The organism is Streptomyces sp. NPDC031479 (genome assembly GCF_055581065.1).
In genome coordinates this window covers 1-54,543 of record NZ_JBVIKC010000028.1, presented here as the reverse complement: position 1 = coordinate 54,543, position 54,543 = coordinate 1, and the positions used below count along the sequence as shown (strand labels likewise).

General features: G+C 74.6%; 53 protein-coding genes (1 of these 53 only partly in view). 34 read left to right on the top strand and 19 right to left on the bottom strand.

The genetic code is table 11. From position 1 onward, the window contains the following. Both ACZ5D2_RS26830 and ACZ5D2_RS26825 read left to right on the top strand, forming a co-directional pair. Positions 1-1,102 carry the 3' portion of an IucA/IucC family protein gene (locus ACZ5D2_RS26830; RefSeq protein ID WP_468932679.1) on the top strand. 443 nt of this gene lie to the left of the window's left edge, so only the last 1,102 of its 1,545 coding nucleotides appear in the window; the start codon falls outside the window, past its left edge; the stop codon is at positions 1,100-1,102. Positions 1,103-1,237: 135 nt separating this feature from the next. Next, positions 1,238-2,092 carry a GntR family transcriptional regulator gene (locus ACZ5D2_RS26825; RefSeq protein WP_371675186.1) on the top strand — a complete coding sequence of 285 codons (855 nt, stop codon included), beginning with the start codon at positions 1,238-1,240 and terminating at the stop codon, positions 2,090-2,092. Here ACZ5D2_RS26825 and ACZ5D2_RS26820 read toward each other — a convergent pair. Then, the gene (locus ACZ5D2_RS26820) at positions 2,089-3,006 is read right to left on the bottom strand and encodes a S8 family serine peptidase (RefSeq protein WP_468932676.1); all 918 of its coding nucleotides are present in this window, start codon (positions 3,004-3,006) and stop codon (positions 2,089-2,091) included. The two genes, ACZ5D2_RS26825 and ACZ5D2_RS26820, sit on opposite strands and share 4 nt — an antisense overlap. A 234-nt stretch (positions 3,007-3,240) precedes the next feature. Between ACZ5D2_RS26820 and ACZ5D2_RS26815 the strand changes: the two genes are divergently transcribed. Beyond that, positions 3,241-3,753, top strand: a complete 513-nt coding sequence (locus ACZ5D2_RS26815; RefSeq protein ID WP_468932673.1) for a hypothetical protein — start codon at positions 3,241-3,243, stop codon at positions 3,751-3,753. Between the two features lie 132 nt (positions 3,754-3,885). Here ACZ5D2_RS26815 and ACZ5D2_RS26810 read toward each other — a convergent pair whose 3' ends face one another. Continuing rightward, complete coding sequence (locus ACZ5D2_RS26810; protein ID WP_371675184.1) at positions 3,886-4,320, bottom strand: helix-turn-helix transcriptional regulator; 435 nt, start codon at positions 4,318-4,320, stop codon at positions 3,886-3,888. 155 nt (positions 4,321-4,475) lie between these two features. Here ACZ5D2_RS26810 and ACZ5D2_RS26805 point away from each other — a divergent pair, with 155 nt between their 5' ends. The 3 genes from ACZ5D2_RS26805 (at position 4,476) to ACZ5D2_RS26795 (ending at position 8,504) form a co-directional block, all read left to right on the top strand. After that, a complete protein-coding gene (locus tag ACZ5D2_RS26805) occupies positions 4,476-5,435 on the top strand; it encodes a SigB/SigF/SigG family RNA polymerase sigma factor (RefSeq protein ID WP_468932670.1) in 960 nt (319 codons plus the stop codon). A gap of 199 nt (positions 5,436-5,634) precedes the next feature. Then, positions 5,635-6,714: a quaternary amine ABC transporter ATP-binding protein gene (locus ACZ5D2_RS26800; RefSeq protein WP_371681073.1), complete on the top strand. Its 1,080-nt coding sequence runs from the start codon at positions 5,635-5,637 to the stop codon at positions 6,712-6,714. Beyond that, complete coding sequence (locus ACZ5D2_RS26795; protein ID WP_371675182.1) at positions 6,714-8,504, top strand: ABC transporter permease/substrate binding protein; 1,791 nt, start codon at positions 6,714-6,716, stop codon at positions 8,502-8,504. The genes ACZ5D2_RS26800 and ACZ5D2_RS26795 overlap by 1 nt, the downstream gene beginning before the upstream one ends. Positions 8,505-8,592: 88 nt before the next feature. On the opposite strand, the gene ACZ5D2_RS26790 is transcribed toward ACZ5D2_RS26795, so the two are convergent. Continuing rightward, positions 8,593-10,749, bottom strand: a complete 2,157-nt coding sequence (locus tag ACZ5D2_RS26790; RefSeq protein WP_468932666.1) for an MMPL family transporter — start codon at positions 10,747-10,749, stop codon at positions 8,593-8,595. Positions 10,750-11,050: 301 nt separating this feature from the next. Between ACZ5D2_RS26790 and ACZ5D2_RS26785 the strand changes: the two genes are divergently transcribed. The 3 genes from ACZ5D2_RS26785 (at position 11,051) to ACZ5D2_RS26775 (ending at position 13,282) form a co-directional block, all read left to right on the top strand. Further along, a complete protein-coding gene (locus ACZ5D2_RS26785; protein ID WP_468932663.1) occupies positions 11,051-12,229 on the top strand; it encodes a sensor histidine kinase in 1,179 nt (392 codons plus the stop codon). Next, a complete protein-coding gene (locus ACZ5D2_RS26780) occupies positions 12,226-12,900 on the top strand; it encodes a response regulator (RefSeq protein WP_371675179.1) in 675 nt (224 codons plus the stop codon). Before ACZ5D2_RS26785 ends, ACZ5D2_RS26780 begins: the two co-directional genes overlap by 4 nt. 142 nt (positions 12,901-13,042) lie before the next feature. After that, the gene (locus ACZ5D2_RS26775) at positions 13,043-13,282 is read left to right on the top strand and encodes a hypothetical protein (RefSeq protein ID WP_371675178.1); all 240 of its coding nucleotides are present in this window, start codon (positions 13,043-13,045) and stop codon (positions 13,280-13,282) included. On the opposite strand, the gene ACZ5D2_RS26770 is transcribed toward ACZ5D2_RS26775, so the two are convergent. Together ACZ5D2_RS26770 and ACZ5D2_RS26765 are read right to left on the bottom strand one after the other, a co-directional pair. Continuing rightward, entirely contained in the window at positions 13,251-13,463 is a 213-nt protein-coding gene (locus ACZ5D2_RS26770) for a hypothetical protein (RefSeq protein ID WP_371675177.1), read from the bottom strand. The genes ACZ5D2_RS26775 and ACZ5D2_RS26770 overlap by 32 nt on opposite strands. A gap of 57 nt (positions 13,464-13,520) precedes the next feature. Continuing rightward, positions 13,521-14,600 (bottom strand): alpha/beta hydrolase, encoded by a 1,080-nt coding sequence (locus ACZ5D2_RS26765; protein ID WP_371675176.1) that lies wholly within the window; start codon positions 14,598-14,600, stop codon positions 13,521-13,523. A 149-nt stretch (positions 14,601-14,749) separates the two neighbouring features. Between ACZ5D2_RS26765 and ACZ5D2_RS26760 the strand changes: the two genes are divergently transcribed. Beyond that, a complete protein-coding gene (locus tag ACZ5D2_RS26760; RefSeq protein WP_280917208.1) occupies positions 14,750-15,100 on the top strand; it encodes a hypothetical protein in 351 nt (116 codons plus the stop codon). Positions 15,101-15,160: 60 nt separating this feature from the next. Here ACZ5D2_RS26760 and ACZ5D2_RS26755 read toward each other — a convergent pair whose 3' ends face one another. Both ACZ5D2_RS26755 and ACZ5D2_RS26750 read right to left on the bottom strand, forming a co-directional pair. Next, positions 15,161-15,898 (bottom strand): hypothetical protein, encoded by a 738-nt coding sequence (locus tag ACZ5D2_RS26755; RefSeq protein WP_371675175.1) that lies wholly within the window; start codon positions 15,896-15,898, stop codon positions 15,161-15,163. 67 nt (positions 15,899-15,965) lie between these two features. Continuing rightward, positions 15,966-17,279 (bottom strand): MFS transporter, encoded by a 1,314-nt coding sequence (locus ACZ5D2_RS26750; RefSeq protein ID WP_371675174.1) that lies wholly within the window; start codon positions 17,277-17,279, stop codon positions 15,966-15,968. Between the two features lie 113 nt (positions 17,280-17,392). Here ACZ5D2_RS26750 and ACZ5D2_RS26745 point away from each other — a divergent pair, with 113 nt between their 5' ends. From ACZ5D2_RS26745 to ACZ5D2_RS26730, 4 genes are all read left to right on the top strand, one after another. Then, positions 17,393-18,439: an AI-2E family transporter gene (locus ACZ5D2_RS26745; protein WP_371675173.1), complete on the top strand. Its 1,047-nt coding sequence runs from the start codon at positions 17,393-17,395 to the stop codon at positions 18,437-18,439. 52 nt (positions 18,440-18,491) lie between these two features. Next, the gene (locus tag ACZ5D2_RS26740) at positions 18,492-18,740 is read left to right on the top strand and encodes a DUF6158 family protein (protein ID WP_371675172.1); all 249 of its coding nucleotides are present in this window, start codon (positions 18,492-18,494) and stop codon (positions 18,738-18,740) included. A gap of 207 nt (positions 18,741-18,947) precedes the next feature. Next, a complete protein-coding gene (locus tag ACZ5D2_RS26735) occupies positions 18,948-19,523 on the top strand; it encodes a TetR/AcrR family transcriptional regulator (RefSeq protein ID WP_371675171.1) in 576 nt (191 codons plus the stop codon). 42 nt (positions 19,524-19,565) lie between these two features. Further along, a complete protein-coding gene (locus tag ACZ5D2_RS26730) occupies positions 19,566-21,089 on the top strand; it encodes an MFS transporter (RefSeq protein WP_371675170.1) in 1,524 nt (507 codons plus the stop codon). 103 nt (positions 21,090-21,192) lie between these two features. Here the strand turns inward: ACZ5D2_RS26730 and ACZ5D2_RS26725 are convergent, their stop codons facing one another. Then, a complete protein-coding gene (locus tag ACZ5D2_RS26725) occupies positions 21,193-22,593 on the bottom strand; it encodes a tetratricopeptide repeat protein (RefSeq protein WP_371675169.1) in 1,401 nt (466 codons plus the stop codon). Positions 22,594-22,768: 175 nt separating this feature from the next. Here ACZ5D2_RS26725 and ACZ5D2_RS26720 point away from each other — a divergent pair, with 175 nt between their 5' ends. Then, a complete protein-coding gene (locus ACZ5D2_RS26720; protein ID WP_371675168.1) occupies positions 22,769-24,112 on the top strand; it encodes a M64 family metallopeptidase in 1,344 nt (447 codons plus the stop codon). A gap of 39 nt (positions 24,113-24,151) precedes the next feature. Here the strand turns inward: ACZ5D2_RS26720 and ACZ5D2_RS26715 are convergent, their stop codons facing one another. Beyond that, positions 24,152-25,315 carry a serine hydrolase domain-containing protein gene (locus tag ACZ5D2_RS26715; protein WP_371675167.1) on the bottom strand — a complete coding sequence of 388 codons (1,164 nt, stop codon included), beginning with the start codon at positions 25,313-25,315 and terminating at the stop codon, positions 24,152-24,154. 411 nt (positions 25,316-25,726) lie between these two features. Between ACZ5D2_RS26715 and ACZ5D2_RS26710 the strand changes: the two genes are divergently transcribed. After that, positions 25,727-26,797, top strand: a complete 1,071-nt coding sequence (locus tag ACZ5D2_RS26710; RefSeq protein ID WP_371675166.1) for a hypothetical protein — start codon at positions 25,727-25,729, stop codon at positions 26,795-26,797. 51 nt (positions 26,798-26,848) lie between these two features. Here ACZ5D2_RS26710 and ACZ5D2_RS26705 read toward each other — a convergent pair whose 3' ends face one another. From ACZ5D2_RS26705 to ACZ5D2_RS26695, 3 genes are read right to left on the bottom strand one after another with little or no spacing between them, the layout of a single operon-like run. Next, a complete protein-coding gene (locus tag ACZ5D2_RS26705) occupies positions 26,849-27,883 on the bottom strand; it encodes an NAD(P)/FAD-dependent oxidoreductase (protein ID WP_371675165.1) in 1,035 nt (344 codons plus the stop codon). After that, the gene (locus ACZ5D2_RS26700; RefSeq protein ID WP_371675164.1) at positions 27,880-28,485 is read right to left on the bottom strand and encodes an isoprenylcysteine carboxyl methyltransferase family protein; all 606 of its coding nucleotides are present in this window, start codon (positions 28,483-28,485) and stop codon (positions 27,880-27,882) included. Before ACZ5D2_RS26700 ends, ACZ5D2_RS26705 begins: the two co-directional genes overlap by 4 nt. A gap of 7 nt (positions 28,486-28,492) precedes the next feature. After that, positions 28,493-29,554, bottom strand: coding sequence for a type III polyketide synthase (locus ACZ5D2_RS26695; RefSeq protein WP_468932651.1), 1,062 nt, complete (start codon positions 29,552-29,554; stop codon positions 28,493-28,495). An 88-nt stretch (positions 29,555-29,642) separates the two neighbouring features. On the opposite strand from ACZ5D2_RS26695, the gene ACZ5D2_RS26690 reads away from it, so the two are divergent. After that, positions 29,643-30,545, top strand: a complete 903-nt coding sequence (locus tag ACZ5D2_RS26690) for a UbiA family prenyltransferase (protein WP_371675162.1) — start codon at positions 29,643-29,645, stop codon at positions 30,543-30,545. 6 nt (positions 30,546-30,551) lie between these two features. Here the strand turns inward: ACZ5D2_RS26690 and ACZ5D2_RS26685 are convergent, their stop codons facing one another. The 3 genes from ACZ5D2_RS26685 to ACZ5D2_RS26675 form a co-directional block, all read right to left on the bottom strand. Then, positions 30,552-31,580: a PHP domain-containing protein gene (locus tag ACZ5D2_RS26685; protein WP_371675161.1), complete on the bottom strand. Its 1,029-nt coding sequence runs from the start codon at positions 31,578-31,580 to the stop codon at positions 30,552-30,554. 127 nt (positions 31,581-31,707) lie between these two features. Continuing rightward, positions 31,708-32,439: a VOC family protein gene (locus tag ACZ5D2_RS26680; protein WP_371681072.1), complete on the bottom strand. Its 732-nt coding sequence runs from the start codon at positions 32,437-32,439 to the stop codon at positions 31,708-31,710. A gap of 107 nt (positions 32,440-32,546) precedes the next feature. Next, positions 32,547-33,092: an HPP family protein gene (locus ACZ5D2_RS26675; protein ID WP_371675160.1), complete on the bottom strand. Its 546-nt coding sequence runs from the start codon at positions 33,090-33,092 to the stop codon at positions 32,547-32,549. Between the two features lie 266 nt (positions 33,093-33,358). Between ACZ5D2_RS26675 and ACZ5D2_RS26670 the strand changes: the two genes are divergently transcribed. The 4 genes from ACZ5D2_RS26670 to ACZ5D2_RS26655 all read left to right on the top strand — a co-directional run bounded on the left by ACZ5D2_RS26670 (position 33,359) and on the right by ACZ5D2_RS26655 (position 36,033). Then, positions 33,359-33,928 (top strand): hypothetical protein, encoded by a 570-nt coding sequence (locus ACZ5D2_RS26670; RefSeq protein WP_371675159.1) that lies wholly within the window; start codon positions 33,359-33,361, stop codon positions 33,926-33,928. A 100-nt stretch (positions 33,929-34,028) separates the two neighbouring features. After that, a complete protein-coding gene (locus ACZ5D2_RS26665) occupies positions 34,029-34,463 on the top strand; it encodes a MarR family winged helix-turn-helix transcriptional regulator (RefSeq protein ID WP_371675158.1) in 435 nt (144 codons plus the stop codon). Beyond that, a complete protein-coding gene (locus tag ACZ5D2_RS26660) occupies positions 34,460-34,972 on the top strand; it encodes a hypothetical protein (RefSeq protein ID WP_371675157.1) in 513 nt (170 codons plus the stop codon). Before ACZ5D2_RS26665 ends, ACZ5D2_RS26660 begins: the two co-directional genes overlap by 4 nt. Then, the gene (locus ACZ5D2_RS26655; RefSeq protein WP_371675156.1) at positions 34,969-36,033 is read left to right on the top strand and encodes a GNAT family N-acetyltransferase; all 1,065 of its coding nucleotides are present in this window, start codon (positions 34,969-34,971) and stop codon (positions 36,031-36,033) included. The genes ACZ5D2_RS26660 and ACZ5D2_RS26655 overlap by 4 nt, the downstream gene beginning before the upstream one ends. A gap of 67 nt (positions 36,034-36,100) precedes the next feature. Here the strand turns inward: ACZ5D2_RS26655 and ACZ5D2_RS26650 are convergent, their stop codons facing one another. Beyond that, positions 36,101-36,514 carry a peptidase inhibitor family I36 protein gene (locus tag ACZ5D2_RS26650; protein ID WP_266846130.1) on the bottom strand — a complete coding sequence of 138 codons (414 nt, stop codon included), beginning with the start codon at positions 36,512-36,514 and terminating at the stop codon, positions 36,101-36,103. Continuing rightward, a complete protein-coding gene (locus tag ACZ5D2_RS26645; protein WP_371675155.1) occupies positions 36,507-37,505 on the bottom strand; it encodes a hypothetical protein in 999 nt (332 codons plus the stop codon). Before ACZ5D2_RS26645 ends, ACZ5D2_RS26650 begins: the two co-directional genes overlap by 8 nt. 279 nt (positions 37,506-37,784) lie before the next feature. Here ACZ5D2_RS26645 and ACZ5D2_RS26640 point away from each other — a divergent pair, with 279 nt between their 5' ends. The 4 genes from ACZ5D2_RS26640 to ACZ5D2_RS26625 all read left to right on the top strand — a co-directional run bounded on the left by ACZ5D2_RS26640 (position 37,785) and on the right by ACZ5D2_RS26625 (position 44,126). Next, complete coding sequence (locus tag ACZ5D2_RS26640) at positions 37,785-40,658, top strand: nSTAND1 domain-containing NTPase (protein ID WP_371675154.1); 2,874 nt, start codon at positions 37,785-37,787, stop codon at positions 40,656-40,658. Between the two features lie 72 nt (positions 40,659-40,730). Then, positions 40,731-41,696 carry an isopenicillin N synthase family dioxygenase gene (locus ACZ5D2_RS26635; RefSeq protein WP_371675153.1) on the top strand — a complete coding sequence of 322 codons (966 nt, stop codon included), beginning with the start codon at positions 40,731-40,733 and terminating at the stop codon, positions 41,694-41,696. A 70-nt stretch (positions 41,697-41,766) separates the two neighbouring features. Further along, the gene (locus ACZ5D2_RS26630; protein WP_371675152.1) at positions 41,767-42,300 is read left to right on the top strand and encodes a GNAT family N-acetyltransferase; all 534 of its coding nucleotides are present in this window, start codon (positions 41,767-41,769) and stop codon (positions 42,298-42,300) included. A gap of 464 nt (positions 42,301-42,764) precedes the next feature. Beyond that, positions 42,765-44,126 (top strand): FAD-dependent oxidoreductase, encoded by a 1,362-nt coding sequence (locus tag ACZ5D2_RS26625; protein WP_468932640.1) that lies wholly within the window; start codon positions 42,765-42,767, stop codon positions 44,124-44,126. A gap of 76 nt (positions 44,127-44,202) precedes the next feature. On the opposite strand, the gene ACZ5D2_RS26620 is transcribed toward ACZ5D2_RS26625, so the two are convergent. Continuing rightward, positions 44,203-44,664 carry a hypothetical protein gene (locus ACZ5D2_RS26620; protein ID WP_371675150.1) on the bottom strand — a complete coding sequence of 154 codons (462 nt, stop codon included), beginning with the start codon at positions 44,662-44,664 and terminating at the stop codon, positions 44,203-44,205. A 221-nt stretch (positions 44,665-44,885) separates the two neighbouring features. Here ACZ5D2_RS26620 and ACZ5D2_RS26615 point away from each other — a divergent pair, with 221 nt between their 5' ends. The 5 genes from ACZ5D2_RS26615 to ACZ5D2_RS26595 all read left to right on the top strand — a co-directional run bounded on the left by ACZ5D2_RS26615 (position 44,886) and on the right by ACZ5D2_RS26595 (position 50,318). Beyond that, the gene (locus tag ACZ5D2_RS26615) at positions 44,886-45,548 is read left to right on the top strand and encodes an NADPH-dependent F420 reductase (protein WP_371675149.1); all 663 of its coding nucleotides are present in this window, start codon (positions 44,886-44,888) and stop codon (positions 45,546-45,548) included. Between the two features lie 221 nt (positions 45,549-45,769). After that, a complete protein-coding gene (locus tag ACZ5D2_RS26610; protein ID WP_030228921.1) occupies positions 45,770-45,973 on the top strand; it encodes a cold-shock protein in 204 nt (67 codons plus the stop codon). 215 nt (positions 45,974-46,188) lie between these two features. Continuing rightward, complete coding sequence (locus ACZ5D2_RS26605; RefSeq protein WP_371675148.1) at positions 46,189-46,920, top strand: hypothetical protein; 732 nt, start codon at positions 46,189-46,191, stop codon at positions 46,918-46,920. Positions 46,921-46,984: 64 nt separating this feature from the next. After that, positions 46,985-48,439, top strand: a complete 1,455-nt coding sequence (locus ACZ5D2_RS26600) for a VWA domain-containing protein (RefSeq protein WP_371675147.1) — start codon at positions 46,985-46,987, stop codon at positions 48,437-48,439. Between the two features lie 121 nt (positions 48,440-48,560). Further along, entirely contained in the window at positions 48,561-50,318 is a 1,758-nt protein-coding gene (locus ACZ5D2_RS26595; RefSeq protein ID WP_468932634.1) for a carbohydrate binding domain-containing protein, read from the top strand. Positions 50,319-50,382: 64 nt separating this feature from the next. Here the strand turns inward: ACZ5D2_RS26595 and ACZ5D2_RS26590 are convergent, their stop codons facing one another. Next, a complete protein-coding gene (locus ACZ5D2_RS26590; protein ID WP_371675145.1) occupies positions 50,383-51,114 on the bottom strand; it encodes an SDR family NAD(P)-dependent oxidoreductase in 732 nt (243 codons plus the stop codon). Positions 51,115-51,306: 192 nt separating this feature from the next. Here ACZ5D2_RS26590 and ACZ5D2_RS26585 point away from each other — a divergent pair, with 192 nt between their 5' ends. From ACZ5D2_RS26585 to ACZ5D2_RS26570, 4 genes are all read left to right on the top strand, one after another. Beyond that, positions 51,307-51,723, top strand: a complete 417-nt coding sequence (locus tag ACZ5D2_RS26585; protein ID WP_468932631.1) for a hypothetical protein — start codon at positions 51,307-51,309, stop codon at positions 51,721-51,723. Positions 51,724-51,863: 140 nt separating this feature from the next. Further along, the gene (locus tag ACZ5D2_RS26580; RefSeq protein WP_468932629.1) at positions 51,864-52,463 is read left to right on the top strand and encodes a HutD/Ves family protein; all 600 of its coding nucleotides are present in this window, start codon (positions 51,864-51,866) and stop codon (positions 52,461-52,463) included. 103 nt (positions 52,464-52,566) lie between these two features. Then, complete coding sequence (locus ACZ5D2_RS26575; RefSeq protein ID WP_468932626.1) at positions 52,567-53,328, top strand: carbonic anhydrase; 762 nt, start codon at positions 52,567-52,569, stop codon at positions 53,326-53,328. Positions 53,329-53,427: 99 nt separating this feature from the next. Continuing rightward, the gene (locus ACZ5D2_RS26570; protein ID WP_371675140.1) at positions 53,428-54,312 is read left to right on the top strand and encodes an RNA polymerase sigma-70 factor; all 885 of its coding nucleotides are present in this window, start codon (positions 53,428-53,430) and stop codon (positions 54,310-54,312) included. Positions 54,313-54,543: the final 231 nt, after the last annotated feature.

Below are 54,543 nucleotides of genomic sequence, written 5' to 3'. Positions count from 1 at the left end.
CTGGCTCCCCTACGCCCCCGAGGCCCACGCCCGCTTCCCGCTCGTCATGCTGGGCCTGCGCGAGGACCAGGTGGCCGAGGAGGGCGGACCGGCCGCCGCCGACGCGGTCGACGCGCTGGCCGGGATCCTGGACGGCCCGCGCCCGCCCGCCGGGTACCGGGCCCTGCCCGCCCACCCCTGGCAGCTCGAACTGCTCGCCGGACGGCCCGGGGTGCTCGAGGCCTTCGCCGACGGCCGGCTGCTGCGGCTCGGCCCGACCCGGCTGCCGGTGTGGCCCACCGCCTCGATCCGCACCGTGCACGCCCCGGGTCCGGACGCCGACCTGTTCGCGAAGTTCAGCCTCGACGTGCGGATCACCAACGACGTGCGCCGGCTGTGGCGCCACGACCTGCTGAAACTGTGCCGGACCGATGCCGCCGTCGAGGCCGCTTTCGCCGATCTGCGCGGGCGTACGGGATCCGGAGCGGTCTGGCTCGCCGACCGCGGGTACCGCACCGCGTCCTTCGCCTTCGAGGAGCTCGCCGTGCTGGTGCGCGACGGCCTGCGGACGCGGGTGGCCGAGGGGGCGACCCCGCTGCTGGCCGCCGCGCTCGCCGAGGACTTCCGGGGAAGTCCCCTCGCGGCGGCGGCCGACCCCGTGCGCTGGTGGCGGGCGTACCTGCGTCACGTCGTACCTCCGGTGCTGTACCTGTTCGCCCGGCACGGGATCGTGCTGGAGGCCCACCTGCAGAACTGTCTCGTCGCGGTCGACGCCGACGGCCTGCCGGTGCAGGCCCTCTTCCGCGACGCGGAGGGGGTGAAACTCCCCCCGGACATGCCGCGCGGGGCGGCCTGGGAGCGGCTCGTGTACTGCCTGGTCGTCAACCACCTGGCGGAGGTGGCGGCGACGCTGGCCGAGCACCGGCCGGAGCGGGCCGCGGAGCTGTGGCCGGCCGTCGCCGAGGAGCTGCGGCGCTTCGACGCCGCGCACGGCCTCCCGGAGATCGCGGACCTCCTGTCCGCCCCCGCGCTCCCGGCCAAGACGAACCTGCTGCTGCGGTGGACCCGCGCGGACGGGGCCGACGCCCGTTACCTGCCGCTGCCCAACCCGCTGCGGGGGTAGGGGCCGACGCGTCCGGGAGCGGGATTTGGCCAAGGTGGTGCAGGCCGGGGCAACCGACGTACCGAAAGGTATAGACCAATGCTAGGTTGGGCGGGCAGACCGCGCAGTCCTTGACCACCCGTCAGAGGAGAAGCCATGCCCTCCCCGTCGCGGGGCGGCGCCCCGGCCGCCATGCCCAAGTACCAGCGGATCGCCGCAGAGCTGCGGGCCGAACTCCACCGCTCCGCCCACGACTCCGGCGGCCGGCTGCCGTCCGAGCGCAGCCTCGCCACCCGGTACGGGGTCAACCGCCAGACCGTCCGCGCCGCGCTCCAGGAGCTGCGGGCCGACGGGCTGATCGTCACCGGCCGCCGGGGCACCCGGGCGGCCGGGAGCCAGGCCGCACCGGCCGCACCCGCCGCACGAGCCGTACCGGCGGCATCGCCGCCGCCGCGGCGGGCGCCGGCCGCTCCGGGGAGCCGCCCGCACCCGGCCGGGACCCCGGGTGGTCCGGCCCCGCACGCGGCCGGAGCGGGCGCGCGGGCCGGGGGGACCGTGACCCGGCTCACCCTGGTCACCGTGCCGCCCTCGCTCGCCGCGCTCCTGGGCATGAGCGGCGGCGCGCGCACCCTGGTCCACCACCGGCGCGTCCACGGCCCGGGCGGTGAGGCGCTCCGCCACGCCGTGACGTACATCTGCCCGCGCACCGCCGCCCGGACCCCGGAACTGGCGCCCTACCTCGACCGGTCGGCCGCCGCCCGCGACGAGGACCTGCGGCCGTTGCACCGCTGGCTGGAGCGGGCCGCCGTCCGGGGCCGGACCGCCGAGACCATCACGATGACCCGCACCATCCGGCCCGAGGCCCCGGACGCCGCCGGCGGTCTGTCCGTACGCCGCCTGCTCCACGACGCCTCCGGCCGGCTGATCGCCGTCACCGATCTGGCCTTCCCGACCTGGGACCGGCTCACGTTCCACCGCCGTCCGGAGGCCATTGGATTCCGCGTCAGTTAGGCCTTCCCGGAAGGGCCGGAAGGGCCGTAAGAGCCGGACCCGGTCCCGCCGGGCGTGCGGTGCCGGCTCAGAAGCGCAGCGCCCAGGAGTCGAGACGGCCGGTGTGCCCGGCGCGGGTGTCGAACACGCGCAGCCGCCACACGCCGTTCGCCGCGCCGACCTGGGCCGGGGTGGCCGTCGGGTGTCCGGAGAGGTGCAGGGCGGCGGCGCCCGCGACGTGCGGGGTGGCACCACGCGGCCGAGGTGATGAAGTCGCCGGGGGCGAACAGGTCCACGAGCGGGCCGTGGTTGGAGTAGTCGGAACGCCGGTCACCCTCCCCGGTCGCGCCGACCGTCAGCGCGCTCTCCACCCGGGCGGGGGAGTGCCCGGAGGCGACGGAGGCCCGGACGGCGGAGTCCAGGACGTCGTCCGCCTCCCCGCCCAGGCTCATGTTCGCCACCGCCGGCTTCACGGCGTTGCGGGTGACCCAGTCGACGCCCGCAACCACCTGCTCGACGGTGCGCGAACCCGCGTGGTCGAGCACCCGCACCGCGACGACCTCCGCCTTCTCGGCGACGCCCGCCGTGGTACCGGCGAGCGTCCCGGCGACATGGGTGCCGTGACCGTGTTCGCCCCAGGAGGTCATGTCATCGTCGACGCCGTCGTAGCCGTAGGAGGCGCGCGGGCGACAGTTCGGCCGGTAGCCGTTGAGGGCGTAGTCGAGGGTGCGGCGGATCTTCCCGCCGAGACGTTCGACGACCGTCCGGCCCTCGGCCGTACGGGAGGCCGCGCGGCCGGGTCTGAGCAGCACGAGGTAGCTGCCGGAGACGGCGCCGGGCGCCCCGGCGTAGCGGACTGCGCCCTCGGCGGGGCCGGCGGCGGAGGGGGCACCGAGGGCGAGAGCGGCGGCGAGCGCGGTTCGCAAACCGGCCACTGGTTGGAACAACTGCCTTTCACCAGGCCTAAGATGGCGAGAGCCCTGGATGTCCGCGCAGGAAGACAGGGCGCTCGCCATCTCCCCTCGGCGGACATCCGCCCGACGAGGAAAGGTGAAGCGATGCTTTCGCGCGCCCACATCACACCCATACTGATAATTTCCGGGTCGGGTGCGGCGATCGGTGCACTCGGCCCTCTCGCGGGCACATCCGACAGCCCTGTTTTCCACGCGGTGAGCACCGTGTTCTCCGGTGGCTGGTCGTGGGCGTGTTTCGCCTTCCTGGTCGGCTGTTTCCGTCCGTCGAAGGCCGAGTCGGCCTTGCTCGCCTCCCTGGGACTGGCCATCGGTGTGGCCGTTTACTACGGGCTCAAGGCTCTGAGTCCGCTGGAACCGATCGGGATGGACGTCACGGTCACATCGAGCGGCGCGGACACCTGGTCGGACATCCTCTTCTGGGGATCGCTCGCTTTCCTTTTCGGCGCCCCGCTGGGACTGTTCGGAAACCTGGCGCGGATCCCCGGTATCGCCGGCCTTCCGTTCCGTCTGCTCGTTCCGCTGATCGCCTTTTTTGAGACGAATGTGCGGCTGGATGTGGAGGTTGCGGCCGCGGGGCCCGGCGCCGGATCCGCATGGAGCGTGATTCGTGTGCTTGCCGTCCTCACCGCCATGGTTCTTGTGGGACACATGGTGTGGGGGTGGCGCACTCGGCACGACGGCCCGGGAGTCGGGTCGGCTTCGGACTGAGCCTGTCGCCGTGCGCGAGCGAGCCTTCGGCGTGCGGAGATGACCGCCGGCGGCGGCCGAGGGGCTCGCCCGTCGGATGGCCCGTCGGCCGCTCGGCCGCCCGGTCGCCCGGTCGCCCGGCCGCTCGGGTACTCAGGCCGTCGGGAGCGGGGGCGCCGGGGGTCTGGCCGGTGCGAGGCCGTCCGTTTCCGGGGACGCGGTGTCGCCGAAGGCGTCGCCCGCCGGGACGAGCGCGACCGGGACGCCCGGCTCCGGGTCCGGGACGGGGTCCCGGGGCGCGGCGGGGGCGCCGGTGAGGAGGGCGAGGAGGCCGGCCACCTGGACTCCCGCCTCGGCAGGATGGCGGAACACGGCACCCGCCGAGATCTCGTACCGGTTGCGACGTCCGTCACGCACCCGCTGGAGATATCCGTCGGATTCCAGGTCGGCGACGATCGTCTGCACGGTGCGCTCGGTGAGCGCGCACGTCACGGCCACATCCCGCAAACGCACGGCCGGATCCCGGGCGATGGTCACCAGGACGCGGGCGTGATTTGTCAGGAATGTCCAGTTCTGTCGACGTGTCATGCTCCCCATGCCGTCATCATGCGGTACATGATTCATGTCACGCAAGACGCGAAACGGGTTTCCGGTAATTCTTGACGTACGAGAAGAAGAAGGCCAGCATCTACGGCAGTCAAGGTCCCGCGCCGCAAGCCGACCAGCCCAAGGAGCGAACCCGAATGCCGGTTTCCGCCAGCACCACCTCCAGCGCCGTCCCCGGCACCCGTACCGTCGAAGCCGCCGCGCTCCCGTGCCCCCGCCGCACCGCCGAGGCCGCCCGCACCGCGGGCCTGCCCCGGATCGACGAACCCCGCGAGATGGCTCCGGCCGATGCCCGCGAGCTCTCCAAGGTCTTCTTCCGACGCCTTCGTGTCCTCGAAGAGGGCACCCCGGAGTACCAGTACGTCCGCAACACGCTCATCGAGATGAACGCCTCACTCGTCCAGTACGCCGTGCGCCGCTTCCGCGGCCGGGGTGAGAACGGCGACATCGAGGACATCGTCCAGGTCGGCACCATCGGCCTCATCAAGGCCATCGACCGCTTCGACCCGGACCGCGAGAACGAGTTCTCCACCCTCGCGATGCCGTACATCACAGGCGAGATCAAGCGCCACTTCCGCGACACCACCTGGGCGGTCCGCGTCCCGCGCCGGCTCCAGGAGCTGCGCATCGACATCGCCAAGGCGAAGGAGGAGCTGACCGTCAGGCTCGACCGCTCGCCGACCGTCGCCGACCTCGCCGCGCACCTCGACCTCACCGACGAGCAGGTCATCGAGGGGCTGGTCGCCGCGAACGGCCACACCAGCGGCTCCCTGGACGCCCCGCAGGGCGAGCACGGAGACGGCCCCGCCGAAGGCCACACCCTCGCCGACGTCATGGGCGAGGAGGAGCCGGCCATGGAGCTGGTCGAGGACATCCAGACCCTGGCCCCGCTGCTGGAACGCCTCAGCGACCGCGAACGCGCCATGCTGCGGATGCGCTTCGGCGAGGAGCTGACCCAGGCCCAGATCGGCGCCGAACTCGGGATCTCCCAGATGCAGGTCTCCCGCCTGCTCACCCGGCTGCTCGCCCACCTGCGGGCCTCGATGCTGGCCGACCCCGGCCCCGAGCCCACCCACGCGTCCGCACGCACCGTCTGACCGGAGTCGTGACGCGCACCGTGAGCTGCGTCACCCGGCCGTTTGCCGGGGCCGGGGCGGGGCAAGCGCGCCACTGGAGCGGAACCACGCCCTCCGGCCGATCGGGCCGCGGGCGCGGACCGCGCGGGCCGATCCCGCCCCGCTCCCCGGCCACCGCCGCCAGCGGTGCGCCGGACCCGGTACGACCCACGAGGTGCATGTGTCCACGCTCCAGGCCGAACACGTCTACAAGGTGTTCGCAAGGCGACCCGGCGACAGGACGGCCGCCGTCCGGGCCCTCGAACGCGGCGCCGACCGCGACGAGCTGCGCGCCGACGGCACGACGGCGGCCGTCATCGACGCCTCCTTCCGCGTCGAGCCCGGCGAGATCTTCGTCGTCATGGGGCTCTCGGGCTCCGGCAAGTCCACCCTCCTGCGGATGCTCAACGGTCTGCTGGAGCCCACGGCGGGCCGCATCCTCTTCGACGGCGAGGACCTCACCGGGCTCGGGGCGCGTGAGATGCGCCACGTACGCTCCACCAGGATCTCCATGGTGTTCCAGCACTTCGCGCTCTTCCCCCACCGCGACGTGCTGGCGAACGCCGCCTACGGTCTGGAGGTCCAGGGCGTCCCCCGGGCCGAGCGCGAACGGCGCGCCGCCGAGGCGCTGACGCTGTGCGGGCTCGGCGGCTGGGAGAAGTCCTGGCCCGACGAGCTGTCCGGCGGCATGCAGCAGCGCGTCGGCCTCGCCCGCGCCCTGGCCACCGACGCCGACCTGCTCCTGATGGACGAGTCCTTCAGCGCCCTCGACCCGCTGATCCGCCGCGACATGCAGGACCAGCTCCTCGAACTCCAGCGGACGCTGAAGAAGACCATCGTCTTCATCACCCACGACCTCAACGAGGCCATGAGACTCGGCGACTCCATCGCCGTCATGCGCGACGGCCGCATCGTCCAGCAGGGCACGGCCGAGGACATCCTCACCCGTCCCGCCGACGACTACGTCGCCTCCTTCGTGCAGGACGTCGACCGCTCGCGCGTGCTCACCGCCGACGCCGTCATGGACGAGGCCCCCGACGACGCCCCCGACGGGGCGGACGGCTGCACCTGCCCCACCGTCAGCGCCGACACCCCGCTGGCCGACCTGTGCGCCGTCAGCGCCCGGGTCCCGCACGCGGTGAGCGTCACGGACGCGGAGGGGGCCGTCGTCGGCTCCGTCCCGCAGGACCGGCTCATCGCCTTCATCGGTGACGAACAGCGGCCCCCGATGGCCTGCGCCTGCGCGGAGGTGGCCGCCTGATGCCCCGCCTGCACCTCGGCGCCTGGGCCGACAGCACCGTCGACTTCCTCCAGCGCCACCTGTCCTGGCTCTTCGACGCCATCAGCACCGTCGTGACCGGCCTCTACGACGGCATCGACGCGGTGCTCTCCGCGCCCGCCCCGCTGCTCTTCGCGGGCATCCTCGCGGTCGCCGCCTGGTGGCTGCGCGGGCTGCTCGCCGGCCTGCTGGCCTTCGCCGGATTCGCGCTCGTGGACTCGGTGGCGCTGTGGGACGAAGCCATGTCCACGCTGTCGCTGGTCCTCGTGGCGACCCTCGTCACACTCGTGTTCGCCCTGCCGCTCGGCGTCTGGGCGTCCCGCTCGGACCGGGTCAGCGCCACCCTGCGGCCCGTCCTGGACTTCATGCAGACCATGCCCGCCATGGTCTACCTGATCCCCGGCATCATCTTCTTCGGCGTGGGCGTGGTCCCCGGCATCATCGCCACGATCATCTTCTCGCTTCCGCCGGGCGTACGGATGACCGAGCTCGGCATCCGCCAGGTCGACGCGGAACTGGTCGAGGCCGCCGAGGCCTTCGGCACCACCCCGCGCGACACGCTCGTGCGGGTCCAGCTCCCGCTGGCCCTGCCCACGATCATGGCGGGCGTCAACCAGGTCATCATGCTCGGCCTGTCCATGGTGGTCATCGCCGGCATGGTCGGCGGCGGCGGACTCGGCGGCGCCGTCTACCGCGCCATCGGCAACGTCGACATCGGCCTCGGCTTCGAGGCGGGCGTCTCCATCGTCATCCTGGCCATGTACCTGGACCGGATGACCGGTGCCCTGGGCCGCCAGGTCTCCCCGCTCGGCCGCCGCGCCCTGGAGAAGACCCGGTCGGCCGCGAGCGGCGCGGCCCGGCTCTGGAGCCACCGTCCGCAGCCCGCGTACGCCGTCACCGGCGCCGTCGTCCTCGCCCTCGTGGCCGGCGGCATGAGCACCTTCGGCGCCCACGAGGAGCAGGGCCCGGCCGGCGCCGCCGACATCGGCAAGGGCCGCAAGGTCTCGCTCGGCTACATCCCCTGGGACGAGGGCATCGCCTCGACCTTCCTCTGGAAGGAGCTGCTGGAGCGCCGCGGCTTCAAGGTCGACGCCCGCCAGCTGGAGGCCGGCGCGCTCTACACCGGCCTCGCCGGCGGCCAGATCGATTTCCAGACCGACTCCTGGCTGCCCGTCACGCACGCCCAGTACTGGCAGAAGTACGGGAACAAGCTGGAGGACCTCGGTTCCTGGTACGGACCCACCTCGCTGGAGCTGGCCGTCCCCTCGTACATGAAGGACGTCCGCTCGCTGGCCGACCTCAAGGGCAGGTCCGGCGAGTTCAAGGGCCGGATCATCGGCATCGAGCCGAGCGCCGGCGAGATGTCCATCCTCAAGGACAAGGTGCTGGGGGAGTACGGCCTCGACGGCGAGTACGAGGTCGTCGACGGATCCACCCCGGGCATGCTCGCCGAGCTGAAGCGGGCCTACGAGAAGAAGGAGCCCGTCGCGGTCGTCCTCTGGTCCCCGCACTGGGCCTACTCCTCGTACCGGCTCACCAAGCTGGAGGACCCCAAGGGCGCCTGGGGCAAGGGTGACGGCATCCACACCCTGGCGCGCAAGGGCTTCTCCGACGACGAGCCGAAGGTGGCCGAGTGGCTGCGCTCCTTCAAGCTCACCGAGGCCCAGCTCACCGGCCTGGAGGCGAAGATCCAGGAGACCGGCAAGGGGCAGGAGCAGCAAGCCGTGCGCGCCTGGCTGAAGGACCACCCCGAGGTGGACGAGCTCACCTGACCGGGCCCTGCCGCCCGAACCCTGCGTACGCCGCGGCGCGCGGGACCGTCGTGGTCCCGCGCGCCGCGGCGTTCCCGGTGCGGCCGGTTCAGCCCACCGGCACCCGCTCGGCCTCCGGCCGGGCCGCCCGGTGCTCACCCCCGCGGGGCCGCGGTCGCAGCGGCCACCACAGGGACCGGCCCAGCAGCGCGGCCAGCGCGGGCACGAGCACGATCGACAGGACGAAGGCGGAGAGCAGGATCCCGACCGCCGTCGCGAAACCGGTCTGTTGCGTACCGGGATGCGGGCTGACGGCCAGGCTCCCGAAGGACGCGGCGAGCACCAGCCCGGCGGTCGCGATCGCCGGCGCGGTCTGCCGTACGGCGCGGGCCACCGCAGCCCGGGCCGGTCCCGGCCGCTCCATCTCCTCCCGGATCCGGTCGCTGATCAGGATGTTGTAGTCGGTGCCCAGCGCCACCACGAACAGGAACAGCACCAGCGGGAGCGTGAAGTCCACGCCGGGCCGACCCAGCCCGTGCTGGAAGACCAGCGTCGAGGCCCCCAGCGTGGCGGCGAAGCCGAGTCCGACCGCGAGCATCAGCACCAGCGGCGCGAGCACGCTCCGCAGCAGGACCAGCAGGATGACGGCGATCAGCACCGCGGCCACCGGGAAGATGACCTTCAGGTCCTTGTCGACGGCCACCGCGATGTCGGCGAACACCGACGCCGTTCCGCCGACATGGGCCTCGGTCCCGGCGGGCAGGTTCGCGCGGACCGTCTTGCGGACCGGCCCGGAGACGAGGTCGCGGGCCTCCTGTCCGGCGGACTCCACCGTCAGCAGCAGGTCGATGCGGGCCGCCTTCCCGTCCTCGCTGAGCACGGTCGGAGCCACCCGGCCCACTCCGGGCACCCGGGCGAGCGCCCCGGCCAGCCCGGCCACCCGTTCCGCGCCGAGCGGCGCGCCGTCCCGGGCAGCGACGAGCACGCTCGTCGGGTCCGAGACCCCGGCGGGCAGCGAGCGGGAGATCTCCGCGGCCGTCAGCACGGCACCGGTCCGCTCCCCGTCCCCGCCGGACTGCCCGTAGTCCACGCGGATGCCGGCCAGACCCGCCGTCAGCGCGCCGAGCAGTACCACCGAGGCGAGGACCAGCGCCACCGGACGCCGGGCCGTCAGCCCGCCGAGCCGCCCCGCCAGGCCGGCGCGCGGCTCCCGCCGCAGGGCGCGCGAGGGCCAGAACATCTTCCGGCCGCTCACGGCCAGCAGCGCCGGCATCAGCGTCAGGCTGCCCAGCAGCATCACCAGCACGGACACCGCGATCGCCGGGCCCAGCACCCGGAACTGGCCGAAGGAGGCGATCCCGAGCGTGGCGAACGCGGCGACGATCGTCAGCGCGGCGGAGGTGACGGCCGTGCCCACCCGGCCCGCGACCTCCGCGGCGGCCTTGCGTCCCGTCTCCCCGGGGTGCAGCCGAAGCCGTTCGCGGAAGCGGAACAGCAGGAAGAGGAAGTAGTCGATGCCGATGCCCATGAGCACCACGTTGATCAGCGCGGGGGTGGAGGGGGCCAGCCGGATGCCGGTCGCCATCGACGCCAGGATCACCGACCCGGCCGCCGCGCCCCCGATCACCGCCATCGCGAGCAGCGGCAGCAGCGCCGCGAGCACACTGCGGAAGACCAGTACGTGGAGCAGCACGATCAGGCCCATGACCACCGCGCCGACCACCGTCGACCGGGTCTTCTCCGCGTCGGCGGTGTCCACCGTCGCGGCCAGCCCGCCCGTGAACCCCGTGCGCAGGCCCGCCTCCCGGAACGCCGTCCGGGTCTGCTCCCGGAACTCCCGGTAGGTGGACTGCACCCCGGGGTCCTGCGGATTGCCCTTGAGCTCCACGGACAGCAGCCGGAAGGAACGGTCGGGGGCCGTCATCCCGGCGCCGATCCGGGGGATCTGGGAGTGGTCCTGGGTGAAGGGCGGGTCGTCCTTGCTCCTCGGCATGACGATCTTCCGTCCCGCCAGGCGCGCCGACACCTCCTCGATCCTGCGTTCGTCGGCGGCGCCGAGCGCGCCGCCGTCCGTACGGGCCACCAGCACGGTCAGCGGATCGCTGTCGGGCCGTGCGCCGAAGTGGTCCTCGGAGATCCGCAGCGCGGCCGCCGAATCGTAGGTGGCGGGCAGGAAGCCGTCGTTGCCGGGCTGGGTGGCGCGGAAGACGAACACCTGGCCCAGGATGGTCAGCCCGATGCCCAGTACCGCCCAGAGGACGATCACCTTCCATGCGTTCCTCGTCGAGCATCCCGTCAGGGCGCGGATCACTGTTCTCCTCCGGTCGGTCCGTTGCGACTGCGCCGGGGTGCCCGGCACGTATCCAGACCATCACCGGCCGGGCGGGAAAACGTCCTGGTCAAGGAGGAGTTCCCGGCCGGTACCAGGGTCCGGGGACGGGCCCGGACCAGGACTCCGGTCCTGGTCCGCAGCGGTCCCCGGGGACGGCGACCGGGGTGCGGGCCGGTGCGAGAATGGACGGACGAGGGCGGCCGGGACGGCGGTCCGTGGGGGAGGACCGACACCGATGAGCACGACGCGCGCCGACCGGCTGACGTGGACGCGCAACGACGCACTGGTGGCCGTCGGCGCCACGGCCGTGGACCTCACGGGCTTCGCCTTCGACACCCAGTTCGAGGACGCCCCGCTGGGGGTCACCACGGGGGCCCTGGTGGTGGCCGCGGGACTGGCCCTGGTCGCCAGGCGCCGCCACCCGGTGGCGACGCTGGCGGTGGTGCTGCTCCTGGGCGTGGTGGTGAACGTGGTCACCTCGGTGTCCCCGCACTTCGGTCTCGCCCCGGCCGTCGCCCTGTACTCGGTCGCCGTGGCCCGCGGCCCCGCGGTGGTGGCCGTGGCCGCCCTCCTGACGGCGCCGTTGAGCAGCCTGGGCCAGGGCGGCCTGCCGTTCGACTCCGGCTACGGCGTACTCGCCAACGTGGCGGCCACCCTCCTCGTCGTCGTCACCGGCCTCCTGGTCAAGCGCTGGCAGCGGGAGACCGAGGCCAACCGGATCCTGCTCGCCGACCGCGCGGTGGCCGAGGAACGCCGCCGGATCGCCCGGGAACTGCACGACATCGTGGCCCACCACATCACCACCATGCAGCTGATGGCGGGCGGGGCCCGGGCCAATCTGGCGCACGATCCGGAAGCGGCCCGCGAGGCCCTGGTGACCCTGGAGGGCTCCGGCCGGCTGGCGCTCGGGGAGATGCGGCAGCTGCTGGACGTGCTGCGGGCCGGGGAGGAGCCGGAGACGGCCCCGCCCGCCCCGCAGCCCGGTGCCGGGGACCTGGACCGGATCATCACCGAGTCCCGGCTCGCGGGGATGGAGACGGAGTTCACCGTACGGGGCCCGGTCCGCCCGCTCCCGCCCACCGTCGGCCTGACGGTGTTCCGGGTGGTGCAGGAGGCCCTGACCAACGCCCGCAAGCACGCCGGGGACGCACGGGCCCACGTACGGCTGACCTACCGCCCGGACGAGGTGACGGTGGAGGTGAGCGACGACGGACCGGGCAGCGGATCCGGAACGGCCCCCGAACGGCCGCCCGGCCGCGGCGGGTACGGTCTGATCGGAATGCGTGAACGCGTCGCCCTGCAGGGCGGCACCCTGGAGGCCGCCCCGCTCGACGCGGGCGGGTTCCGGGTCGAGGCCCGGCTCCCGGTCCCCTCGGGAGCCGGTACCGCCGACGGAGAGGAATCCCCCCGATGATCCGCGTGCTCATCGCCGACGACCAGCCGCTGGTCCGGCGGGGACTGGCCCTGATCCTGGCCCCCCATTCGGACGTCGAGGTGGTCGGCGAGGCAGGGAACGGGGCGGAGGCCGTGGAACTGGCCGGCCGGCTGCGCCCCGACGTGGTGGTCATGGACATCCGGATGCCCGAGCTCGACGGGGTCCAGGCCACCGGCGAACTGGCCCGCACCCGGCCCGAGTCCCGGGTGCTGGCGCTGAGCACCTTCGACATGGACGAGTACGTGGTCGCCGCCCTGCGCGCGGGCGCCTACGGCTTCCTGCCCAAGGACGTCTCCCCCGAGGAACTCATCGCGGCCGTCCGCACCGTCCACGCCGGCGAGGCCGCCGTCGCGCCCCGCCTGCTGACCCGGCTGATCTCCACCTACGTACGGGCCTCCCCGCGCGAGCCCCGGCCCGCCACCGCCCCGGCGTCGCCCACCGGACTCACCCCGCGCGAGCTGGAGATCTGGCGGCTGCTGGCCGGCGGCTTCGACAACGCCGAGATCGCCGCGGAGCTGGACATCAGCATCTCCACGGTCAAGAACCACATCACCGGCATCTTCGGCAAGCTCGGCGTCCGCGATCGGGCCCAGGCGGTCATCGCCGCCTACGAATCCGGACTGGTCGAGGCCGAACGGAAGCCCGCTTGATCACCAAGTGTCCGCAGAGCACCCGGTGCGGACCGGTGGAATCCCCTCTGACCAGCCGGAACACTGGAGGATTCGCCCGTGCGGAGCAGGCGTCGGTCATGGCACAGTGCGTGGAGTGACCCCGCCCGACCAGGGAGCCGCCATGCGTGATCCGCAGACCGTGCCGCCACCGACGCGCGCGCTCGCGCCCGAGTTGCGGGCGGTGCGGCCGGGCCCGCTGCCCTCCTGCCCGGTGTGCGCCGAAGCCCCGGAACGGATCTCCTGGCGCCAACGCCCGGGCGAGCCGGTGCTCCTGGTCTTCGAGCCCTGCGGCCACCGCCACGGCTCCCCGGCCCCGCCGGTCCTGGCCGTCACCCCGCCGGCGCCGTACCCCGGGCGATGAGCGCGCCACGCCGCTCCTCCAGCATGTCGACGCACTCCCGGATGCCCGGCGCGGGCTCGGGGGAGGCGTCACGGACCGCCTTCACCGCCATGATGCGGCGGTCCAGCAGCAAGAGGCCGTCCACGTGCGCGCGTACGTCCTCGGGCAGCGTCTCCCAGACCGGGACGACCGGGTTCTCCATGGCCGTATTGAACCCCGGACCGAACCCCCGTGGCCAGGGGCCCTTGCGCCCCGCGGGTCAGCCGCCGGGGACCGGACCGCGCATGTGCGCGCTGACCCACTGGATCAGCGCCCCGTCGTGCATGCCGGGGACGTACGTGCGCGCGTTGTGCCCGCCGCCCTCGTCGACGTGGAACCTCGTCTTCACGGGGCCCGTTCCGTACTGCCGGATGAAGTTCTCGACCAGCGGCCGGCAGCGCACGTCGCTGCCCTTGGTGCCGACCTGGAAGGCGAGGTAGACCTCGGGCCCCTTGCGGTCGATGAGCCGCCGCGCCAGCTCCGGCGGACTGTTCTCCAGCTTCTCCCGGGGATACCCGCGCCACAGACGGGAGTCGGGCAGGATGTCGGGACCCCCGGCGATCACGGCCTTGAACCGGTCCGGCTTCTGCAGCACCGCCTTGAGCCCCGCGAAACCCCCGGTCGAGCTCCCCATGAACGCCCATCCGTCACGGGACTTGATGGTCCGGAAGGCCGACCGCACCAGATCGGGCACGTCCTCGGTCAGCCAGGTCCCCATCTTCGGCTGCCCCGGGATGTCGCTCCCGTCCCAGTAGAGGCCTTCCTTCCCGTCCGTCCGGGGGTTGAGCACCGGCATGGCCAGGATGAACGGCAGGCTGCTGCCGTCCCTGGACCACGCGGAGATGCTCGCCTCCAGCTTGAGGTTGCGGTCCATCCAGTAGTTGACGGGGAAACCCGGCCCGCCCGGCAGCGCGATCATCACAGGGAAGCCACTGTGCGCGTACCGGGCCTCCTTGTACTGGGGCGGCAGCCACAGCCACACCTTGCCCGTGAACCCCGACTTCTTCCCCGCGAGGGTGGTCACCAGCACCTTGCTGCCGTCCTCCGGGATCGTCGCGGCGATCCTCAGCTCCGGCGCGGGGCCCGTGGGCAGTTGGGTCAGGGCGTCCACGGGCGCGCCGCGCGCCCGCCCCCCACCCTCGTCGAACCGTACGGTGTCACCCGTGTCGGAGAACGCGTCGTCACGGACGAGCGCACCTCCGACCAGAACCCCCGCGACGGCCACCGCCACCGCCGCCCCGATCCACCGGCGCCGTCGTGGGCGCCCGCGGTGCCGTCCCGCACCGACCGTGTCGTTCACGGCAGCAGTATGTCCCTTTCCGCCGGAAGCGGACCTGTGGCAGGCCCGTCGGGCGGACCTCGTATCCTGCAACGGAGCTCGGCCCCGAGCAGTTTCGAAGGGCCGTGCCGCGCCCCGGGCGCGCGCACGGCGGGAAAGGGAGACCCCTGATGGACGTGCAGCACTTCGAGCGGATCACCGCGTTCATCGAGGCGCGGCTGACCCCGCTGTTCGACGCGGAGACCGGAAGTGAGCGCGGTTTCGCGATGGACGACACCTCCCGGGCCCTGCGCGCGCTGCGCAACAGCGTGCTGGAGGCGTCGGCGGTGAAGGGGCTCTTCGAGCAGCGGGAGACCGCCGACCAGCGGATGCGCAACGTCATCGACCAGTCGGTGGAACACCACTGGGACGTGCTGCGCGGCATCGCCCGCCAGTGGGAGGACCACGCCGACTTCCGCCGCGAGTTCAAGCGCCACGCCTGGCAGCTCGAAGCCGCCCCGGCCGTGCCCGCCGAGGCCTGAGCCGCCCCGGTTCCCCGGGCGGCGCCGCCCGGGGAACCACGGCCGGCCCGAGGGCGGGGACTACCGGCTGGGCGCGCCGCCGATCAGGTAGTCGACCCGGCGCCGCAGTCCGCTCCAGCGCCGGTCGTGGTGGTAGGCGCGCTTGAGGGACCGTGCCCGTGCCCTCGGCCGTCGCCGGTAGAACCTGCGCGCCCACGGGGACACCGGCCGGGCCAGGCGCACCGCGGCGACGAGCGCGATCAGCGGGACGATCGCCCCGAGCACGGCCATCCGCGGCTTCCCCTTGAACAGGGCGACGACGGCCAGCAGCAGGTTGCCCACCACCGTCCCGACCGCGGTCAGCCGGCTGTGCTCCTCGTCCGGCGTCAGCCCGTCCACGCCGAGCGGCAGGAACCCGCACAGCAGCAGGGCCGCGAGCGCCGAGGTCATGATGACCACCTCGACGCTGATGGTCCCCTCCTTGCTCCAGTAGACGTCGCTCAGGTGCAGGATCAGCGCGAACTCGTCCAGCACCAGGCCGGTCCCCATGCCGAACAGCACGGCCGCGATGCAGGAGCCCCACCCCGTGCGGCCCCCTGCGATCGCCGTGAACCCGCCCACGGTCATCAGCACCACCCCGGGCACGGCGTGGTGCACGTGCAGTCCACCCGGTGTGACATTGCGGAACGGGCCCTTCCCGGCCCGGATCATCCGGGTGATGACCCGGGTGACGGCGAAGGTGACCACGAACGCGGACAGCGCCAGGAGCAGCGGCAGTTTGCCCGGCTCCAGGATGTTGCGGTACCACCATGAGCCCATGCCGTCACCCTCCCGGCCCCGGCCGGGCCGCGCACCGTGGGGACGGCCGTTCGGGCCCCGCGGCCCGTCAGGCCGCGGCGGCCCCCTGCCGCGGTGCGGTCGCGGCCTGGTCCGCCTCCCGGGCGGCCCGGCGCAGGGCCGCGTCCTCATCGGTGTCGGCGTCGTAGGAGATCAGCTTCGGAAGCAGCGCGGCCAGCAGTGCCACCGAGGCCACGCAGGCGAGTCCGCCGCTCCAGAACGCCGGACGGGTACCGGTCCACCCGGCCATCGTGCCCGCCCGGACCTGGCCGAGCTGCGGACCGCAGCTGTACGAGAGCACCTCGATGCCCGCCAGCCGCCCGCGCAGCTCTTCCGGGATCGTCTGGTTCCAGATCGTGGCCCGCCCCAGACCGCTCAGCATGTCGCCCGCGCCGGCCACCGCCAGGCACAGCAGGACGAGCCAGATCCCGGAGATCCAGCCCGCCGCCGCGATCGCCAGACCCCACACGGCCGCCCCGCAGACCACCAGCAGTCCGTGCCGCCGGACGCGCGACACCCAGCCGCTGGTCAGCCCCAGCACCAGGGAGCCCACCGCGCCCGCCGCGTACATCGGGCCGAGCGCCCACACCGCGTCGAGCTCGTCGGCGAGGAAGGGCAGGATGGCGTTCGGGAACGCGAAGAACATCGCCGCCAGGTCGACGGCGTACGTGCCCAGCAGCACCGGCCGGCTCCACGCGTACCGCGCGCCCTCGGCGATGCCCCGCAGCGAGGGGCGCGCCCCGCCGCCGACCGGGGGCGCCGGGCTGAGCCGCGTACACAGGAGCACCGAGACGAGGAACCCCACGACGGTGACGCAGTACGCGGGCGCGTACCCGGCGTACGCGACGACCACGCCGGCCAGCGCCGGGCCGGCGATCGCGCCGAACTGGTAGCGCAGCCCGTTGAGCGCGGCCGCGGCGCTCAGCTGGTCGTGCGGCACGATCCGCGCCATCAGCGAGTCCAGCGCGGGCCTTTGCAGTCCGGTCAGCGCGGACACCCCGGCCGCGACCACGTACAGCGGCCACAGCAGGGGATGCGGCAGCAGCGCGTTCACCAGCAGCACCAGGGACAGGACCCCGAGCCCGGCCTCGGTCAGCAGGATCAGCCGCCGGCGGTCGACGGCGTCGGCGAGGGCGCCCCCGTAGAGCCCGCAGACCAGCAGCGGGACCAGCTCCACCGCGCCCATGGCACCGACCGCCAGCGGAGAATCCGTCAGATGCTTGATCTGGAGCGGCAGGGCGATCATCGCCATGAACGAGCCGAAGAAGGTGACCGTCCCCTGGAAGAAGAGCAGCCGGAAGTCACGGCTGGAGCGCCACGGGGACAGATCGGGCAGTACGGAGGACAATCGGGATCCAGTCACAACGGATCATCGTGCGCGGGCCCCTCCCGCCACGGCAACGCATTTTCTCCCCGGACGGGCGAATACGCGGCCCCGCGCGTGGCATCGGCGTCCCGCCGTGGCACCCATGGTGCATGCCGCCGGTGTCCCCGTTCCTGCGCACGGCCGCGTCCTACGCGTGGCGCCTGCTGGTCGTGGGCGCCGCCGTGTACGCGGTCTTCGTCGTGCTGGGCCGCTTCCACGAGATCACCGTGGCCCTCTTCCTCGGCCTGGTCATCACGGCCCTGCTGGGCCCGCCCACCCGGATCCTGGCCCGATGGATGCCCCGCTCCCTCGCGGTCGCCGTGAGCCTGGTCGGCAGCGCCGTGCTGCTGATGGGCGTGCTCGCACTGGTCGGCGAGGCGGTGGCGGGGGAGAGCGGGACCCTGGTCAGGGAGTTCCGCGAGGGCCTGGTCAGCATCGAACGGTGGCTGGCCCGGCCGCCCTTCCGGCTGGACCCGCACGCCCTGTCCGACCTCCAGTCGAAGATCGGCTCGTACCTCTCCAGCCACCGCTCCACGCTGCTGAACACGGCCGTCACCGGGGCCGGGCAGCTCGTGCAGGTGTTCACCACGCTGGCGCTCGCGGTGTTCTCCTCGGTGTTCTTCCTGCACGGCGGCGGCCGGCAGTGGGCCTGGTTCTGCGAGCAGCTCCCGGAATGGATGCGCAGGCGGGTGGCCATCGGCGGGCGCGCGGCCTGGCGCACCTTCAACGGCTACACCCACGGGATCGTGCTCGTCGCGGCGACGAACGCCCTCCTCGTCGGGGTGGCCCTCTACCTCCTCGGCGTTCCGCTGGCCGTCCCGCTGGCCCTGCTGGAGTTCGTCGCCGCCTTCGTGCCGCTCATCGGGTCGCCGGTCGCCCTCGCCGTGGCCGCGGTGGTGGCCCTCGCGGCGAAGGGGCCGGTGACCGCGGCCATCGTGGTCGCGCTGATCGTGGTCATCGGCCAGATCGAGGGGCACCTGCTGCACCCGCTCGTGATGAGCTGGGCGGTACGGCTGCACCCCCTGGTGGTCGCGGTCTCGGTGGTCGCCGGCGCCATCGCGGCCGGAGTGGTGGGCGCGGTGGTCGCGGTCCCGCTGGTCTCGGTGACCTGGTCGGTCCGCTGCGCCCTGCGCACTCCCGCTCCCGGGCCGCCGTGACCGTGCGGTCCCCTTACCGTGGAAGGTGGGGGCGACGTGGAAGGCGGTTGCCATGGCGGAGCACACGGCCCGTGGAACGGCGGCGGGCGAGCTGGAGGACGGCCGGTTGCTCAAGGAGCTGGAGACCATCCACCGCACGCGCCACGAGACCCTGCTGCACGGGTCGGACGACGCGCTGGCCACGCACACCCAGCGGCTGAAGGAGCTGGAGGAGGAGTACCTCCGGCGCCATCCGCGGCGTGCCACCGCTGCCGGCCGGACGCGTACGGGGGCCCGCGCCCGTACCACGGCCGAGGACTGACACCGGAAGCTGGTCCGCCCCGCGAATGCGCGGGGCGGCACACGCCTTCTGCCCGACGCGGCCCCGGCGAAACCCGGACGGCCGAACCGTGCGTGCGTGGCGCCCACCCCTCGGTGAGGTGAGGGGGAGACGATTGCCTATCAGGTGAGCCTTCTTTGCATCGTGTGAGACAAAAATGTATCGTACGAGGCGAAGGAGGCTCATTCCATGCGTGAAGAAGAACTGCTCGATGCCGTGGCGCGCGTCCTTGCGGGCGATCACAGCGCCTCGATGGTGCAGATCGCCGCGGGCGTCGGTACCAGCCGCGCCACGCTCGGCCGCCGCTACGCCACGCGCGAGGCGCTGATCAAGGCGGTCGCCGCCCGGTCGATCGAGGTGGTCGACGGCTGCCTCGCCCCCGCCGACCTGCACGCGGAGCGCGCCGACGGCGCCTCCTTCGACGCGGCGCTGGAGGAACTGGTCGTCGCCCTGCTGCCCGCCGCCCACCTGTACGGGTTCACCTCGCGCGACGCCACCGTGCTCGCCGACCCCGCGTTCCGCGCAGGGATCGAGCGCCAGGACCAGCGGGCCCTCGCCTTCCTCGCCCTCGGCCAGCGGCTCGGACGGCTGCGCACCGACCTGCCGCCGTACTGGATCTGGTACTCCCTCTGGGGCCTGCTCGACGCCGCCGCCGAAGGCGTGCGCGACGGCCACCTCGCCCGCCGGGAGATCGGCCGCCTCGTCCTGACGTCCTTCCTCGGGGGAGCGCGTCCCCCCTGGCCGCAACCCGCCCCCACCGCCTGATCCGCCGCCCCGGGCGGCATGCACAGACCAGAACGGAACCCCATGCACACCCCCACGCGGGACCCGCGCCGCTGGATCGTCCTGGCGATCCTCTCCGGCAGCCTCCTGCTCATCTCGATGGACACCACGATCCTCAACGTGGCCTTCCCCTCGCTCGTCGCCGACCTGCAGCCCGGCGCCGTGCAGCAGCTGTGGATCATCGACGTCTACGCCCTCGCCCTGTCCGGCCTGCTGGTCACCGCCGGCGCCCTCGGTGACCGCTGGGGCCGCAAGCGGCTCCTGATGACCGGCTTCGCGATCTTCTCCGTGGCCTCGCTGATCGCCGTGTTCTCCACCGAGGCCTGGCACCTGATCGCGGCCCGCGCCCTGCTCGGCATCGGTGGCGCGGCCATCATGCCGTCCACGCTCTCGCTCCTGCGCACCGTCTTCACCGACGCCAAGGAGCGCGCCTTCGCGCTCGCCGTGTGGGCCGCCGTCTTCGGCGGCGGCATGGCCTTCGGCCCGGTCGTCGGCGGCCTCCTGGTCCAGGACCACGGCTGGCACTCCGCCTTCCTGCTCAACCTCCCCGTCGCCGCCCTGATCGTCGCGGCCGGCCTGCGCTACCTGCCCGAATCCCGCAACCCGCGCAGCACCGGCCGCTGGGACTGGGCCGGTGTCGCCCAGTCGATCGTCGGCATGCTCGCCCTCGCGGGCGGCATCAAGGAGCTCGGCAAGGCCGGGGTCGGCGACCCGCTGCCGTGGGCCCTGCTGGCCGTGGCCCTCGTCGCGCTCACCGTGTTCGTCCGCCGTCAGCTGCGCGTGGACACCCCGCTGCTCCAGGTGCGGCTGTTCACCAAGCCCGCCTTCAGCGTCGCCGCCGCCGCGATCTTCCTGCCGATGATGGGGATGGGCGCGATCCTCTTCCTCGTCACCCAGTGGTTCCAGTACGGCCAGGGGTACACCCCGCTGGAGGCCGGACTGCGGCTGCTGCCCGCCCCGCTCGCCCTGATCTGCGCCTCGATGGTCGCGCCCACGCTGATGCAGCGCTTCCCGATCCGGCACGTCCTCGGTGCCGGCCTGGTGGTCCTCGCGGCCGGCATGGCCCTGCCCTGGAGCCTCCAGCAGTTCACCGGCCTCGGCTACCCGGCCTTCGCGGCAGCCCTGACGGTCATGGGCCTGGGCGCGGGCCTCGCGACCACCGTGGCCTCCGTGACCCTGGTCTCCACCTCGCCCGCCGACGAGGTCTCCAGCGCCGCGGCGATAGAGGAGACCTGCTACGAGCTGGGCTCCGCGATGGGCGTGGCCGTCCTCGGCAGCACCGCCGCCGCCCTCTACCGGGGCAACCTGCCGGTGCTCGACCTGGACGGCCCGGCCGCCGATGCCGTACGGGACTCCGTGGGCGAGGCCGCGCACACCGCGCAGCAGCTGGGCGGAGCCGTCGGGCAGGCCCTGCTGGAGACGGCCTCGCAGGCCTACACGCTGGCGATCACCCCGGCGTTCCTGATGGCCGGAGCCCTCGCGGTCGCCGCCGCGGCCACCACCTGGGCGCTGATCCCGCACGACCTGCGGCCCACCGAGGACCACTGACCCGTCGGCCACCCGGGGCCGTACGGCCACCCAGGCCCTACGGCCCCTACGGCCCCCGGTCCGCCGGTCCGCCGCTCCCGATCCGCCGCTCCCGGCGCCGCCCTCACCGCGGTGCCGGGAGCGGCCCCGTCTCCGGGGAACCGGCCCGGACCGGAGCCGGGTGCGGGGCCGCCGGGGCCGGGCCCAGCGTGGTCGTGCCCGGGGCCGCCGCGCGGTGCCCGAGCCCGGTGCGGTACGCGTCCATCGCGGCCTCGGTGCGGCCCGCCCGCCGCAGCAGGTCACCGAGCAGCCGGCACACGTCCGCCAGATCGCCGTCCGCTCCGCTGCGCTCCAGGAGCGACAGCGCCCGCACGTAGTGCTCCTCGGCCGCCTCCGTCTCCCCGCGCTCCTGTGCGACCAGCCCGAGCAGCCGGTGCGCGCCCCCCGCGTGCACGGCCGCCCCGGCCACGCTCCCACCGGCCGCGTCCGGTTCCAGCAGCCCCGTGACCAGGTCCACCGCCTCGTCGTACCGGCCGAGCCGCCGCAGCACGTCGGCCAGCTCCACCTCCACCTGCGCGGTGTACAGCACCGCCCGCCGGGCCGTCAGCATCTCCCGCGCGCACCGCAGCTCCCACTCGGCCGCGTCCAGTTCCCCGTGCTGCGCCCGGACGTACCCGCGCATCCAGTGGCAGTGCGCCAGGTCGGTGCGCAGCCGCAGTTGCCGGTACACCGCCTGGGCCTTGGCCAGCGCGGCGTCGGCGTCGGCCGTCCGCCCGTCGGCGAGGAACGTCCGCGCCACCTGCCGGTGCATCCCCGCCACCAGCGCGGGGTCCCCGACCTGCGGGGCCAGCGCCAGCGCGAGTTCGGCGGCCTGCGCCGCCCGGGTCCGCGCGCCCATGTCGAGGTACGGGCCGATCACCGCGGTGTAGAGCAGGACCAGGGCCTCCGGATCCCCGAGGCCGCCCGCGTTCAGCGCGTCGATCGCGGACTCCAGCAGGTAGCAGGCGTAGCGCAGTTCACCGGCGAGCAGGTGCACGACCGCGCGGCCGCGCACGGCCCGCGCCCGCCGCGGCAGCGGCTCCCCGGACAGCAGCAGTTCCGCCGCCTCGAAGTGCCCGGCGGCCTCGGTCAGCGCCCCGGACTCCAGGGCGCACTCGCCGAGTCCGAGCAGCGCCTCGGCCCGCTCGTCGGTGAGGCCCAGGCGCTCCGCCTCGGCGAGCAGCCGGCCGAACTGCGGGGCCGCCTCCCGCGCCGTGCCGGTGGCGAGGGTGCTCTGGGCGTCGGTCAGGGCGAGGCGCAGCGCGGTGGCCAGGCCGGCCGGCCGCCCCGTGGCCAGCTCCTCGAACGAGGTCCCGAGCCGTCCGGCGAGGAAGCGCAGGGCGGTCTCCGAGGGCCGCACCTTCCCCGCCTCCAGGGTGGACACGTAGGCGGGGGTGTAGTCGGGCTGCGCCAACTGCCTCTGGGTCAGCCCGCGTTCCCCGCGCAGCCGCTGCACCCTGCGCCCGATCTCGGCCGGTTCGTCCATGAAATCCCCTCGCTGTGCCGACGCTTGCTCCAACTCCCCAGTATCGAGCGGGAGTCACCCATTGCGCACGCCCCGCGCGCCGCCTAATTTAAGCAGCCGGTTCAGCAGACTTAAGTTCGCGCTTAACACGCTTCTCCGACCCCCCACCCCACCCCTGCTCCAGGCGGAGGACTTCATGACACCAGCCGTCCGGCCGGCCCTGCGCGCGGCCCTCGCCGCGCTCTGCGCGGGCGCCGCACTCCTGACCGCCACCGCGCCCGTCGCGGCGGCCGAACCGCCCCACCGCACCGCCGTCGAGGTCGAGATACCCGGTCCGGAGCACGGCGGCGAAGCCGGCTCCGGGCACGTGCGGGTGCCGGCCACCGGGCCCGCCAAGGCCGCCTCCCGCCTCTCGGGGGCCGCCCGGGAAGCCGACGGCCAGGTCACCAAGATGATCGACAACGGTCCCACCGCGGACCGGCTGGACGTGGTCGTGATCGGCGACGGCTACACCGCCGACCAGCTCGGGCAGTTCCACGCCGACGCCCGCGCCAAGTGGGCCGAGGTCACGGCCGTCGAGCCCTACACGACCTACCGCGACCTCTTCAACGTCTGGACCGTGGACGCGGTCTCGGCCCAGTCCGGCGTCTCCGGCGACCCCGGCCCGGACACCGTCCGCGACACCGCGCTCGGCTCGTACTTCTGGTGCGAGTCCATCGAGCGGCTGCTGTGCGTGGACCAGCCCAAGGTGGACGCGTACGTGGCCAAGGCGCCCGCCGCCGACCTGGTCATCGTCCTCGCCAACAGCGCCAAGTACGGCGGGGCCGGGTACAACGAGCCCAGTGCCACCCTCGGTTACGAGGGGATCTCCACCGCGTCCGCCGGACACCCCAAGTCCGGCCAGGTGGCCATCCACGAGACCGGGCACTCCCTCGGCAAGCTCGCCGACGAGTACTTCTACCCCGGCGTTCCCGACTACGAGAAGTACACCGGCCCCGAGCCCGCCGACGCCAACACCTCCACGCTGGACGCCGACAAGATGGCGGGGCAGCGGGCCAAGTGGTACCGCTGGCTGGGCGAACCGTCCCCCGACGGCGGGACCGTCGGCGCGTACGAAGGCGGCGGCTACTACGTCACCGGCCTCTACCGCCCCACCGACAACTCGATCATGCGCGTGCTGGGGAAGCCCTTCAACCTCCCGGGCGTCGAGGCGATGATCGGCGGATTCCACCGCCACGCGAACCTCGTCACCGCGCTCACCCCCACCGACCGCGCCCTGCGACCGTGGCACACCGCGAAGGCGGCCGTTCCGCGCCTGGCCGGAGCGGACGGACGGCAGCCGGTGGTGCGCTGGTACCTCGACGGACGGGAACTCAAGCGGTTCGCGGGCCGGGACGAGGTGCGCGTGGCCGACCTGTGGCTGCTCGACCTGCGGGCCCACAAGCTGACGGTGACCGCCGAGGACCGGACCCCCGCGGTCCGCGACCCCGCCGTGGCCCGGACCCTCACGTCGACGGTGAGCTGGACCGTCCGGCTCTGACGCGGGCGCGGGCGCGGTCGGCCGGGTGACGGCGCCGGTTCAGGTGCGTCGCGGCCCGGCCGCGTACGTCCAGAACCCGCGCATCACCGCCGGCGGGGTAGGGCCGTTCATCTCCAGCTGGGTCAGCAGGACGGCGGCCGTCCCGGTGGACGGCACGATGTGCGCGGCCGTGCCCGTACCGCCCACCCAGCCGTAGCGGCCGGGGACGTTCCACGGATCCCGTGCCGCGACGTCCACGGAACCGCCGAAGCCCCAGCCCTGCCCCTCCAGGAACAGTTCGCCGCCCCTGCGCTGGGCCGGTGTCAGCCAATCGGTCGTCATCTGCCGTACGGAAGAGGGCTTCAGCAGGGCCCGTCCGTCGTCGGCGCGCCCTCCGGCGAGCAGCATCCGCGCGAAGGCGTACAGGTCGGGCGCGGTGGAGACCAGACCGCCCGCGCCCGAAGGGAACGCGGGCGGGCGGCTCCACTGGCCGTCGGGGGCGTCCACCAGCTCCGGCGCACCGCCCTCGGGACCGGCGCGGTAGTAGCCCGTGAACCGGCCGAGCACGCCCTCCGGGACCGAGAACGCGGTGTCGGCCATCCCCAGCGGCCCGAAGATCCGCTCCGTCAGGAAGCCGGGCAGCGTCCGCCCCGAGACCCGGGCGATCAGCACGCCGAGCACGTCGGAGCAGGTGTTGTACAACCACGCCTCGCCCGGCTGGTGCAGCAGGGGGATCCGGGACAGGGCCGCCATCCACTCGTCGGGCGGCGCGATCCGCTGCGGCTCCGGGGAGCCCTGCCGGAGCTCGCTGAACAGCAGTCCGACGGCCGGGTGGCTGAAGTCGGACGGGAAGCCCCAGCCGGCCCGGAAGGTCAGCAGGTCCTCGACCGTCACGGGCCGCAGGGCCGGCACCACGTCGTCGACGGGCCCGCCGGGCCGGCGGACGACCACCGGCGAGGCCAGCTCCGGCAGCCAGGGCGCCACCGGGGCGTCCAGGGTCAGCAGACCCTCCTCGGCGAGCATCAACACCGCGGCCGCGATGACGGGCTTGGTCAGCGACGCCACCCGGAACAGCGAGTCCGGGGCCATCGGCGTGTCCCCGCCCGCCTCCGCGTGGCCGAGGGCCACGGACTCGACCCGGTCGCCGTGCGCGACCAGGGCCACCGCACCGGGCGCCCCCGCGCCGCCCACGTACGGTTCCAGGACCTCGCGCAGACCGCTCATGGCTTCACCTTCCGGAGGGCGGGGTGGGGGTGGGGCGCCCGGAGCGGGTCCCACAGGGCGCGGTGGTGTGCGGAGGCCGCGTCGACCGGACGGATCCCGCCCGGTCCCGGAGCCAGTATCAGCACGGAGGCGGCGCGAGGGGCGAACCGCGGCCACACGGCGGCGCCCGGCCCGCCCGGCCCGCCAGGCCCGTCGGGCCCCTCCGGCCCGTTCGGCGAGGTCCCCGGGAGGCTACGGCCGGGGGAGTGTCCGGCCCGCAGCCCCGTACGGGCGCGGCACAGACCCGTTTGCCCGCCCCGAATGGCGCAGTGCCGGTCCGGGGCGCTGAATGTAACGAAGCGTGCGATTCCCATGACGCACGATGACCGGCGCGCGACGTGTAGACCCGCGTGTCGGCGAACGGAGCTTTCCATGAATGACCCCAGCACCCTCGCGGCCACCCCACACGACGACCGCGACGGTCCACCCCGCACCCCGGACCCCGCCCCGGGCCGACCCCCGGCCGGCACCTCCGCCGCCACCCCGGCCCCCGCCGACGGCGCCCCGTCGGTCACCGCCCCGCCCGCCCCCGCCCCGGCGGCGGTGCCGCCGGAGCCCGGTCCCGGCGCCGGGAACCACCCCGGACCCCCCAACGAACCGATGCGCACCCTGCTGGAGACGGCGGCCACCTGCCGCCCCGTCGAGGAGGTCACCGCCCTGGTGAGCCTCCTGAAGCAGACCGGCCAACCCCCCAGCCCCGGCCACGACGCACTGCGCGCGGCCGCCGTCTCCCGGCCCGTCCACGAGGTCCGGCGGATGGTCGCCCTGCTGGCCGAGCAGCCGCAGGAGGAGGCCGAGGCCGACATCACCCTGCGGGCCGCGGCGGTCGGCCGGTCCATCGAGGACGTCGCCCTCCTGGCGAGCATCCTGGGGCCCGACAAGGCTCCCGAAGGGCCTCCCGGCGATCCTGTCGGCGGGCCCGCCGACGCGTCTCCCGCCGCGTTCCGGCCCACCCGGCCGCCCCTGGCGCCGCCCCCGCCCCCGGAGCGCCGGCCCGCTCCCGCGGCGCCCCCCGCGCCGGTGACCGTCCCGGCCCGGGACCGGGGCGCGTTGCGCCACGTCCTGCGCTGGCCCACGGCCGCCGCGCTGTCGCTGTGCGGGGTCCTGCACCTGCCGCAGGACCTGGCCGCGGCCCTGCCCGGCGGGGACCCCGCCCGGTGGGCGGCACCGGCCACGGCCCTGCTGTGCCTCCTCGTCGGCGCGCTGCTGGCCATACGGGACACCGCGGTGGTCTGGCGGGCCACGGCCGTGGCCGCCCTCGCGGTGGTCACCCTGCACGTCGTGGGCGGTGTGGTGTTCTTCGACCCGCTCCTGGGCGCGCTCGGCGGGGCGTACCCCTGGGCCGGCGTCACGGCGGTGCTCTGCCCCGGCGCCGGGGCGGTCCTGGCCGGCCTGGCGCTGACGTACCGGCCGGCGCACACGGGGTCAGGCGGTACCGCCTGACCCCACCCGGACGAGGGGCCCCGGCCGCTTACTGCGCGGCCGGGGCCCCTCTCACCGTGCCAGCAGGTTCACCGCGCCCGTGAACACCCCCGGCAGGCGGGCCGCCAGCGGAACCACCCGCCCGGCCAGCGCCGGCCGCCCCCGCGCCCACAGCAGGCCCGAGGTCAGGACGCGGTACGCCCGCGACAGTTCCCGCCAGGCGCGCTCGTACTCCTGCGGCCGGCCCGCGCGCACGCACCGTACGGCCTCACCCGCCGCCGCGACGGCCAGGGTCAGCCCCTCCCCGGTCAGCGCGTCCACGTACCCGGCCGCGTCCCCGACGAACAGCACCCGCCCCGACACCCGGGCCCGCGCCCGCTGGCGCAGCGGCCCGGCGCCGCGCACCCCGGCGCCCGGTGCGGGGGGCGGCAGCCGGGCCGCCAGCGCCGGGAAGCGGTCGGCCAGCTGGACGTCGAACGGCGCCTGGCGCGAGGTCAGCACCGCCACACCGATCCGGTCCGGTCCCAGCGGGGTCACGTAGGCCTCGCAGTCGTGCGCCCAGTGCACCTCCACCAGGTCGCTCCACGGCGCCACGGGGTAGTGCCGGCGCAGTCCGTACCGCGCGGGCCGCCCCGCCGTGGCCGGTACCGCCAGGCCCAGGGCGCGCCGCACCGGGGAGTGCAGTCCGTCCGCCGCCACCAGGTACCGGGCCGTCAGGCCGCCCGCGCCGACCCGGTGTCCGTCCTGGCGGACCTCGCCGGCCCTCCGCGCGAGGACCCGTACGCCCAGCTCCCCGGCCCGCGCGGCGAGCGCCGCCTGGAGTTCGGTACGGCGGGTGCCGCGCCCGGGGCCGGAGCCGAACAGCCCCTCCGCGCTCCGGCCCGTGACCCCGTCCACGTAGCGGATCCCGTGGAAGGGCCGGCCGCGCACCGGTACGCCCAGCTCCTCGAACCGGCGGACGGCGCCCGGCATCAGGCCCTCCCCGCAGGCCTTGTCGATCGGGGTGGGCCGCGGTTCGAGGACGACCACCTCCAGCCCGGCCAGCGCCCCGTGGATGGCGGTCGCCAGTCCCGCCGGGCCGCCGCCCGCGACCAGCAGGTCGATCACGGCGCGACCCCCGGGAGTCCGGAGGCCCTCGCGATGCCCGGACCCTCGGCCGGGTCGGGGGCGGCGGGCCGCCCCGCCCCGCCGCCGCAGGTGGCCAGAGCCCGGTCCTCGCAGGTGATCCGGACCCGCAGCAGCAGGGCGTTGAGCACCGTGAACGCGGTGGCCGTCAGCCATGCCGAGTGCACCAGGGGCAGCGCGAGCCCCTCGGCCACCACCGCCACGTAGTTGGGATGCCGCAGCCACCGGTACGGGCCGCCGGTGACCAGCGGCAGTCCGGGGACCACGAGCACCCGGGTGTTCCAGCGCGGCCCGAGCGTGGCGACGCACCACCAGCGCAGGCCCTGCGCCGCCACCGCGAGGCCGAGCGCCGTCCAGCCGAGGGCGGGCAGGAACGGCCGGTACGGCGCTTCCAGCGCGCAGCCCACGAGCAGGGCGGCGTGCAGCGTGACCATGGCCGGGTAGTGGCCGCGGCCGTACTCCCGGGCGCCGCGCGCCAGGCTGCGGACGGCGTTGCGCCGGGCGGTGACCAGTTCGGCGATCCGCTCGGCCGCCACCAGGGCGAGGAGCAGGAGGTAGGGGAGGAGGTAGGGGGTCGTCGGCATCAGGACCTCACCAGCGCAGCAGGACGAGTTCGGAGGCGAAACCCGGGCCGAAGGCCAGCATCAGCCCGACCGATCCGGGCGGCGGCGGACCGGCGGCCTGGACGGAGCCGAGGATGTGCAGGACGGACGCGGAGGAGAGGTTGCCCGCCACGGCCAGGGAGCGGCGGCTGTGCGCGAAGGCGCGCTCCGGCAGTCCCAGGGCCCCGGCCAGCACGTCGAGGATCTTCGGGCCGCCGGGGTGGCAGATCCAGGTGTCGACGTCCGAGGGCTTGAGGTCGTGCCCGGCGAGGAAGGACTCGACCTCCTCCGCCACGTGCAGCCGTACCAGCTCCGGCACCTCGCGGCCCAGCACCATCCGGAAGCCCCAGTGGCCGATGTCCCAGCCGAGCAGGTGCTCGGTGCCCGGGTAGAGGCGGCTGCGCGCGGCCACCACCACGGGCCCGGCCCCGGTGTCGTGCAGGGGATGGCCGGCCCCCACCGCCAGCAGGGCTCCGGCGCCGTCCCCGAAGAGCGCCCCGGCCACCAGGTTCGCCATCGAGGTGTCGGTGGGCTGGAGGGTGAGCGAGCAGAGCTCGGTGGACAGCAGCAGTGCCGCCAGCCCGGGACGGCCCGTCAGCTGTTCGTGCAGCAGTCCGAGTCCGGCCGCGCCGCCCGCGCAGCCGAGGCCGAAGAGCGGCATCCGGCGCACGTCGGGGCGCAGCCCGGTGCGGGCCACGAGCCGGGCCTCCAGGGAGGGGGTGGCCAGTCCGGTGACGGTCGTCGACAGCACCAGGTCGATCTCCCCGGCCGTCAGGGCGGCACCGGCCAGGGCGCGTTCCACGGCCGCGGCGCCGAGGTCCAGGGCGGCGCGGACGAAGAGGGCGTTGGAGGCGCCGAAGTCGGTGCCCGGACCGTAGCGTTCCAGCGGGAGCGCGAGGTGACGGGAGTCGACCCGCACCGAGGCGTGCACACGGCGCAGCAGGGCGGGGTCCGTGCCGGGCGGCAGACAGCGGGCGAGCGCTTCCGTGATCTGCGGCTGGGGGTACAGGTGGGGCGGGAACACGCTGCTCACTGCCAGGACACGTGTCATTGGCCCAACATAGGGAAGAACGGCCGCCATCCGGCGAACGGCGCGAAGGGTGTGCAACGGACGTGCCGTCACGGCGTAGCGTGACGCCGTGCCCGCCCCCGGTCCCGCTTCCCTGCCCGCCCCCGGTCCTGTCTCCGGACCGGCCGCCGTCCTTCCTCCGGCACCGCCCGCCGCGCCCGCCGCCCTCGTGGGCGGACTGCTGCGGGCGTGTCACCCCGTCCCCGCCGCCGGCGTCACCCTCTTCGCGGGGGCGCTGGCCGCCGCTGCCGGGCGCGGGCCCGCCGGCACCGCCCTGACGGCCGCCGCGGTGGCGGCGGGGCAGCTGTCGGTCGGCTGGTCCAACGACCGGGCCGACCTGCGGCGCGACCGCGCCACCGGCCGCCGCGACAAACCCCTGGCGACGGGCGTCCTGCCCGCCGCCGCCGTGACCCGCGCCGCTGTCGGCGCGCTGCTCCTGTGCGTGCCGCTGTCGCTGGCCGCGGGGCCGCTCGCGGGCGCCGCGCACCTCGTGGGGGTCGGCGCCGCCTGGGCCTACAACCTGCGGCTCAAGGCCACGGCCGCGTCCTGGGTCCCGTACGCCCTCGCCTTCGGGCTGCTCCCGGCCTTCGTGACGCTCGCGCTGCCCGGAGGGCCCTGGCCGCCCCTCTGGCTGGCCGGCGCCGCCGCCCTGCTCGGCGCGGGCGCCCACTTCGCCAACGTCCTCCCGGACATCGCCGACGACCTCGCCACCGGGGTGCGCGGGCTGCCCCAGCGCCTCGGCGCCCGCCGGTCGGCCGCGGTCGCCGCCGGGCTGGTCCTCGCCTCCACGGCCTGCCTGCTCCTCGGCCCGCCGGGCCCGGTCGGTCCGTACGGCCGGTGGCTGCTCGTGCTGACCTGCGCGCTGCTGTACGGCACGGCCCGGGCGGGCGGCCGGATGCCGTTCCTGGCCACGATGGGGGTCGCGGGGGCCGACGTGCTGCTGCTCCTGGTCCGCGGTGCGGGACTGCGCTGACCCGTGTCAGACGCGGGTGCGGGTCCACTCCAGGAGCCGCTCCGCGGGCCAGGTGTTGACCACCCGGCCGGTGGGCACCCCGCATTCCACGGCCCGCTCGCAGCCGACGATCTGCCAGTCGAGCTGGCCCGGGGCGTGCGCGTCGGTGTCGAGGGCGAAGAAGGTGCCCGCCGCCACGGCCAGGCGCAGCAGCCGGCGGGGCGGGTCCAGCCGCTCGGGCCTGCTGTTGATCTCCACGGCGGTGCCGGACTCCGCGCACGCCGCGAACACCCGGGCGGCGTCGAACTCCGACTCGGGGCGCGTCCGGCCCGTGACGAGGCGTCCCGTGCAGTGTCCGAGCACGTCCATGAGGGGGTTGCGCACCGCCGCCAGGAGCCGGCGCGTCATGGCCGGGGACTCCATCCTCAGCTTCGAGTGCACCGATCCCACCACCAGGTCGAGCTCGTCCAGCAGCTCGGGCTCCTGGTCGAGGGAGCCGTCGGGCAGGATGTCGCACTCGATGCCGGTGAGCAGCCGGAACGGCGCCCACCCCGCGTTCAGCTCCGCCACGGTCCGCAGCTGTTCGCGCAGCCGTTCGGCCGTCAGGCCCCGGGCGACCGTCAGGTGCGGCGAGTGGTCGGTCAGCGCCGCCCAGTCGTGTCCGAGCGCGGCGGCGGCCCTGCCCATGGCCTCGATCGGGCTCCCGCCGTCCGACCAGTCCGAGTGCACGTGGCAGTCCCCGCGAAGGGCCTCGCGCAGCGCCGCGGCGGCGGGGGTGGGCGGCGGTCCCCCGGGCATCGCGGCGACCTCGTCCTCCAGGGCCCGCAGGTACTCCGGGACGTCACCGGCCAGTGCCTCGGTCACCACGCGGGCCGTCTTCGGTCCGATGCCCTTCACCGATTCGAGGGAGCCGGCCGCGGCCCGCTCGGCCGTCTCCCGCTCGCCCATGTGGGTCAGCGCGGCGGCCGCGGTACGGAAGGCCCGCACCCGGTACGTGGGGGCCTGCCCGCGCTCCAGCAGGAAGGCGATCCGGTCCAGCGCCGCCACCGGGTCCATGGGGCACCTCCTCCCGGGCCAGTGTCGCAACGGACCGCCCGCCCCGCGACCGCCCGCCCCGCGACCGGCGCTCCACGAAGGGCGGCCGACGGACCGGCGGTCGGCGACGGGCCGCTCCCGCGGTGGTTCAGCCGCCGGAGGTGAGGGTGAACAGGGCCCCGTCGGGGTCGCGGAGCGCGATGGAGCGTTCCGTCCCGGTCGTCGTGACCACCGAGACGGTGCGTCCGCCGAGGTCGAGGGCGGCTTCCACGGCCGCGTCGAGTTCCGGGACGCGGAAGTGGACGTGCCAGCGGGGCCGGGTGTACGGGTTGTAGGCGCCGGGCTCCACCGGGCCGCTGTCCAGCCGGGCGACCGGATCGCCGTCGTGGCGCAGGACGACCTGCTCCTGCTCGTAGGAGACCTCGCAGCAGCCAGGGCGGCCGGTGGCCCACTCCAGCACCTCGCCGTAGAAGAGCGCGGCGTCGAAGGCGTTGCGGGTGCGCAGTTCCAGCCAGGCCGGGGCCGGTCCCTTGCCCACGCGCCAGCCGGAGGCGACGGGTCCGGCCCAGATCCCGAAGACCGCGCCGTCCAGGTCGGCGACCAGGGCGGCCCGGCCGCCCGAGGGGAAGGAGACCGGACCGACCGCGACCGTCCCGCTGCGCTCGCGGATCCGGCTCGCGGCCACGTCGGCGTCGTCGACGGCGAAGTAAGGGGTCCAGGCCACCGGCACGGCCAGGTCGACGGCCAGGGCGCCGATGCCGGCGACCGGGACGCCGTCCAGCACGGCCACCGAGAACCCCTCGCCGAGCCGCGCGGGCCGGAAGGTCCAGCCGATGACCGCGCCGTAGAAGCGCTGGGAGGCTTCCAGGTCGCGGGCCATCAGGCTCACCCAGCAGGGGGCGCCGAAGACGTCCTTCGCAGAAATTTCCACGGACAAGAAGTAGCGCCCGCCGCCCCCCGGGGCCGTGCAGGCGCGCCAGCGGGTCATCACCACCAGTAGGCGGGGTACCTCGGTGCCTTGCGGCGGATGTGGGAACCGGCGTAACCGGTGAGGACGAGGAGCACGGTGGATCCGAAGAGCAGGGGCACGAACCGGGCGGGCGCCGGGGTCTGCAGGACGGTCACCACGGCGGTGGCCACGGCCGGGGAGTGCGGGGTGCGGGCGAGGGTGAGCAGGGCGAGGGTGAGCCCGGCCGCCAGGGCCGCCGCCCAGGCGCTGCTGCCCGCCGCCGCGAGGACAGCGTATCCCGCGGCGGCGCCGATCAGATGGCCGACGACCACGCCGCGCGGCTGGGCCAGCGGCAGGGTGGGGGCGCTGTGGATCAGGGCGGCACTCGCGGCCAGCGGGGGGATGAGCACCGGCTCGTGGATCATCGCGCCGATCGCGACGAGGGCCAGCAGCACCGTCGTCGCCGCGCTGACGCTGTGGACGGCGGCGGCCGCACTCGGCCGGGCCGGGGCCCGGGGCGCGGTCGGGCGGGAATCGGTGGCGGTGGTGACGGGTGGGGTGGCGGTGGCGGTACCGGGGTTCATCGCAGGGTGGGTTCCGGGGCAGGAGGGCAGGGCGGCGGGGAACAGCGCGGGGAGCCGGGCCGCGGCCCGGTGATCGACCTCGGGCCGGGCCGCGCGTCCGTTCCGTGTACGGCCGACGCGATCCGGCCACGATTTTATCGTTCAGCCGTGCGACGTCGGCGGCGGGGGTGGCCCAGGCATCCGTGCGATGGGCGCGAGAACCCCGGAGCGCAGGCCCCGATCGTGTATGACTGCGGGTGCACGCGCGGACGGAAGGAAGGACCGGCATGACGACCCACCCGGACCCCACCGGGGTTCTGGCCGACCTCGACGCGGTGATCGCGGGTGCCCCCGAAGGGGCCACCGGCGCACTGTGGCGGCTGACCGCCGCGGCACGGGGGCTGGACGCCAACCTGATCCGCCTGCGCCCCGACGCCGTCATCGCGGAGCACGCCGAGCCCGCCCTCGACGTCCTGCTCGTGGTCGTCGACGGCGCCGGGCGGATCGACACCGAGGGCCGCTCCCACCGGCTGCGCCCGCACTCGGCCGTCCTGCTCGCGCGCGGTGCGCGGCGCTCGCTGACCGCGGGCCCACGCGGGATGACGTACCTGACGGTGCACACCCGGCGCCCCGGCCTGGGCATCGGGACGGCCCCCGGCGGGGCCGGCGCCGTCGGAGCCGGCCGTGGCGCGCCCGCCGCGCCCCCGGCCACCGGGCTCCGCGCCGAAAGCGCCGAAAGGGCCGAAGGCGGCGAGGCCGCATGCCTGCTGCACCGGGTCTGCCCCGACTGCGGCCGCCTCGCCACCGAATCCGACGCCCACTACTGCTCCCGGTGCGGTGCGGGGCTCCCCGACTGAGCCCAGCCGGGGCGAGCGGCGGAGGTGCCGGGCGGGCGGGCGGGTCCGGGGACCTCGGCCCACTGGCGGCCATTGCTACGAAATCGTATAATCCGGAATCGTGAAGTCCGAATCCGTGCCGTCCGACTGGTCCGCCCTCCTCGCGCTCCAGCGGGCCACCCACGCCACCCTCCAGGTGCTCGCCGCGGAGCTGGCCGACCTGGACCTGACCCCCTCCGAGATCAACGCGCTGGCCAACCTGGCAGACGGCCACGCCCGTACCGTGTCCGAACTCGGCGCGGCCGCGGGCACCCGCCCCACCACGCTGACCAGCGTGCTCGACCGCCTGGAACGCCGCGGCCACGTCACCCGGGGCACCCGCCCGGGAGACCGCCGCGCGGTCCTCGTCGAACTCACCCCCTCCGGACGTCGCGCCGCCGCCATCATCCGGCAGGCCGTCACCGGCCTGGAGCGCCGGGCCCTCGCCGGCCTCCCCGACGAAGCGGTCGTCGCCCTGCGCAACGCCCTGAACGCTCTCACCGAGGTGTCCTCATGACCACCCCCGCGCCCGCCCCCGAGCCCGCCGCCCCCGACTTCGCGTCGCTGCTCGCCGAGGTGAAGGAGGCCACCGGCCGCTTCGGCCATCGCGAACACGTCCACCTGACCTGGCTCGCCGTGCGCCGCCTCGGCGTTCCCGCCGCGGCCTGCCTGATCGGCGACGGCATCCGCGCCCTCACGGTCCGCGCGGGCGTGCCCGAGAAGTTCCACGCCACCCTCACCCGGGCCTGGGTGGAGCTCGTGGGCCGCCACGCGGCCGACCCGGACGCGGACGGCTTCGCCCGCTTCGCCGACCGCCACCCCCACCTGTTCGACAAGGAGCTGCCGACCCGCTTCTACCGTCCGGGAACGCTCGACTCCCCGCGGGCGCGGGCCGGCTGGGTCGAACCGGACCTCGCCCCCTTCCCCCGGCAGGGCACCCGCCCGCACCCGGACCCGGCCGGGGACGCCGCCGCGGCCGGGCACCGCCCCACCGCCGCTGCCCGCACGGCCCGGCAGGAGCCGTGACGGAGGAGGACCCCGCGGGCGGACTGGGCGCCGCCGTGGCCGCCGGAGTGCGGGCGCTGCGCGCGGTCGCGCACCTGGACTGGTCCGCCCCGGCGGCGGGACTGGAGTGGAGCTGCCGGGAGACAGCCGTCCACCTGGCGGGTGACCTGACGGGATTCGCCGCGCAGCTCGCGGGCCGGGTCACCGGCTCCTACCTCCCCCTCGCGGTCGGCGCCGCCCCCGGCACCCCGCCCGGCGCCCTGGCCGACCTCGTCGGGGCGAGCGGGCTGCTGCTGGCCGCCGCCGTCCGGGCCGCCCGCCCCGACGACCGGGCCTGGCACCCGGCCGGCCCCGCGGGCCCCGGCGGCTTCGCAGCGATGGGGACCGCCGAACTGCTGATCCACACCCACGACATCCTCAACGGGCTCGGCGTCACCCACTGGCGCGGCGAGGACCCCGCGGCGGCCCGGGTCCTGGACCGGCTCTTCCCGCACGTGCCGCGCTCCGGGCCGGGCGGCCCCTGGGAGACCCTGCTGGCGGCCACCGGCCGGGCCGGCTTCCCGGGTCTGCCCCGGCAGCGGACCTGGCGCTGGTACGGGGACCCGGTCGTGGGCACCGGCGTCGTGCTCTGCGAGATCTCCCCGGCCCTCGCGCGCGACCTGGCCGGCGGCGGCACCGGCGGCTTCACCTGGACGGCCCACGGACCCCCCGAAGGGACGCGCACCGCCGCCGCGTCGGTGCTCCGGGCCCGGGACCGGGGCGCGTACCGGCCGGGCTGGGGACCGTACGCCATCGTGCGTTCCCGCGATCACCGCGCGATCGGCGGGATCGGCTTCCACGCCGCCCCCGACGCCGACGGCCGCGCCGGGATCCGCTACGACCTGGTCCCCTCCGCCCGCGGCCGCGGGCACGCCACCGAGGCCCTGCGCGCGCTGGCCCGCTGGGCCTTCGCCCAGCCCGGCGCGCACGAGCTGTGCGCCGACGTCGACGAGACGGACGAGCCCTCCCGGGCCGTGCTGCGCCGGGCCGGCTTCGAACACCGGGGAGCCGGCCGCTACGCACTGCGCGCGGCGGGGCGCTGACGGACGACCGGGGGCCTCCCGGGTTCGGGTCCCGGGAGGCCGTTCTCGGTGGTCTTCCGACCGCGGATCAGAACCCGCAGTTCGTGACCCACTTGTGCGAGGAGATCCGGTCGTTCCACTCCCACGGGATGTTGCCCGAGGAACCGTTGGGGGCGCAGGTGGAGGCGCCGCCGTAGCCGATGTTCTCGTAGACGCGGACATCGCCGAGCGAGCCCGCGTAGCCGTTGTTCCACCAGGACGAGGCCCGGTCGTTCATGTCGTAGTTGTTCCCGGCGCCGCACGTGCGCCAGTCGGAGTCGTTGCCGCTCCAGCCGCAGGCCGGGCCGCCCCTGTTGGTGTCCGCCCAGACCCAGTAGTTGCCGTCGGCCGCCACGCCGGAGGCGTCGGCCGGGGCCGCCGAGGCGGTGGTGAGGGTCGCGGGTACCGCGAGCAGCGGAAGGGCGAGCGCGCAGGCCAGCATCGTCTTACGGAACTCAGCCATGGGATCCTCCGGATCGTGTCGTGCTGTCGGTGCTGTCGGTGCTGTCGGTGCTTCGGTCGGATTCGGATGGGGACACGACGCGCTCCGCCCTGGGGAGCGCGTCGTTCTGGAGCCTTCGCCTGAGGTCGATCTCGTCCTGGTGGAGCGCGCGGACTTCATCGCCGTAGGTGTGGTCCAGAGTTCGGGAGACCCGGCTCAGCGGGGTGCCGGTCGCGCAGGTCGCCTCGGTGACCGCGAGGGCGGTCTCGGCCGCGTCGGCCCGCTCCGCCGGCAGTTCCTCGGCCAGGGCGGCCGCCGCCCGCCGGGAGGCCTCGGGGGATTCGTACGGGCGCCCGGACGCCCGCATGCAGGCCGCCCACCGCCCGACCGCCTCCGCGTACCGCGGGTCCCGGCGGACCCGCTCCTCCTGCGCGGGGCGGAGGTTCATCGTGACGACCTTGACGCGGAACCAGGCGGCCAGATCCCCGTAGAGCGCGCGCTGGGCCTGCGCGAGGCACCCCTCGGTGCTCGCCGTGAGGGTCATGCCGGTGGGGGCCTCGGCGGAGAGCCCCACCGGCGAGGCCCCCATCAGCGCGGTACGGGCGGCCGCCCGCTCGCGCGCCGACAGCCGGTGGAACCAGCGCTGGTTGGGATCGGCCTGCCGGGCGCGCTCGTCCTCGCGGGCGGCCCGGCCGCCGTAGCCGTTGGCCCGGGCCCACTCCACGTCGTCCACCCCGTACGGGAAGGAGCGATGCTCCCGCGCCGGCGGCTCGGTGACGGCGTACGCGAACCCGCGCTCCGCCATGCAGCGGCTGATCAGGACCTGTTCGGCCCGCGCCAGCAGCCGGGACGCCCCGGCGTCCGGCTCCGGGGCCGCCGCCGCGGAGCGCGGCCCGGGGGCCGGACCGGGATCCGGCCGGGCCGGCCCTCCGCCCGCGCCGCAGCCCGTGAGCGCCGCCAGCGCCACCGCCACGGCCAGGGCGGCCGCCGGGCCCCCTCGTGTTCGCCTCATCCGTACGGTCCTCCTCTCCGGTGCGTTCCGCGGCCGTGCCGTCAGCCCTGCCGTCCGCCGTGGCGACCGCGTGCCCGCCGTGCCACCCGTCCGGGTCACCCCCGTGCCCCGCCGTGCCACCCGTCCGGGTGCCGAGGTGTCCGCAGGCCGGCCGCCGCCGTCCGGACCCAGGTGTAGCCGCCCTCCGTTGTTCGCCGTCGGGGCCCTGGCAGCGAACAAACAATTGCTGAACAATCCACCCCGGACCGCAGCAAAGGGGCCGGGTGGAAGGGGCCGTGCATGGCACGCAAGGAACGTCCGCTGGAAGGCGGGGACGGGCCTCTGCTGGAGTTCGCCACCGCCCTGCGCCGCCTGCGCCACGAGGCCGGATCCCCGCCGTACCGCGACCTGTCCGCGCGCGCCCACTACTCGGTGGCCACCCTCTCCGGGGCCGCCGCGGGCCGCCGGCTGCCCAGCCTGGACGTGACCCTGTCCTACGTGCGCGCCTGCGGCGGCGACCCGGGGGAGTGGGAGCGCCGCTGGCACGCCGTCGCCGTGGAACTCGCGGTCGCATCCCCCGCGCCCGCCGGATCCGGGGACGCGGCGCGGGCCGCCGGCGCGCCCGGGTCCGCGCGGGAGGACGGCCCGGACGGGCTTCCCTACGTCGGACTCGCCGCGTTCCGCGCCGAGGACGCCGGGCTGTTCTTCGGCCGCGAACGCCTCGTCGGGGACCTCTTCACCGCCCTGACCCGCCACCGCGTCGTGGCCCTCGTCGGCGCGTCCGGAGCCGGCAAGTCCTCGCTGCTGCACGCCGGACTGCTGCCCCGGCTGCGCGCCGACGCTCCCGCCCCCACCGTCGGCGTGTTCACCCCCGGACCCCACCCCCTCGACCGGGCCCGGCAGGCCCTGGCCGGCCCCGAGGAGCCCGACTCGGCCGAACGCGTGCTGATCGTCGACCAGTTCGAGGAGGTCTTCACCGTCTGCGCGGACGCCGCCGAACGCGACCGGTTCGTCTCCACCCTCGTCGAGGCCGCCCGGCGCCCCGGCTCCGGCTGCCGCGTGGTCCTCGGCGTGCGCGCCGACTTCTACGCGCACTGCACCCGCCACCCCGAACTCGTCGAGGTGCTCCACGAGGCCCAGATCGTGGTCGGCCCGATGAGCGCCGCCGAACTGCGCCGCGCCGTGGTCGAACCCGCCCGGCGGGCCGGCCTGACCGTCGAGGGGAACCTCCAGGCCACGCTCGTCGCGCACGCCCACGGCCAGGTCGGCGCACTGCCCCTGCTCTCGCACGCCCTGCTGGAGACCTGGAGGCGCCGCCGCGGCGCGGCCCTCACCCTGGACGGCTTCCACGCGGCGGGCGGCTTCGAAGGGGCCCTGGCCCAGTCCGCCGAAGCGCTCCACGCCTCCCTCTCCCCACACCAGCAGACCCTCGCCCGACAGGTGTTCGTCCACCTCATCGCCCTCGGCGAGGGCACCGAGGACACCAAACGGCCCGTCGCGCGCGGGGAACTCGGCCGGGACCCCGATACCCGGACCGTCCTCGCCCGCGCCGCCGCGCTGCGCCTGCTGACCCTGGACCAGGGCGTGGTCGAGCTCACCCACGAGGCCCTGATCCGGGCCTGGCCCCGGCTGCGCGGCTGGATCGGCGACGACCGCGAACGGCTGCGCCGCCACCGCCAGATCGCCGAGGCCGCACGGGCCTGGGAGGGCGTGGGACGCGACCCCGGCGCGCTGCTGCGCGGTACCCGGCTCGCCCTGGCCCGCGAGATCCTCGCCCCGCCCGCCCTCGGACTCTCCGCCGGGGAACGGGAGTTCCTCGACGCCAGCACCGCGGCGGAGGCCGCCGCCGGCCACGCCGCCCGCCGTCGCACCCGCCGGCTGCGCTGCCTGGTCGGCGCGCTCGCCGTGCTCGTCGCGGTGGCCGCCGTCGCCACCGGCAACGCCGTGCGGGCCGAGGGGGAGGTCACCCGCCAGCGCAACGACGCCGTCGCACAGAACCTCGCCGAGACCGCCACCGACGTCGCCGCCACCCAGGCGGGCCTCGCCGTCCAGCTGAGCCTGACCGCCCACCGCCTCTCGCCCACGGCCCGGACCCGCGACAGCCTCCTGTCCACCCTGATGACCTCGCTGCCCGCGCACGACAAGGAGGTCGTCGCCCTCGCCTACCGTCCCGACGGGCGCCAGCTCGCCACCGCCAGCGGGGACCACACCGCCCGCCTGTGGCGCACCCGCGGCACCGACCGGCCCACCCTGGTGGCCACCCTCGCCGGCCACGGGGCCGACCTGCGCGCCGTGGCCTACCGGCCGGACGGCCGCCTCCTGGCCACCGCGTGCGCCGACGGCACCGTCCGGCTGTGGGGCGTGGCCGACCCCGCCCGCCCGGCGGTGTCCGCCGAACTGCCCGCGGACGGCGGTGACGTACGCGCCCTCGCCTTCGCCCCCGACGGCCGGACCCTGGCCACCGCCGGGGCGGACGGCGGCGTACGGCTGTGGGACGTCGGCGATCCCGCCCGGCGGCCGCCCGAGCGGACCGGGCTGCTCACCGGGCACCGTGACACCGTGCGCGCGGTCGCGTTCAGCCCTGACGGGCACGTCCTGGCCACCGCCGGGGAGGACGCCACCGTGCGCCTGACCGACGTCACCGACCGGACCCGGCCCACCGGGCTCGCCGTCGTCACCGGCCACGACACCGCCGTCTTCTCCGTCGCCTTCGCCCCCGACGGCCGCACCCTGGCCACCGCGTCCGGCGGCCGCGCCCCGGTCCGGCTGTGGGACGTCTCCGACCCGCGCGCGCCCGCCCAGGTCGCCGCCCTCACGGGGCACACCGACGTGGTCGGTGCGGTGGCCTTCAGCCCCGACGGGCGCACCCTGGCCTCCGCCGGCGACGACCGCACCGTCCGGCTGTGGAGCCTGCCCCGGGACGGCCGCCCCGCCGCGCTGGCGGTCCTGACCGGGCACACCACCGCCGTCGGCTCGGTCGCCTTCAGCCCCGACGGCACGGCCCTGGCCTCCGGGGGCTTCGACACCACCCTGCGGCTGGCCGACACCGACCTCCACCGGGCCCTCGCGGGGGCCTGCGCGCACACCGGCCCGCGGATCACGCGCGCGCAGTGGTCCTCGTACATGCCCTACCTGGACTACGCGCCGCCGTGCAGCGGTCTCGAACGCCCCTGAACCCCACCCCCACCCCCCCGGCCGCGGGCCCGACCGGCGGCCGGCTCCCCACCCCGGAAGGCGGTTCCCCGCATGGTGAGTTCCCAGGTACCCGTCATCGACCTCGGACCGTGGCGGTCCGGCGACCCCGCCGTGCGCGCCCGGACCGCGGCCCGCGTCGACGAGGCCCTCCAGGCCGCCGGCTTCCTGCTGGTCACCGGCCACGGCGTCGACCCGGAGCTGCCCGCCCGGATCCGGGAGGCGGCCCGCACCTTCTTCCGGCTGCCGCCCGGGACGAAGCGGCCCTACGCCGTCAGCGTCGGCGGGCGCGGCTGGCTCGGCCCCGGCGCCGAGGCCAACAGCTACGCCGAGGGGACGGCCTCCCCGCCCGACCTGAAGGAATCCTGGTCCTGGGCGGCGGACGACCCCACCGGGGTGCCCTCGGTGGACGCCGAGTGGTTCCGGCCCAACGCCTGGCCCGCCGAGGTACCGGAGCTGCGACCGCTGGTGAGCGGATACCTCACGGCCATGCGGGCCCTGTCCGACGAGCTGCTGGAGCTGCTCGCGGTGGCCCTGACGCTGCCCGAGGACCACTTCACCCGGCACACGGGCCACCCCACCTGGGGGTTCAACGTCAACTGGTACCCGGGCGCCGCCACCGTCGGCACGCCCCTGCCCGGCCAGTTCCGCATCGGCCCGCACACCGACTTCGGCACGGTGACGGTCCTGGACCGGGAGCCGGGCGCCGGCGGGCTCCAGATCCACACCGACGCCGAGGGCTGGCAGGACGCCCCGTACGACCCGGCCGCGCTCACCGTCAACATCGGCGACCTGCTGGCCCGCTGGACCGGCGACCGCTGGCGGGCGGGCCGCCACCGCGTCCTCCCGCCGCCCGCGCACGCCCCGGCCGAGGAACTCCTCTCCCTCGTCTACTTCTACGAGTGCGACCCGCACACCCGGGTCGAGTCCCTGCCCGCGCCGCTGGGACGGGTGGTGCACGAGCCGGTCGACTCGCACACCTACCTGCGGGCCAAGCTGGACGCGATCACCGTCTCCTGAGACCGGCCGCCCGACGGCGGGGGAGGGGACCCGATTACCCCTGGTCGGCCGCGTTCGGCAGGATGAGGGCATGACCGAGATCCGTACCCCCCGCCTCATCCTGCGCCGCTGGAGCGACGACGACCTCGTCCCCCTGTCGGAGATCCACGCCGACCCGGAGGTGATGCGCTGGATCGGCGACGGCTCCGTCCTCGACCTGGACGAGACCGCCGAAGCCATCGAGCGGTGGGAGGAGGAATGGGACGACGAGGGCTTCGGCGTGTTCGCCGTCGAACTCCTCGCCTCCGGCGAGCTGATCGGCGCCGTGGGCCTGACCGTCCCCGAGGGCCCGGCCGAGGTGGAGCACGCCGTGGGGATCTGCTGGCGGCTGGGCCGGCCGTTCTGGGGCCAGGGCTACGCCTCCGAAGCCGCGCACGCCACCTTGGAGTTCGCCCTCCAGGACCGCGGCCTGGACCGCGTCGTCGCCGTCAACCGGTCGGGCAACGAGGAATCCGAGAACGTGGTCCGCAAGCTCGGCATGAAGCAGGACGGCAACGTGACCGACCCGGAGTCCGGAGCCCTCCTCGTCCTCCACAGCATCGACCTCACCGAGTACGAGGCCTGACCCGCCCCCGCACGGGCCCCGGCCGTCCGCATCGGCCGATCGGACGACCCCCGGGTCCACCGGACCGCCCTGAGCCCCGCGCCACCGGGCCGACGGCCCGGCGGGGGAGCGGGCACCACCATGGGGCCGGGGCCGGGGTGCGAGCGGCACAGGGACGGACGCTCCGCCCGCCCCGGACCGGAGGAACCGTGGACCCGCGGTTGGCGCACCGGCTCGGCATCCGCCCGGCGACGCTGCTCACGCGGGAGCGGGCCCGACCGGTCGCGCCCCGGCGGAGGTGCCGGCGGGCACGGCCGCCCTCGACACCCATCGGCGGACACCGTAGCGTCAGCCAAAAGTCAGGCTTTGGTAAGTCATAAGGTCTGGTTATGGGGTCATAACCGGGGGGCGGGTGCCGGGTAAGGGTCGCCTTAGTTTAGGGTTCTCTTGATCAGTCAGATTGTCGGTCGAAGGGAACCCAAGTCATGCCTCGCCCTCTGCGGGTAGCAATCGTCGGTGCCGGCCCCGCCGGTATCTACGCGGCCGACGCGCTGCTGAAGTCCGAGGCGGCCGTCGCTCCCGGCGTGTCCATCGACATCTTCGAGCGGATGCCCGCCCCGTTCGGTCTGATCCGGTACGGGGTCGCCCCCGACCACCCCCGCATCAAGGGCATCATCACCGCCCTGCACCAAGTGCTCGACAAGCCCCAGGTCCGCCTGTTCGGGAACGTCGACTACCCGAACGACATCTCCCTCGACGAGCTGCACGCGTTCTACGACGCCGTGATCTTCTCCACGGGCGCCACCGCGGACCGTGCGCTCAGCATCCCGGGCGTCGAGCTCGACGGCTCCTACGGCGCCGCCGACTTCGTCTCCTGGTACGACGGCCACCCCGACGTGCCGCGCACCTGGCCGCTGGAGGCGGAGAAGGTCGCCGTGCTCGGCGTCGGCAACGTCGCCCTCGACGTGGCCCGCATCCTCGCGAAGACGGCCGACGAGCTGCTGCCGACCGAGATCCCGGCGAACGTCTACGACGGCCTGAAGGCCAACAAGGCGCTGGAGGTCCACGTCTTCGGCCGCCGCGGCCCGGCGCAGGCCAAGTTCAGCCCGATGGAGCTGCGCGAGCTCGACCACTCGCCCAACATCGAGGTCATCGTCAACCCCGAGGACATCGACTACGACGAGGGTTCGATCACCACCCGCCGCTCCAACAAGCAGGCGGACATGGTCGCCAAGACCCTGGAGAACTGGGCGATCCGCGACATCGGTGACCGCCCCCACAAGCTGTACCTGCACTTCTTCGAGTCCCCTGCCGAGATCCTCGGTGAGGACGGCCAGGTCGTCGGCCTGCGCACCGAGCGCACCGAGCTCGACGGCACGGGCAACGTCAAGGGCACCGGCGAGTTCACCATCTGGGACGTGCGGTCCGTCTACCGGGCCGTCGGCTACCTCTCCGACGAACTGCCCAAGCTCCCCTGGGACGTGGAGTCCGGCACGGTTCCCGACGAGGGCGGCCGCGTCATCGAGAACGGCGGGCACCTGGCCTCGACGTACGTGACCGGGTGGATCCGGCGCGGCCCGATCGGCCTGATCGGCCACACCAAGGGCGACGCGAACGAGACCGTCGCCAACCTGCTCGCCGACCACGCCGGGGGCCGCCTGCTCACGCCGGCCACCCCCGAGCCGGAGGCGGTCGAGGCCTTCCTCGCCGAGCGGCAGGTCCGCTTCACCACCTGGGAGGGCTGGCACAGGCTCGACGCCGCCGAGAAGGCGCTGGGCGAGCCGCAGGGCCGCGAGCGCGTGAAGATCGTGGAGCGCGAGGAGATGCTCGACGCCAGCGGCGCGTGAACGATCGAGTGGGGCCCGCCGGACGGCGGGCCCCACTCGATCGTCCGGGCTCCCGGGGTGTCCCCGGGAGCCCGGATCAGCCGGTGATGGAGGTGATCTTCTTCGTCTTCAGGTCGGCCTGCACGTGGATCCGGGTGGTGTCGCCGCCTCCCCAGGTCAGGGTGACCGTGGCGTTGGTCTTGCCCGTCCCGCTGCCGGTGGACGTCACCTTCCACTGCGTGGGCACGTTCTGTGCGCGCAGCACGCCGTTGGCGTGGTTGGTCTCCTCCCACCGCCGCAGCTCCTGCCGCAGCGGCTGGGAGAGGTAGAAGGAGCGCAGCTGGTCGGCCGTCTTGCCGTCGCCGTCGTACACGGCGTCGATGTAGGAGCCGTAGAAGTCGGAGATCCGGCTGAAGGCGCCCTCCGGGCTGCCGGACACGGACTGCGGCGGGGCGGCGGTGGCGGACGTACCGGTGACGAGGGCGAAGGAGAGCGCCGCCGCGCAGGCGGTGGCCGCCAGGGCGATGGACGTGGCGCGCTTGTTAGGGAACGTGAACACAGGTGGGTACCTTTCCCCGTTCTGACTGCGTGCCGGTACGGTCCCCGGCACTGCCCTCCAGGACGTGACGCGCCGCCAACCGGTTCTCGGCGTCCGGGGAATGGCCGGAATTAGCTCGTACGGAGGATTTCGAAATTCGGTCCGCCGTCCGGAGGAATGCCGGCGGCCCCCCGGGGGTTCGCACAGACGCGACATCCCACTCCGCACGCACTGGAGAGCTCATGAAGATCGGCATCATCGGCGCCGGGAACATCGGCGGCAACCTCACCCGCCGGCTCACCGCCCTCGGGCACCGGGTCTCCGTCGCGAACTCCCGCGGCCCCCAGACCCTGACCGCCCTCGTGGAGGAGACCGGAGCCACCGCCGTCACCGTCGCGGAGGCCGCGCGGGGCGCCGAGGTCGTGGTGGTCACCATTCCCCTCAAGAACGTCCCCGACCTGCCCGCCGGACTCTTCGACGGGGCCGCCGAGGGCTTCGTCGTCATCGACACCGGCAACTACTACCCGCGCCTGCGCGACGGCCGCATCGCCGCCATCGAGGACGAGGGCCTGACCGAGAGCCGCTGGACCGAACGCCACCTCGGTCACCCGGTGATCAAGGCCTTCAACGGCACCTATGCCGCCGACATCCTGGACCGGCCGCGTCCGGCCGGCGACCCGGACCGCATCGCCATCCCGGTGGCGGGCGACGACGAGGCCGCCAAGAAGACCGTCCGCGCCCTCGTCGACGAGCTCGGCTTCGACACCGTCGACGCCGGCGGTATCGACGACTCCTGGCGCCAGCAGCCCGACACCCCCGTCTACGGACTGCGGGCCGGGGTGGAGGCGGTCACCCGCGCCCTGGCCGAGGCCTCGCCCGTCCGGACGGAGGAATTCCGGGGCTGAGGGCCACCCCGGTTGCAGTAACTCTTCGAGGTTGAACCGTTTCTCTGTGCTACGGTGCCGTTCAGTTGCAGGTGTGGTTCCCAAAGATTTCAAGCGCTCCCGTCGGATTGTCGGACGGGTGCACTTCTTAATTTCCGGATGCTTTCGGACAGGGTCAATCAACACGGCGACGCCGGCGTCGCACAGTGCGGCCCCGGGTACAGCCCCGAAGGAGAATCCATATGGCATCCGGCACCGTGAAGTGGTTCAACGCGGAAAAGGGTTTCGGCTTCATCGAGCAGGACGGCGGCGGCGCCGACGTGTTCGCCCACTACTCGAACATCGCCACCCAGGGCTTCCGTGAGCTCCAGGAGGGCCAGAAGGTGAACTTCGACGTCACGCAGGGTCAGAAGGGCCCGCAGGCCGAGAACATCGTGCCCGCCTGACGCCGACGCACAGCCGAGAGCCGGGGTCCGCACCGATGGTGCGGGCCCCGGCCCCGTTTCCGGCCCCGTTTCCGGCCCCGCCCCCGTTTCCGGCCCCGTTTCCGTTCCCGCCGTGACCGAAGTGTCATGTGCGGACCCGCTGTGCTCGCCTCTGCCCACTGCTACGTTCCTCCGGCATCGGGCACCCGGCACCCGGGAGCCGCAGGAGGGCCGTCATGCACGTCAGATCCCGTCTCGCCGCGGCCGCGGCCGCCGCACTGCTCCTCGGCGCGGCCCTGACCGGCTGCGAGGACGGCACCGCCCCGCCGCGTCCGGCCCCCGCCCCCTCCGGGAACCCCACCGCCTCCTCCCCGGCCCCGCCGCCGGTCGCGCCGGCCGTGAGTGCCCCCACCGCGCCGGCCGCCCCGGTGGACTCGCCGAGCCCGGCCCCGACCCCGAGCCCGCCCCCGGCCGCGGCGCCGCCCCCGGCTCCCGCCACCCGCCTGTCGATGTCCGTCACCACCCCGGGCGGGCGGCTCGACCTCGTCCGCGGCGGCCCCGCGCAGGAGTTCACGGTGACCCTGCGCAACGGCAACTCCGAGGCCTACCGGCACCTGTTGCTCGCCTTCCAGATGGAGGGGCTCGTCCCGGGGCCGGGGGACACCCCGGGCCCGCAGGCCTCCCTCCTGCTGGAGCGCCGGGACCCGGGCACCGGCCGGTGGGGCCCGGCGGAACTGCGCATCGCCGGCGACCTCAAGCCGTACTCCCTCTACGAGGGCGGCTCGTCGCTCTCCCGCGACGCCGTACGCACCGAGCACTACCGGCTGCGCGCCACCGCGGGCGGCCCCACGGGCAGTTCCCCGCTGATGGTCCGCGCCATCGACACCGACGCCCCGGAGGGCACCCCCGAGGAGCGGGAGCGCCCCGCCGCCTCGTCCCTCCCGCACCGCACCCGCCGGGCTTCCTGAACGACCCGCGCCGTTGTCCCGTACTCCTACCGGGGGCGGCGGCGCACCCGGCAGACTGTGCGTCGTGACGACACTGAGCAAAGGCGCCAACCTGCAGGTCGCGGCGGCCTCCGTGAGAGTGGTGCTCGGCTGGCGGCCGGGGCCGGGCGTGCCGGACGTGGACGCGTCGGCCCTGCTGCTCGCGGGCGGCGGGCGGGTCCGTTCCGACGGCGACTTCGTGTTCTACAACCAGCCGGTCCACGCCTCCGGCGCCGTACGCCACCTCGGCAAGCGGCCCGGCGGGGACGCGCTGGAGGTGAACCTGGCGGCCCTGGAGCCGGGCGTCGAACGGGTCGCGCTCTGCGCCTCCGCGGACGGGGGCACCTTCGGCCGGGTTCCCGGACTGCACCTGCTGCTCCTCGACGCGAGCTCCGGGGCCGAACTCGTCCGCTTCGACATGACCGCCGGCCCCGAGACGGCCTTCGTGAGCGGTGAGCTCTACCGGCGGGCCGGCGTCTGGAAGTTCCGGGCGGTGGGGCAGGGTTACGCGAGCGGGCTCGCCGGACTGGCGACGGACTTCGGGATCACCGTCGACGACGCCCCACCGGCGGCGCCGACCGCTCCCGCTCCCGCCCCGGCGACCGCTCCCGCCCCGGCCCCCGTGCCCACCCCCGCCCCGGCGCGTACCCGGCCCGTCGCGCCGGTCGTGGCAGCCCCGAGGCCGCCCGCCGCCGCGCCCGGACCGGCACCCGCCGAACCCGCCCCCGCCGTCCGGATGGTCAAGGGGGAGGAGCGGCTCCCGGAGGACATGCGCGGCCGTCTCTCGCTGCGCAAGCAGCAGGTCGCCGTCAGCCTGAGCAAGAACGGCGCCGCGGGAGTGACCGCGCGGGTGATCCTCGTCCTCGACGCCTCGGGTTCGATGAGCGCGCTCTACTCCCGGGGCACCGTCGCCTCGGTGGTGGAACGGATGGCGGCCGTCGCGGCGCAGCTCGACGACGACGGCGAGATGCAGGCCTGGACCTTCGCGAGCAATCCGGCCCGGCTGCCGGACCTCGTCCTCGGTGACCTCCCGGAATGGCTGCGACTGCACGTGCGCGTCGGCCAGATGAGCCTCTTCGGCCGCAGGAAGCCGCCCCGCGGACTGCTCCCCGGCCAGATCGACATGCGGGAGGTCGGTTTCCAGAACGAGGAGCAGAAGGTGATCGCCGAGGTGCGCGCCTACGTGCGCTCCCACCCTGCTCCGGCGCCGACCCTGGTGCTGTTCTTCTCCGACGGCGGCGTCTACCGCAACGCCGAGATCGAGCGGGAACTGCGCGAGGCCGTGGAGGAGCCGGTGTTCTGGCAGTTCGTGGGTCTGGGCCGGGCCGGCTTCGGCGTGCTGGAGCGCTTCGACACCATGCCGGGGCGCCGGGTCGACAACGTCGGCTTCTTCGCCGTCGACGACATCGACCGGCTCTCGGACGCCGAGCTCTACGACCGGCTGCTTTCGGAGTTCCCCTCCTGGCTGGGGGCGGCCCGGCGGGCGGGCATCCTGCGCTGAACCTCCTTGAGCCGCAGGGCGATCGGACGGATCCGGGGGCGCCCGGACCCTTGACCCCATAGTTGGTCCAGACCAATCATGGGGCGTCCGTCCGTTCGCTCGCGCCCCACCGGGAGCTTCGTTGAGACACCCTTCGCGTTCCGTCCGCTCGTTGACGGCGGCGTTCGCCACCCTCGCCGCCAGTGCCGGGCTCCTCGTCGCGGCAGGCGCGGGCCCCGCGCAGGCGGCGCCGACCCCACTGCCCGCGCACGTCTTCGCGCCCTATTTCGAGGCGTACTCCTCCGACAGCCCCGCCGACCTCGCGCAGAAGTCCGGCGCCAAGTACCTGACCATGGCCTTCGTCCAGACCGAGGCCAAGGGCTCCTGCACCCCTTACTGGAACGGCTCGACGGACCGGCCCATCGCCTCCTCCGTCTTCGGCGCCGACTTCGCGACCCTCCGCTCGCGCGGCGGCGACGTCATCCCCTCCTTCGGCGGCTACGCGGCCGACAACGGCGGCACCGAGATCGCGGACAGCTGCACCAGCGTCGACTCGATCGCCGCCGCCTACCAGAAGGTGATCACCACCTATGACGTCACCCGCCTGGACATGGACATCGAGGACAACTCCCTGACCGACAAGGCCGGGATCGACCGCCGCAACCAGGCCATCAAGAAGGTGCAGGACTGGGCCGCCGCGAGCGGCCGCCCCCTCCAGGTCTCCTACACCCTCCCGACCACCACGAGCGGACTCGCGAGCAGTGGGCTGGCCGTCCTCAAGAGCGCGAAGGCGGCCGGCGCCCGGGTCGACGTCGTCAACCTGATGACCTTCGACTACTACGACGGTGCCGGCCACGACATGGCGGCGGACACCCGGAGCGCCGCCACCGGCCTGTACGGGCAGCTCGCCACGCTGTACCCGGCCAAGACGCCCGCCGAACTGTGGGGCATGGTCGGCGTCACCGAGATGCCCGGCATCGACGACTACGGGCCCGCCGAGACCTTCACCACCGCCGACGCCACCGCCGTCTACGACTGGGCGGTCGCCAAGGGCATCAACACCCTCTCCTTCTGGGCGCTCCAGCGCGACAACGGCGGCTGCCCCGGCACCGGGGGCTCCGACACCTGCTCCGGCATCGCCCAGGACCCCTGGTACTTCACCCACACCTTCGCGCCCTTCACCCGGGACGCGGGACCGGTCGCCGACGACTTCTCGGTCTCCGTCACGCCCGGCTCCGCCTCGGTCGCCCCCGGCGGCAGCACCACCGCCACCGTCGCCACCCGGGTCACCGCGGGCACCCCGCAGCCCGTCGCGCTGACGGTCGCCGGCGCCCCGCCCGGCGTGACGGCCACCGTCGCCCCCGGCTCCGTCACCGCGGGCGGCACCGGCCTGCTCACGGTCGCCGCCTCGGCGTCGGCCCCGCCCGGGACCTACGCGCTCACCGTCACCGGCGCCGGGACCGCGTTCACCCGTACGGCCGCGTTCACGCTCACCGTGTCCGGGCCGGGCGGCGGCAGCGGCGCCCTCGTCAACGGCGGCTTCGAGAGCGGTTCGCTCGCGCCCTGGACCTGCGAGAGCGGCGGCGCCGTGGTGAGCGCCCCCGTGCACGGGGGCGCGTACGCCGTCCGGGCCACCCCCTCCGGTGACCGCACCGGAGAATGCGCGCAGACCCTCACCCTCGCCCCGAACACCGCCTACACGCTCAGCGGCTGGGTCCAGGGCAGCTACGCCTACCTCGGGGTCCGGGGCGGCGCGAACGCCAGTACGTGGACCGGCTCGGCCGCCTGGACCAAGCTGACGGTGCCCTTCACCACCGGCGCCTTCGGCACGGTCACCGTCTACCTGCACGGCTGGTACGGCCAGGGAGCCGTCCTCGGCGACGACCTCGCCGTGAGCTGACCACCCCCGGCCCGCGCCCCCGTCCCCGCCCCGCCGACGGCGGGGACGGGGACGGGGGCGCGCCTCATGCCGCGTGCCCGCCGTCCACGGAGAACTCGGCGCCCGTGACGTACGCGGCCCCGTCCCCGGCCAGGAACGCGACCATGTCCGCGACCTCCTGGGGGCGGCCGAAGCGGCCGAGCGCGGTCAGCGCCGTCTGCGACGGCGCGTAGGGGCCGTCCGCCGGGTTCAGGTCGGTGTCGACCGGGCCCGGGTGGACGATGTTCGCGGTGATGCCGCGTCCGCCGAGCTCGCGGGCGAGGGCCTTGGTGAGGCCCGTGAGCGCCGACTTGCTCATCGCGTACAGGGTTCCGCCGGGGCCCGGCACGCGCTGGGTCATGCAGGTGCCGATGGTGATGATCCGCCCTCCCGGCCCCATCCGCTCGGCCGCGGCCTGCGCGGTCAGGAACGCCCCGCGGACGTTGACCGCGAGGACGCGGTCGACCTGGGCCAGGGTGAGTTCCTCCAGCGGGCCGAGCACCCCGATTCCCGCATTGTTGACGAGTACGTCGAGCCCGCCCAGGGCTCCGGCCGCCCAGTCCGCGGCGCCCGCCGCGTCGCCCGCGTCCCCCGCGTCCGCACGGGCGGCGACGCCCCGGCGGCCCAGGGCCCGGATCCCGTCGACCACCTTCAGCGCCGCCGCCTCGTCGGCGGTGTAGGTGATCGCCACATCAGCGCCCGCCGTGGCCAGGCGCAGCGCGGTGGCCGCGCCGATGCCCCGGCTGCCGCCCGTGACCAGAACCGTCTTGCCGTTCATCTGCCGCTCCTCGTGATTGGTTGCGGTTTCAATGAAAGGCGGTGCCGGTGTGCCGTGCTGGCGGTAATCCGACCTCGCGTCCGCCCTCCCCTTCCGGTCCTCGCCCGTACCCGTCCGGTCGCCGATCCCCCGGGGGGTGGGTAGCCTCGCAGAGGTTCATGCGAGGGGGGCACACCCGAGACGGGAGCCACCGTGAAGTCGATACCGCGCAGCCGTTGCGCCCGGAGCGTCGCCGCAGGCCTGCTGTCCGCCGCGCTGCTGACCGGCGGAGCCGTGAACGCCTTCGCCGCCGCCAGTCCGACGCCGCCCTCGTCGAGCGCGAGTCCGGCCGCCGACAAGTCGATCACCATCAAGGCCGACAAGGCCGCGGTGAAGGTCGGGGACCAGGTCATCTTCATCGGGCGCACCAAGGGGCTGAAGGTCGGCAGCAAGCTGGTGCTCCAGCACCTGAACAACGGCAAGTGGACGACACTGCAGGCGAACACCCTGGTCAAGAACGGCAGCAGCTACACCCTGCCGGGCAAGCTCAACACCAAGGGCAAGGAGCAACTGCGGGTCATGGGTGACGACAAGACGGTCTCCCCGACGGTCGTCGTGACCGTGAGCTGACCGCCCTCCTTTCCCGCCCTGCCCGGCCCCGGCCCGCGGACTGCCGACCGCCTCCGCACCTGCCCCCGGTAGGCTCGGGCCGCCGCGCGGGTCCGTACCGTCCCGTGGGACGGTACGGACCCGAGGGAAGGAACAACCGCATGCCCGGCGCCGCCGACATCCGGATCCTGCGCGCCGCCGTACGCACGGCCGTGCCGTGGAAGAACGGCGGGGGAGTCACCCGCGAGATCGCCGCCCTCCCCGAGGGTGCGGGCACGGCGGCGTTCGACTGGCGGATCAGCCTCGCCGAAGTGGACGCCGACGGCCCGTTCTCGGAGTTCCCCGGTGTCGACCGGACGCTGACACTGGCCGAAGGGGCCGGCATGGACCTCACCGTCGCGGGCGAGCGCCGGCTCGTCGACGAGCGCTACGCGCCACGGCACTTCCCCGGCGACCGGCCGACCGGCTGCCGTCTGCTGGGCGGTCCCGTCGTCAACTTCAACGTGATGTACCGGCGCGCGAGCACACTGGCCCGGACCGCCGTCGTGCGCGGCGAACCGACCCTGGCCGTCCTGCCCGGGGAGACCCTGCTGGTCTGCGCGCTCGACGGTCCGGCCACGGTGGATCCGGTGGATGCGGCGCCGGAGCCCGGCCCGGCCGTCGAACTCGGTCCGTACGACGCGGCCTTGCTCCAGGGGCCCGCCACCGTGGTCCTGTGCACGGAGGGCCGGGCGGCCGTGGTCACGCTGCGAACGGTTTGAGCCGCCGGGGGCCGTGATCGCGCCAACCCCTCCCCAACCCTTGGTCAAGGAGAGGTAAAGCGGGATACCGTCGCGCATGTTTTCGAACAAACAGCATACGAACATGCGTACCTCGCGGCTCCGGACCTCCAACGTCCAGGAGGCGAAGGGTGGTTCGACCAGCCGGCGCGCCCTCCTGCGCACCGCCGCGGCCGGGACGGCGGCCGCCGGGTCCGTCCTCGCGCTCGGCTCCGCCTTTCCCGCCGCCGCCGCGCCCGTCGGCCCCGCGGGCGGCGCCAGGCCGGCCACCCCGGAGCAGGCCCTGCGCGAGCTGGAGGCCGGCAACCGGCGCTGGCGCACGTACCGTCAGGAGCACCCGAACGAGTCCCCGTCGACCCGGCTCCGGCTGGCCAAGGGACAGCGGCCCTTCGCCATCGTGCTGGGCTGCGTGGACTCCAGGGTCCCGCCGGAGCTCGTCTTCGACCAGGGGCTCGGCGACCTGCTGACCGTCCGCTCGGCGGGCGAGGTGCTCGACGAGGCGGTGCTCGGCAGCATCGCCTACGGGGTCCTGGAACTCTCGATACCGCTGGTGCTCGTCCTCGGACACCAGTCCTGCGGGGCGGTCGGCGCGGCGGTCCACGCCGACGAGAGCGGCGACCGGCTGCCCGCGCACATCCAGTACCTGGCCGACCAGATACGCCCGGCGATCGACCGGAGCCGGCAGGGCGAGGCCCGTATCAGCGCCACCATCGACGCCCACGCCCGCCGTACCCGGGACCGGCTCGCCGCCGAACCCGACCTGGCCCGCGCCGTATCCGCCGGGAAACTGGCAGTGGCGGCCGCCCGTTACGAACTGAACGACCAGCGGGTGCGCACCCTCACCTGACGGACACCGCCCCGGACCGCCCGGGGCCGGGCCGTGAGCCCGGCCCCGAGGCCGGTCCGAGGCTGGTCCCGGGCGCCGCCCGCCGTGCAGAATCGAACAGTGATCACGACCGAACCCGAAGCGGACCCCTTCGACGCCCACCGAAGGCTCCTGTTCGCCACCGCCTACCGCATGCTCGGCACCGTCAGTGACGCCGAGGACATCGTCCAGGACACCTGGCTGGCCTGGAACAAGGCCGACCGGTCCGAGGTCCGTCACCCCAAGGCGTACCTCGTCCGCACGGTGACGAACCTGTCGCTCAACCGCCTGACCTCCGCCCGCGCCACGCGCGAGGAATACGTCGGCCCCTGGCTCCCCGAACCCCTGCTCACGGCCCCCGACGTCGCGCAGGAACGCGAACTCGCCGAGAGCGTGTCCACGGCGATGCTGGTCGTCCTGGAGAGCCTCACCCCCGTGGAGCGCGCCGTGTTCGTGCTGCGCGAGGTCTTCGGCTACTCGCACGCCGAGATCGCCGGCTTCCTGGACCGCCCGGAGCCGACGGTCCGCCAGATCTCGCACCGGGCGCGCAAGCACGTAGCGGAGCGGCGCACGGTCTACGACACCGACGCCGCGCAGCGCGAGGAGGTCACGGCCCGCTTCCTGAGCGCCTGCGCCGGCGGCGACCTCAACGCCGTGCTGGAACTGCTCGCCCCCGACGTCACCGCGTGGTCGGACGGCGGCGGCAAGGTGAGCGCCGCCAGGCGGCCGGTGTACGGCTCCGACCACGTCGGCCGCTTCCTGATCGGAGTGATCGCCAAGGCCGCGCGGGACGCCGTGGACGTCTTCCCCGTTCCCACCCCCGCCGTCATCAACGGCGAGCTCGGCGTCCTCATCCTGGCGGGCGACACCCCGGTCGGTGCGATCACCTACGACCTGGAGGACGGCCTGATGCGCAACCTCCGCTTCCAGATCAACCCCGACAAGCTGGCGGGCCTGAGCCGCTAGGCGAGTACGCCCGAAATCTTGTCAGTGGTCGTAGGCGATCGGCGATCGGCGACCGGTGTGCCGGATGGCCACGGTGAGGGCCAGGAAGCGTTGCCCGACGCGGGGGAGGGGGGGGGGGGGGGGGGGGGGGGGGGGGTGGGGGGGGGGGGGGGGGGGGGGGGGGGGGGGGGTGGGGTGTGGGGGGGGGGGGGGGGGGGGGGGGGGGGGGGGGGGGGGGGGGGGGGGGGGGGG

What these genes read in the sequence shown, in the direction of transcription:
- ACZ5D2_RS26825 (WP_371675186.1), top strand. Translation starts at nt 1,238, where the DNA reads ATGCCCTCCCCGTCGCGGGGCGGCGCCCCGGCCGCCATGCCCAAGTAC.
- ACZ5D2_RS26810 (WP_371675184.1), bottom strand. Translation starts at nt 4,320, where the DNA reads ATGACACGTCGACAGAACTGGACATTCCTGACAAATCACGCCCGCGTC.
- ACZ5D2_RS26805 (WP_468932670.1), top strand. Translation starts at nt 4,476, where the DNA reads ATGCCGGTTTCCGCCAGCACCACCTCCAGCGCCGTCCCCGGCACCCGT.
- ACZ5D2_RS26795 (WP_371675182.1), top strand. Translation starts at nt 6,714, where the DNA reads ATGCCCCGCCTGCACCTCGGCGCCTGGGCCGACAGCACCGTCGACTTC.
- ACZ5D2_RS26785 (WP_468932663.1), top strand. Translation starts at nt 11,051, where the DNA reads ATGAGCACGACGCGCGCCGACCGGCTGACGTGGACGCGCAACGACGCA.
- ACZ5D2_RS26780 (WP_371675179.1), top strand. Translation starts at nt 12,226, where the DNA reads ATGATCCGCGTGCTCATCGCCGACGACCAGCCGCTGGTCCGGCGGGGA.
- ACZ5D2_RS26775 (WP_371675178.1), top strand. Translation starts at nt 13,043, where the DNA reads ATGCGTGATCCGCAGACCGTGCCGCCACCGACGCGCGCGCTCGCGCCC.
- ACZ5D2_RS26770 (WP_371675177.1), bottom strand. Translation starts at nt 13,463, where the DNA reads ATGGAGAACCCGGTCGTCCCGGTCTGGGAGACGCTGCCCGAGGACGTA.
- ACZ5D2_RS26760 (WP_280917208.1), top strand. Translation starts at nt 14,750, where the DNA reads ATGGACGTGCAGCACTTCGAGCGGATCACCGCGTTCATCGAGGCGCGG.
- ACZ5D2_RS26755 (WP_371675175.1), bottom strand. Translation starts at nt 15,898, where the DNA reads ATGGGCTCATGGTGGTACCGCAACATCCTGGAGCCGGGCAAACTGCCG.
- ACZ5D2_RS26745 (WP_371675173.1), top strand. Translation starts at nt 17,393, where the DNA reads ATGCCGCCGGTGTCCCCGTTCCTGCGCACGGCCGCGTCCTACGCGTGG.
- ACZ5D2_RS26740 (WP_371675172.1), top strand. Translation starts at nt 18,492, where the DNA reads ATGGCGGAGCACACGGCCCGTGGAACGGCGGCGGGCGAGCTGGAGGAC.
- ACZ5D2_RS26735 (WP_371675171.1), top strand. Translation starts at nt 18,948, where the DNA reads ATGCGTGAAGAAGAACTGCTCGATGCCGTGGCGCGCGTCCTTGCGGGC.
- ACZ5D2_RS26730 (WP_371675170.1), top strand. Translation starts at nt 19,566, where the DNA reads ATGCACACCCCCACGCGGGACCCGCGCCGCTGGATCGTCCTGGCGATC.
- ACZ5D2_RS26725 (WP_371675169.1), bottom strand. Translation starts at nt 22,593, where the DNA reads ATGGACGAACCGGCCGAGATCGGGCGCAGGGTGCAGCGGCTGCGCGGG.
- ACZ5D2_RS26720 (WP_371675168.1), top strand. Translation starts at nt 22,769, where the DNA reads ATGACACCAGCCGTCCGGCCGGCCCTGCGCGCGGCCCTCGCCGCGCTC.
- ACZ5D2_RS26715 (WP_371675167.1), bottom strand. Translation starts at nt 25,315, where the DNA reads ATGAGCGGTCTGCGCGAGGTCCTGGAACCGTACGTGGGCGGCGCGGGG.
- ACZ5D2_RS26710 (WP_371675166.1), top strand. Translation starts at nt 25,727, where the DNA reads ATGAATGACCCCAGCACCCTCGCGGCCACCCCACACGACGACCGCGAC.
- ACZ5D2_RS26700 (WP_371675164.1), bottom strand. Translation starts at nt 28,485, where the DNA reads ATGCCGACGACCCCCTACCTCCTCCCCTACCTCCTGCTCCTCGCCCTG.
- ACZ5D2_RS26695 (WP_468932651.1), bottom strand. Translation starts at nt 29,554, where the DNA reads ATGACACGTGTCCTGGCAGTGAGCAGCGTGTTCCCGCCCCACCTGTAC.
- ACZ5D2_RS26685 (WP_371675161.1), bottom strand. Translation starts at nt 31,580, where the DNA reads ATGGACCCGGTGGCGGCGCTGGACCGGATCGCCTTCCTGCTGGAGCGC.
- ACZ5D2_RS26680 (WP_371681072.1), bottom strand. Translation starts at nt 32,439, where the DNA reads ATGGCCCGCGACCTGGAAGCCTCCCAGCGCTTCTACGGCGCGGTCATC.
- ACZ5D2_RS26675 (WP_371675160.1), bottom strand. Translation starts at nt 33,092, where the DNA reads ATGAACCCCGGTACCGCCACCGCCACCCCACCCGTCACCACCGCCACC.
- ACZ5D2_RS26670 (WP_371675159.1), top strand. Translation starts at nt 33,359, where the DNA reads ATGACGACCCACCCGGACCCCACCGGGGTTCTGGCCGACCTCGACGCG.
- ACZ5D2_RS26660 (WP_371675157.1), top strand. Translation starts at nt 34,460, where the DNA reads ATGACCACCCCCGCGCCCGCCCCCGAGCCCGCCGCCCCCGACTTCGCG.
- ACZ5D2_RS26650 (WP_266846130.1), bottom strand. Translation starts at nt 36,514, where the DNA reads ATGGCTGAGTTCCGTAAGACGATGCTGGCCTGCGCGCTCGCCCTTCCG.
- ACZ5D2_RS26645 (WP_371675155.1), bottom strand. Translation starts at nt 37,505, where the DNA reads ATGAGGCGAACACGAGGGGGCCCGGCGGCCGCCCTGGCCGTGGCGGTG.
- ACZ5D2_RS26640 (WP_371675154.1), top strand. Translation starts at nt 37,785, where the DNA reads ATGGCACGCAAGGAACGTCCGCTGGAAGGCGGGGACGGGCCTCTGCTG.
- ACZ5D2_RS26635 (WP_371675153.1), top strand. Translation starts at nt 40,731, where the DNA reads ATGGTGAGTTCCCAGGTACCCGTCATCGACCTCGGACCGTGGCGGTCC.
- ACZ5D2_RS26630 (WP_371675152.1), top strand. Translation starts at nt 41,767, where the DNA reads ATGACCGAGATCCGTACCCCCCGCCTCATCCTGCGCCGCTGGAGCGAC.
- ACZ5D2_RS26625 (WP_468932640.1), top strand. Translation starts at nt 42,765, where the DNA reads ATGCCTCGCCCTCTGCGGGTAGCAATCGTCGGTGCCGGCCCCGCCGGT.
- ACZ5D2_RS26615 (WP_371675149.1), top strand. Translation starts at nt 44,886, where the DNA reads ATGAAGATCGGCATCATCGGCGCCGGGAACATCGGCGGCAACCTCACC.
- ACZ5D2_RS26610 (WP_030228921.1), top strand. Translation starts at nt 45,770, where the DNA reads ATGGCATCCGGCACCGTGAAGTGGTTCAACGCGGAAAAGGGTTTCGGC.
- ACZ5D2_RS26605 (WP_371675148.1), top strand. Translation starts at nt 46,189, where the DNA reads ATGCACGTCAGATCCCGTCTCGCCGCGGCCGCGGCCGCCGCACTGCTC.
- ACZ5D2_RS26590 (WP_371675145.1), bottom strand. Translation starts at nt 51,114, where the DNA reads ATGAACGGCAAGACGGTTCTGGTCACGGGCGGCAGCCGGGGCATCGGC.
- ACZ5D2_RS26580 (WP_468932629.1), top strand. Translation starts at nt 51,864, where the DNA reads ATGCCCGGCGCCGCCGACATCCGGATCCTGCGCGCCGCCGTACGCACG.
- ACZ5D2_RS26575 (WP_468932626.1), top strand. Translation starts at nt 52,567, where the DNA reads ATGCGTACCTCGCGGCTCCGGACCTCCAACGTCCAGGAGGCGAAGGGT.